Source organism: Nocardioides pacificus, assembly GCF_054775955.1.
This window is the reverse complement of sequence record NZ_BAAHCI010000015.1, coordinates 714,891-770,705: the sequence shown is the minus strand read 5'-3', so window position 1 is coordinate 770,705 and position 55,815 is coordinate 714,891. Positions and strand designations below refer to the sequence as shown.

General features: G+C 71.2%; 55 protein-coding genes and 1 tRNA gene (1 of these 56 cut by a window edge). 11 read left to right on the top strand and 45 right to left on the bottom strand.

Annotation, left to right across the window (positions count from 1 at the left end; translation table 11 throughout):
• Nucleotides 1-839 carry the 5' portion of an AMIN-like domain-containing (lipo)protein gene (locus tag ACYU7L_RS22145; RefSeq protein ID WP_460801152.1) on the bottom strand. Its footprint begins 109 nt before the window's first position, so only the first 839 of its 948 coding nucleotides appear in the window; it begins with the start codon at nt 837-839; the stop codon falls past the left edge of the window.
• A 157-nt stretch (nt 840-996) separates the two neighbouring features.
• On the opposite strand from ACYU7L_RS22145, the gene ACYU7L_RS22140 reads away from it, so the two are divergent.
• Nucleotides 997-2,007, top strand: a complete 1,011-nt coding sequence (locus tag ACYU7L_RS22140) for a zinc-dependent alcohol dehydrogenase family protein (protein WP_460801148.1) — start codon at nt 997-999, stop codon at nt 2,005-2,007.
• 12 nt (nt 2,008-2,019) lie between these two features.
• On the top strand, nt 2,020-3,036 hold the full coding sequence (locus tag ACYU7L_RS22135; RefSeq protein WP_460801146.1) for a patatin-like phospholipase family protein: 1,017 nt from the start codon (nt 2,020-2,022) through the stop codon (nt 3,034-3,036).
• Here the strand turns inward: ACYU7L_RS22135 and ACYU7L_RS22130 are convergent.
• From ACYU7L_RS22130 to ACYU7L_RS22020, 23 genes are all read right to left on the bottom strand, one after another.
• Nucleotides 2,990-4,120 carry an AI-2E family transporter gene (locus tag ACYU7L_RS22130; RefSeq protein WP_460801144.1) on the bottom strand — a complete coding sequence of 377 codons (1,131 nt, stop codon included), beginning with the start codon at nt 4,118-4,120 and terminating at the stop codon, nt 2,990-2,992. The genes ACYU7L_RS22135 and ACYU7L_RS22130 overlap by 47 nt on opposite strands.
• Before the next feature lie 27 nt (nt 4,121-4,147).
• A complete protein-coding gene (locus ACYU7L_RS22125; protein WP_460801141.1) occupies nt 4,148-4,516 on the bottom strand; it encodes a biotin/lipoyl-containing protein in 369 nt (122 codons plus the stop codon).
• Nucleotides 4,517-4,522: 6 nt separating this feature from the next.
• On the bottom strand, nt 4,523-4,837 hold the full coding sequence (locus ACYU7L_RS22120) for a hypothetical protein (protein ID WP_460801138.1): 315 nt from the start codon (nt 4,835-4,837) through the stop codon (nt 4,523-4,525).
• Nucleotides 4,834-6,414, bottom strand: a complete 1,581-nt coding sequence (locus ACYU7L_RS22115) for an acyl-CoA carboxylase subunit beta (RefSeq protein WP_460801136.1) — start codon at nt 6,412-6,414, stop codon at nt 4,834-4,836. The genes ACYU7L_RS22120 and ACYU7L_RS22115 overlap by 4 nt, the downstream gene beginning before the upstream one ends.
• Nucleotides 6,411-7,922, bottom strand: a complete 1,512-nt coding sequence (locus ACYU7L_RS22110) for a methylmalonyl-CoA carboxytransferase subunit 5S (protein WP_460801133.1) — start codon at nt 7,920-7,922, stop codon at nt 6,411-6,413. The genes ACYU7L_RS22115 and ACYU7L_RS22110 overlap by 4 nt, the downstream gene beginning before the upstream one ends.
• A 95-nt stretch (nt 7,923-8,017) precedes the next feature.
• Nucleotides 8,018-8,641, bottom strand: coding sequence for a serine O-acetyltransferase EpsC (gene epsC, locus ACYU7L_RS22105; RefSeq protein ID WP_460801131.1), 624 nt, complete (start codon nt 8,639-8,641; stop codon nt 8,018-8,020).
• A gap of 2 nt (nt 8,642-8,643) precedes the next feature.
• Nucleotides 8,644-9,573, bottom strand: a complete 930-nt coding sequence (gene cysK, locus ACYU7L_RS22100) for a cysteine synthase A (RefSeq protein WP_460801129.1) — start codon at nt 9,571-9,573, stop codon at nt 8,644-8,646.
• Between the two features lie 384 nt (nt 9,574-9,957).
• Nucleotides 9,958-11,067 carry an aldose epimerase family protein gene (locus ACYU7L_RS22095; RefSeq protein WP_460801128.1) on the bottom strand — a complete coding sequence of 370 codons (1,110 nt, stop codon included), beginning with the start codon at nt 11,065-11,067 and terminating at the stop codon, nt 9,958-9,960.
• A gap of 2 nt (nt 11,068-11,069) precedes the next feature.
• Nucleotides 11,070-12,059, bottom strand: a complete 990-nt coding sequence (locus ACYU7L_RS22090) for a LacI family DNA-binding transcriptional regulator (protein ID WP_460801126.1) — start codon at nt 12,057-12,059, stop codon at nt 11,070-11,072.
• 53 nt (nt 12,060-12,112) lie between these two features.
• Nucleotides 12,113-13,108 (bottom strand): aldo/keto reductase, encoded by a 996-nt coding sequence (locus ACYU7L_RS22085; RefSeq protein ID WP_460801124.1) that lies wholly within the window; start codon nt 13,106-13,108, stop codon nt 12,113-12,115.
• A 33-nt stretch (nt 13,109-13,141) separates the two neighbouring features.
• Nucleotides 13,142-14,653, bottom strand: coding sequence for an L-arabinose isomerase (gene araA, locus ACYU7L_RS22080; protein WP_460801122.1), 1,512 nt, complete (start codon nt 14,651-14,653; stop codon nt 13,142-13,144).
• Nucleotides 14,654-14,729: 76 nt separating this feature from the next.
• Complete coding sequence (locus ACYU7L_RS22075; protein WP_460801119.1) at nt 14,730-15,407, bottom strand: L-ribulose-5-phosphate 4-epimerase; 678 nt, start codon at nt 15,405-15,407, stop codon at nt 14,730-14,732.
• Nucleotides 15,407-17,095, bottom strand: coding sequence for a ribulokinase (gene araB, locus ACYU7L_RS22070; RefSeq protein WP_460801116.1), 1,689 nt, complete (start codon nt 17,093-17,095; stop codon nt 15,407-15,409). The genes ACYU7L_RS22075 and araB overlap by 1 nt, the downstream gene beginning before the upstream one ends.
• Nucleotides 17,095-18,111 (bottom strand): LacI family DNA-binding transcriptional regulator, encoded by a 1,017-nt coding sequence (locus ACYU7L_RS22065; RefSeq protein ID WP_460801113.1) that lies wholly within the window; start codon nt 18,109-18,111, stop codon nt 17,095-17,097. The genes araB and ACYU7L_RS22065 overlap by 1 nt, the downstream gene beginning before the upstream one ends.
• A gap of 47 nt (nt 18,112-18,158) precedes the next feature.
• Entirely contained in the window at nt 18,159-19,199 is a 1,041-nt protein-coding gene (gene yjfF, locus ACYU7L_RS22060; RefSeq protein WP_460801110.1) for a galactofuranose ABC transporter, permease protein YjfF, read from the bottom strand.
• Nucleotides 19,196-20,272, bottom strand: a complete 1,077-nt coding sequence (locus ACYU7L_RS22055; RefSeq protein ID WP_460801108.1) for an ABC transporter permease — start codon at nt 20,270-20,272, stop codon at nt 19,196-19,198. The genes yjfF and ACYU7L_RS22055 overlap by 4 nt, the downstream gene beginning before the upstream one ends.
• Nucleotides 20,265-21,950 carry a sugar ABC transporter ATP-binding protein gene (locus ACYU7L_RS22050; protein WP_460801105.1) on the bottom strand — a complete coding sequence of 562 codons (1,686 nt, stop codon included), beginning with the start codon at nt 21,948-21,950 and terminating at the stop codon, nt 20,265-20,267. The genes ACYU7L_RS22055 and ACYU7L_RS22050 overlap by 8 nt, the downstream gene beginning before the upstream one ends.
• 78 nt (nt 21,951-22,028) lie before the next feature.
• Entirely contained in the window at nt 22,029-23,006 is a 978-nt protein-coding gene (locus ACYU7L_RS22045; protein WP_460801102.1) for an ABC transporter substrate-binding protein, read from the bottom strand.
• Between the two features lie 321 nt (nt 23,007-23,327).
• The gene (locus tag ACYU7L_RS22040; RefSeq protein WP_460801100.1) at nt 23,328-23,912 is read right to left on the bottom strand and encodes a NifU family protein; all 585 of its coding nucleotides are present in this window, start codon (nt 23,910-23,912) and stop codon (nt 23,328-23,330) included.
• Entirely contained in the window at nt 23,909-25,792 is a 1,884-nt protein-coding gene (feoB, locus tag ACYU7L_RS22035) for a ferrous iron transporter B (protein ID WP_460801740.1), read from the bottom strand. The genes ACYU7L_RS22040 and feoB overlap by 4 nt, the downstream gene beginning before the upstream one ends.
• 83 nt (nt 25,793-25,875) lie before the next feature.
• Nucleotides 25,876-26,175, bottom strand: coding sequence for a FeoA family protein (locus ACYU7L_RS22030; protein ID WP_460801098.1), 300 nt, complete (start codon nt 26,173-26,175; stop codon nt 25,876-25,878).
• A gap of 69 nt (nt 26,176-26,244) precedes the next feature.
• Nucleotides 26,245-27,063 carry an SDR family NAD(P)-dependent oxidoreductase gene (locus ACYU7L_RS22025; protein WP_460801096.1) on the bottom strand — a complete coding sequence of 273 codons (819 nt, stop codon included), beginning with the start codon at nt 27,061-27,063 and terminating at the stop codon, nt 26,245-26,247.
• A 5-nt stretch (nt 27,064-27,068) separates the two neighbouring features.
• Nucleotides 27,069-28,010, bottom strand: a complete 942-nt coding sequence (locus ACYU7L_RS22020) for a pirin family protein (RefSeq protein WP_460801093.1) — start codon at nt 28,008-28,010, stop codon at nt 27,069-27,071.
• A gap of 93 nt (nt 28,011-28,103) precedes the next feature.
• Between ACYU7L_RS22020 and ACYU7L_RS22015 the strand changes: the two genes are divergently transcribed.
• Nucleotides 28,104-29,012, top strand: a complete 909-nt coding sequence (locus tag ACYU7L_RS22015) for a PfkB family carbohydrate kinase (protein WP_460801091.1) — start codon at nt 28,104-28,106, stop codon at nt 29,010-29,012.
• Here ACYU7L_RS22015 and ACYU7L_RS22010 read toward each other — a convergent pair.
• Nucleotides 28,989-29,642: a nucleoside/nucleotide kinase family protein gene (locus ACYU7L_RS22010; protein WP_460801089.1), complete on the bottom strand. Its 654-nt coding sequence runs from the start codon at nt 29,640-29,642 to the stop codon at nt 28,989-28,991. The genes ACYU7L_RS22015 and ACYU7L_RS22010 overlap by 24 nt on opposite strands.
• Nucleotides 29,643-29,700: 58 nt before the next feature.
• Here ACYU7L_RS22010 and ACYU7L_RS22005 point away from each other — a divergent pair, with 58 nt between their 5' ends.
• Nucleotides 29,701-30,069, top strand: coding sequence for an ankyrin repeat domain-containing protein (locus ACYU7L_RS22005; RefSeq protein ID WP_460801087.1), 369 nt, complete (start codon nt 29,701-29,703; stop codon nt 30,067-30,069).
• 129 nt (nt 30,070-30,198) lie between these two features.
• On the opposite strand, the gene ACYU7L_RS22000 is transcribed toward ACYU7L_RS22005, so the two are convergent.
• From ACYU7L_RS22000 to ACYU7L_RS21965, 8 genes are all read right to left on the bottom strand, one after another.
• On the bottom strand, nt 30,199-30,684 hold the full coding sequence (locus ACYU7L_RS22000; protein WP_460801085.1) for a hypothetical protein: 486 nt from the start codon (nt 30,682-30,684) through the stop codon (nt 30,199-30,201).
• 335 nt (nt 30,685-31,019) lie between these two features.
• Complete coding sequence (locus ACYU7L_RS21995; protein WP_460801083.1) at nt 31,020-31,475, bottom strand: CBS domain-containing protein; 456 nt, start codon at nt 31,473-31,475, stop codon at nt 31,020-31,022.
• Complete coding sequence (locus tag ACYU7L_RS21990) at nt 31,472-32,440, bottom strand: 4Fe-4S dicluster domain-containing protein (protein WP_460801081.1); 969 nt, start codon at nt 32,438-32,440, stop codon at nt 31,472-31,474. Before ACYU7L_RS21990 ends, ACYU7L_RS21995 begins: the two co-directional genes overlap by 4 nt.
• A 4-nt stretch (nt 32,441-32,444) precedes the next feature.
• The gene (locus ACYU7L_RS21985; protein WP_460801079.1) at nt 32,445-33,086 is read right to left on the bottom strand and encodes a TorD/DmsD family molecular chaperone; all 642 of its coding nucleotides are present in this window, start codon (nt 33,084-33,086) and stop codon (nt 32,445-32,447) included.
• A gap of 13 nt (nt 33,087-33,099) precedes the next feature.
• Nucleotides 33,100-34,020, bottom strand: a complete 921-nt coding sequence (locus tag ACYU7L_RS21980; RefSeq protein WP_460801077.1) for a dimethyl sulfoxide reductase anchor subunit family protein — start codon at nt 34,018-34,020, stop codon at nt 33,100-33,102.
• Nucleotide 34,021: 1 nt separating this feature from the next.
• Nucleotides 34,022-34,645: a DMSO/selenate family reductase complex B subunit gene (locus ACYU7L_RS21975; RefSeq protein WP_460801075.1), complete on the bottom strand. Its 624-nt coding sequence runs from the start codon at nt 34,643-34,645 to the stop codon at nt 34,022-34,024.
• Between the two features lie 2 nt (nt 34,646-34,647).
• The gene (locus ACYU7L_RS21970) at nt 34,648-37,092 is read right to left on the bottom strand and encodes a DMSO/selenate family reductase complex A subunit (RefSeq protein ID WP_460801072.1); all 2,445 of its coding nucleotides are present in this window, start codon (nt 37,090-37,092) and stop codon (nt 34,648-34,650) included.
• A gap of 245 nt (nt 37,093-37,337) precedes the next feature.
• A complete protein-coding gene (locus tag ACYU7L_RS21965; protein WP_460801070.1) occupies nt 37,338-37,586 on the bottom strand; it encodes a hypothetical protein in 249 nt (82 codons plus the stop codon).
• A 76-nt stretch (nt 37,587-37,662) separates the two neighbouring features.
• Between ACYU7L_RS21965 and ACYU7L_RS21960 the strand changes: the two genes are divergently transcribed.
• Nucleotides 37,663-38,553, top strand: coding sequence for a LysR family transcriptional regulator (locus ACYU7L_RS21960; protein ID WP_460801068.1), 891 nt, complete (start codon nt 37,663-37,665; stop codon nt 38,551-38,553).
• A gap of 88 nt (nt 38,554-38,641) precedes the next feature.
• A complete protein-coding gene (locus ACYU7L_RS21955) occupies nt 38,642-39,076 on the top strand; it encodes a hypothetical protein (RefSeq protein WP_460801066.1) in 435 nt (144 codons plus the stop codon).
• On the opposite strand, the gene ACYU7L_RS21950 is transcribed toward ACYU7L_RS21955, so the two are convergent.
• The 3 genes from ACYU7L_RS21950 to ACYU7L_RS21940 form a co-directional block, all read right to left on the bottom strand.
• Complete coding sequence (locus ACYU7L_RS21950; protein ID WP_460801064.1) at nt 39,024-40,730, bottom strand: phytoene desaturase family protein; 1,707 nt, start codon at nt 40,728-40,730, stop codon at nt 39,024-39,026. The two genes, ACYU7L_RS21955 and ACYU7L_RS21950, sit on opposite strands and share 53 nt — an antisense overlap.
• 85 nt (nt 40,731-40,815) lie before the next feature.
• A complete protein-coding gene (locus tag ACYU7L_RS21945; RefSeq protein ID WP_460801060.1) occupies nt 40,816-41,478 on the bottom strand; it encodes a TetR/AcrR family transcriptional regulator in 663 nt (220 codons plus the stop codon).
• Between the two features lie 9 nt (nt 41,479-41,487).
• Entirely contained in the window at nt 41,488-42,000 is a 513-nt protein-coding gene (locus tag ACYU7L_RS21940; RefSeq protein ID WP_460801057.1) for a hypothetical protein, read from the bottom strand.
• A 436-nt stretch (nt 42,001-42,436) separates the two neighbouring features.
• On the opposite strand from ACYU7L_RS21940, the gene ACYU7L_RS21935 reads away from it, so the two are divergent.
• Nucleotides 42,437-43,627 (top strand): RCC1 domain-containing protein, encoded by a 1,191-nt coding sequence (locus ACYU7L_RS21935; protein WP_460801054.1) that lies wholly within the window; start codon nt 42,437-42,439, stop codon nt 43,625-43,627.
• 81 nt (nt 43,628-43,708) lie between these two features.
• On the opposite strand, the gene ACYU7L_RS21930 is transcribed toward ACYU7L_RS21935, so the two are convergent.
• The 6 genes from ACYU7L_RS21930 to ACYU7L_RS21905 form a co-directional block, all read right to left on the bottom strand.
• A tRNA-Met gene (locus ACYU7L_RS21930) sits at nt 43,709-43,785 on the bottom strand.
• 62 nt (nt 43,786-43,847) lie between these two features.
• Nucleotides 43,848-46,898, bottom strand: coding sequence for a UPF0182 family membrane protein (locus ACYU7L_RS21925; protein ID WP_460801050.1), 3,051 nt, complete (start codon nt 46,896-46,898; stop codon nt 43,848-43,850).
• Nucleotides 46,895-47,485: a PPA1309 family protein gene (locus tag ACYU7L_RS21920; RefSeq protein ID WP_460801047.1), complete on the bottom strand. Its 591-nt coding sequence runs from the start codon at nt 47,483-47,485 to the stop codon at nt 46,895-46,897. The genes ACYU7L_RS21925 and ACYU7L_RS21920 overlap by 4 nt, the downstream gene beginning before the upstream one ends.
• Nucleotides 47,486-47,536: 51 nt before the next feature.
• The gene (locus ACYU7L_RS21915) at nt 47,537-48,595 is read right to left on the bottom strand and encodes a YlbL family protein (RefSeq protein WP_460801045.1); all 1,059 of its coding nucleotides are present in this window, start codon (nt 48,593-48,595) and stop codon (nt 47,537-47,539) included.
• Nucleotides 48,596-48,653: 58 nt separating this feature from the next.
• Complete coding sequence (locus ACYU7L_RS21910) at nt 48,654-48,893, bottom strand: hypothetical protein (RefSeq protein WP_460801043.1); 240 nt, start codon at nt 48,891-48,893, stop codon at nt 48,654-48,656.
• Nucleotides 48,894-48,941: 48 nt separating this feature from the next.
• The gene (locus ACYU7L_RS21905) at nt 48,942-49,397 is read right to left on the bottom strand and encodes a molybdenum cofactor biosynthesis protein MoaE (RefSeq protein WP_460801040.1); all 456 of its coding nucleotides are present in this window, start codon (nt 49,395-49,397) and stop codon (nt 48,942-48,944) included.
• A gap of 68 nt (nt 49,398-49,465) precedes the next feature.
• On the opposite strand from ACYU7L_RS21905, the gene ACYU7L_RS21900 reads away from it, so the two are divergent.
• Together ACYU7L_RS21900 and ACYU7L_RS21895 are read left to right on the top strand one after the other, a co-directional pair.
• Nucleotides 49,466-50,902 (top strand): zinc-dependent metalloprotease, encoded by a 1,437-nt coding sequence (locus tag ACYU7L_RS21900; protein WP_460801038.1) that lies wholly within the window; start codon nt 49,466-49,468, stop codon nt 50,900-50,902.
• Complete coding sequence (locus ACYU7L_RS21895; RefSeq protein ID WP_460801036.1) at nt 50,899-51,585, top strand: NUDIX hydrolase; 687 nt, start codon at nt 50,899-50,901, stop codon at nt 51,583-51,585. The genes ACYU7L_RS21900 and ACYU7L_RS21895 overlap by 4 nt, the downstream gene beginning before the upstream one ends.
• Here ACYU7L_RS21895 and ACYU7L_RS21890 read toward each other — a convergent pair.
• From ACYU7L_RS21890 to ACYU7L_RS21880, 3 genes are all read right to left on the bottom strand, one after another.
• Entirely contained in the window at nt 51,486-52,043 is a 558-nt protein-coding gene (locus ACYU7L_RS21890) for a M48 metallopeptidase family protein (RefSeq protein WP_460801032.1), read from the bottom strand. The genes ACYU7L_RS21895 and ACYU7L_RS21890 overlap by 100 nt on opposite strands.
• Before the next feature lie 9 nt (nt 52,044-52,052).
• Nucleotides 52,053-53,123 carry a PHP domain-containing protein gene (locus ACYU7L_RS21885; protein WP_460801030.1) on the bottom strand — a complete coding sequence of 357 codons (1,071 nt, stop codon included), beginning with the start codon at nt 53,121-53,123 and terminating at the stop codon, nt 52,053-52,055.
• 339 nt (nt 53,124-53,462) lie between these two features.
• The gene (locus tag ACYU7L_RS21880; protein WP_460801028.1) at nt 53,463-54,257 is read right to left on the bottom strand and encodes an enoyl-CoA hydratase/isomerase family protein; all 795 of its coding nucleotides are present in this window, start codon (nt 54,255-54,257) and stop codon (nt 53,463-53,465) included.
• 169 nt (nt 54,258-54,426) lie between these two features.
• Here ACYU7L_RS21880 and ACYU7L_RS21875 point away from each other — a divergent pair, with 169 nt between their 5' ends.
• Nucleotides 54,427-54,585 carry a DUF5679 domain-containing protein gene (locus ACYU7L_RS21875; RefSeq protein ID WP_091115022.1) on the top strand — a complete coding sequence of 53 codons (159 nt, stop codon included), beginning with the start codon at nt 54,427-54,429 and terminating at the stop codon, nt 54,583-54,585.
• A 179-nt stretch (nt 54,586-54,764) separates the two neighbouring features.
• Nucleotides 54,765-55,706 carry a TOMM precursor leader peptide-binding protein gene (locus ACYU7L_RS21870; RefSeq protein ID WP_460801026.1) on the top strand — a complete coding sequence of 314 codons (942 nt, stop codon included), beginning with the start codon at nt 54,765-54,767 and terminating at the stop codon, nt 55,704-55,706.
• The last annotated feature ends 109 nt before the right edge of the window (nt 55,707-55,815 follow it).

Below are 55,815 nucleotides of genomic sequence, written 5' to 3'. Positions count from 1 at the left end.
GTCGGCATGATCTGGTCGGCGATCGTGACCGTCGAGCCACCGCTGGAGCAACGGCCGGTCAGCCGGATCCGGGCGATGTCGTTCGCGATGCGAAGGCTGCTGAACCCGGTCGTCCGGGAGCGCACCAGCCGCAGCCCGTCGGCGCGCTCGGCGTCGGTGGGGCCGGCGTAGAGCCGGTCCATCACGCCCGTGGCCGGCTGCATCGCCAGCACCTCACGGCGCCGGGCCACGGCGTACGGCTCGTGACCGCTGACCACGCGATCGCGGTCCACGAACCAGACCTTGCGGGTCACCGTCGGGAAGCCGGCCTGGACCTTGAGGATGACGCGGCTGGGGTTGCGTCGGGTCGAGATCGTGTACGGCGTGCGCTTGGCGAGCCCGATCCCATAGCTGGTCACTGCCTCGAAGTCGCCGGCCCGGACGGTCGTCAGCACGTTCGGCAGCCTGTAGGCCGTGCGGGCGGGGGCGGTCGTGCCGTCGGCGTCGTGGGCGACTGCCTGGTCGAACCACACCAGGAGGCGGGCCCTGCCGGCGACCCTCAACACTCGCCCCGAGCCGTCGGCTGTGACCGTGTCGACATACCGGGCCCGTCGGATCGCGGGCAGACCACCGTCGAACCTGAAGACGACCCGGTCGGCCCCGGCGCGATGGAAGGCGCGGACACCCACCAGGGTCGGGGTGTCCGGCGCGGCGACGTCGGCCGCCGATCGAGGAGCCTCCGCCGGGTTCGTGGCGGCCCCAACGACCCCGGCGGCCCCGACGGCCGAGCCGGACAGTGGAGCCAGCAACGCCAGGGAGACGAGAGCCGGGAGAACGGAATGCGTGCGCGAGATCCTCATGAGAACACCTCCGGTTTCGAGGTCATCGCAGATGTCTTGGACGCTAGTCCCGAAGGACCGTCGTCGGCAGAGGCGATGGTCCCGCGCTCCTGCCGGAGGACAGGGACGGGACGTCCGGCTCTGGTCGGTGCGACCGGTTGGTCGCAGGCTCGACGGCATGAGCATGCGCGCGTGGCAGAGCCGCGGGGACGGGATCGACCGGCTGACACAGGTCGACCTGCCGGTGCCCGAGCCCGGCCCCGGGGAGGTGCTGGTCCGGGTACGGGCCTGCGGCGTGTGCCGCACGGACCTCCACGTGGTGGAGGGCGACCTGCCTGAGCACCGCTCGCCGGTCATCCCCGGGCACGAGGTGGTGGGCATCGTCTGCGCCGTCGGCCCAGACCCGGCAGCCGGAGACCCCACCGTCGGCGACCGCGTCGGGGTGGCCTGGCTGCGCTCCACCTGCGGCAGCTGTCGGTGGTGTCGCGCAGGGGCCGAGAACCTCTGCCCCGACTCGCGCTACACGGGCTGGGACGCCGACGGCGGGTATGCGGAGCTCGTCACCGCCCCGGCCGCCTATGTCCACCGGATCCCCGAGGGCCTCGACGACCTGCAGGCGGCACCGCTGCTGTGCGCCGGCATCATCGGCTACCGCGCACTGCGGCGGGCCGACGTGCCACCGGGCGGCCGGCTGGGCATCTACGGGTTCGGGGCCAGCGCCCACCTGACCGCCCAGATCGCGATCGCCCAGGGTGTCGAGGTGCACGTGATGACCCGCGACGCCGCGGCCCGCGAGCTCGCGCTGGACCTGGGAGCCGCCTCCGCAGGGGGTGCCGACGATCCCGCCCCGGTCCCCCTCGACTCCGCGATCCTCTTCGCCCCGGTCGGCGACCTGGTCCCCGTGGCGCTGGCGGCACTGGACCGCTCCGGCACCCTGGCCGTCGCCGGGATCCACCTCAGCGACATCCCTCGACTCGACTACCAGCGACACCTGTTCTGTGAGCGGACGCTGACGAGCGTCACCTCCAACACCCGGGCCGACGCCGCCGAGCTGCTGCGGCTCGCGGTGCGCCTGGGAGTGCGCGCGACCGTCTCGCCCTACCCTCTGGGGCAGGCAAGGACGGCACTCGCCGACCTGCTCGCGGACCGGGTCCGCGGAGCAGCGGTGCTCGACACCACCATCGGCTGACCAGGAGGACCTGTGGCCCCATCCGTGACCCAGCCCGGGCGTGTCGCCCTCGCGCTGGGGGCCGGCGGCGCTCGCGGCTACGCCCACATCGGCGTCATCGAGGTGCTCGAGGAGCGCGGTTACCAGATCGTCAGCATCGCCGGCAGCTCGATGGGGGCCCTGGTCGGCGGCCTGCACGCGGCCGGCCGCCTCGGTCCGTACGCCGAGTGGGTGCGGGGCCTGAGCCAGCGCGACGTGCTGCGCCTGCTCGACCCCTCCTTGAAGGCGCCGGGCGCGATCCGCGCGGAGAAGATCCTGACCCGCGTGACCGAGCTGCTGGACGGCGTGCAGATCGAGGACCTCCCGATCACGTTCACCGCGGTGGCCACGGACCTGCTCGCCCGGCGGGAGGTGTGGTTCCAGGACGGCCCGGTCGACGCCGCGATCCGGGCGTCCATCGCGCTGCCCAGCTTCATCACCCCCGTGATGCTCAACGGCCGGCTGCTGGCCGACGGCGGGCTGATGAACCCGGTGCCGATCGCCCCCACCGCGTCGGCGCGCGCCGACCTCACCGTGGCCGTGCTGCTGGCCGGCGAGCAGGACGGACCACCTGCACCGACCCCCACGCGGGAGAGCGCCGAGGCGAGGCCGGTCGAGGAGTGGCTGGACCGCTTCCGCCGGTCGGCCGCGCAGGTGCTCGACCGCGACCTCGTCCGGCTCGTGACCAGCCGCTTCAGCAGGGGCGGCGCCCCGGGGGTCGAGGCGGAGGGGGTCTCCCCCGAGGCCGTCGCGGAGGTGCTGGTGGAGGACGTGTTCGGGGAGCTCCCGGCGGGGCTGCGGATGCTCGACGTGATGCAGCTGTCGCTGGACGCGATGCAGAGCGTGGTCACCCGCTACCGCCTGGCCAGCTATCCCCCGGACATCCTCGTGACAGTGCCGAAGACCGCTGCGCGGACGCTCGACTTCCACCGCGCGCAGGAGCTGATCGCGCTCGGCCGTGACGTCACGATCCGGGCTCTGGACAGCGAGACTCCCCGGCTGCGTCTGTAGCCGGTGGCTCCTCGACGCTCTGCGTCGACGAGACGTCGCTCACCAGCTCGTAGCGGCGGCCGTAGGTCTGGGCGAGCGCCTGGACCGCGGCCACCACCGGGACGGAGACCAACGCGCCCAGCGCCCCGAAGAGGGTGGCGCCCACGACCGCGGCACCGAAGCCCACGGCCGGGTGGATCGCCATCGTGCGCGAGGTGATCCGCGGCGAGAACACGTAGTTCTCGATCTGCTGGTAGACGATGCCGAAGACCACGACCCACAGCCCGTCGAGCGGGTCGTCGGCCAGGGCGACCAGAGCGGGGATCGCGATGGCCACATAGGTCCCCACGGTGGGGATGAACTGGGACACGAAGCCGGTCCAGATCGCCAACGGCAGCCAGTAGGGCACGCCGAGCGCCCAGAGCATCACCCCGGCGAAGAGCGAGCTCACGACGGCCAGGATCAGCTTCGAGACCACATAGCTGCCGGTCTTCTCGACCGCGATCTCCCAGACCGTCGAGATCACTCTCTGCTGACGGGGCGGGAACCAGCTCGACACCGTCCTGCGCAGCTGGGGCGCCTGAGCGGACATGTAGAACGTGAACAGCGTGAGGGTGAGCGCCTGGAAGAGGAACCCGAAGAGGGACGCGACGATGCCCACCAGCCCGGGTGCCAGGTCCTGGGCGATCTCGCCGGTGCGCTCGGGGGTCAGCTGCAGGGCGTCGTTGACGTCGCGCGGCCGCAGACTGGTCCCGAACGTGCGGTTGGCCCAGTCGACGACGTCGGCGACCAGGCCCGGGAGACTCGTGACCAACTGGCTGAGCTGGCTGACCAGCAGCGCGCCGAAGACAGCGAGGAACGCGAGCACGGCCAGGGCCAGTCCGAGGAGGACGGCTCCCGTGGCCAGGCCGCGTCGCCAGCCTCGGTGCTCCAGGCGGGCGACCACCGGCTCCATGCTGATGCTGAGGAGCCAGGCGAGGAAGACCAGGCCCAGGAAGCCGCGCAGACTCTGGAAGAGCCACACGGCGACTTGGAAGCCGGCGAGGGCGACGAGCACGAAGACCACCCCGCGCCGGAAGCTCGCCGGCAGCTGCGGGGTGGTCATGTGCGTATCTCCGGCCTCTCGCCGATGTCAGGAAAGTTCGACGAGCACCTGTCCCCCCTGGACGGCCGTGCCCGGCGCCACCAGGACGGCGGCGACGGTCCCGGCCTGGGGCGCGGTGATCTCGGTCTCCATCTTCATCGCCTCGAGGATGACCACGACGGCCCCTGCCTCGATCTCCTGGCCCTCCTCGACCAGCACGCGGGCGACGGTGCCGGCCAGCGGGGCACGGATGCCGTCGCCGCCAGCCCCGGTCGAGGCCGCTGCGGGCGCGGCCGTCGGCGGCGGAGCGAAGCCCCCACCCGCCATGAAGATCGACCCGATCGAGGGCCGCTGCTCCTCCTCCACCTCGACCTCGACGCCGTACTCGACACCGTTGACGGTCACTTTGAGCTGCATGGTTCCCTACCTCGACCCGTGGATGTTGTGGCGACCCTGGACCACGGCGCGCCCCTGCTGGGCGTAGGCCGCTCCGGTCCGGTAGTGCACCTGCTTGACCTTGGCGCGGTGCCCCAGGAAGGCCGCGACCGCCGCGGAGATCGCGACCACCACGTCCTCGCTGACCTCCGGCGCCGGTGTGTTGGCACGCAGCGCCGCGAGCTCGGACTCGAGCTGCTCGACGCGGTCGGTGAGCGCGCGGACCGCGGCGAGCAGCTCGCCGGCCGTCGGCCCACTCGGCTGCCCAACCGTCTGCCCAGCCGTCTGCTCTGGGGTGCTCACGTCGGGCCCAGCCCGTGCTTCTTGGCGGGCCGGATCGTGCGCTTGCTGACCAGGATCTCCAGGGCGCGCGAAACGTGCTCGCGGGTCCGGGCCGGCTCGATGATGTCGTCGACCAGACCGCGCGACGCGGCGACGTACGGCGTGGCGAACGTGGAGCGGTACTCCTCCACCATCTCCGCGCGCCGTGCCTCCGGGTCCTCGGCCGCGTCGATCTCGCGCTTGAAGACGATCTCGGCCGCTCCCTCGGCGCCCATCACCGCGATCTCGGCGGTGGGCCAGGCGAGCACCTTGTCCGCGCCGAGGTCCTTGGAGCACATGGCGACGTAGGCGCCGCCATAGGCCTTGCGCAGGACGACCGTGATCTTGGGGACCGTCGCCGCCGAGTAGGCGTAGAGCAGCTTGGCCCCGTGCCGGATGATGCCGTTGTGCTCCTGGGCGACGCCGGGCAGGAACCCCGGCACGTCCACCAGCGTCAGCAGCGGGATGTTGAACGCGTTGCAGAAGCGCACGAAGGCCGAGCCCTTGTCGGAGGCGTTGATGTCGAGCACCCCGGAGAGGACCAGCGGCTGGTTGGCCACCACGCCCACGGTGCGTCCGGCGATGCGAGCGAAGCCGACGACGATGTTGGCCGCATAGCCGGCCTGCACCTCGAGGAAGTCGCCACGGTCGACGATGCGCGCGATGACCTCGCGGACGTCGTAGCCCTTCTTGTCCGAGACCGGGACGACCTCGGCGAGCGCCGGGTCGGGCTCGACCACATAGTCCGGGTCGACCACCGGCGGGTCCTCGGAGTTGTTCTGCGGCAGGAAGCTCAACAGCTTCTGCGCGATCAGGATCGCCTGCTCGTCGTCATCCGCCACGAAGTGGTTGACTCCCGAGATCGCCATGTGCGTGTCGGCGCCGCCGAGCGCGTCGGAGGTCACCTGCTCGCCGGTCACCTTGGCGATGACGTTGGGCCCGGTGATGAACATGTGGGCCTTGCGGGTCTGGATCACGAAGTCGGTCAGCGCCGGCGAGTAGGCCGCACCGCCGGCGCACGGGCCGGCGATGATCGAGATCTGCGGGACCACGCCGGACAGGAGGACGTTGTTGTAGAAGACCCGGCCGTAGCCGGCCAGCGATCCGATGCCCTCCTGGACGCGCGCGCCGCCGGAGTCGTTGATGAAGACGAACGGCGTCCCGGTGGCGAGGCTGGCCCGCATGGTCGCGGCGACCTTGTTGGAGTGGATCTCCCCCGCGCTGCCGCCGGCGACCGTGAAGTCCTGGCTGGCCACGTGGATCGGGCGGCCGAGCACGGCGCCCTCCCCGGTGACCACGCCGTCGGCGGGCAGGTCGGCTCCCTCGAGCCCGAAGTAGGTCGACTGGTGGGTGGCGAACATCCCGGACTCCTCGAAGGTGCCGGGGTCCAGGAGCGTGGCGACGCGCTCGCGGGCGGTCAGCTTGCCCTGCTCGTGCTGCCTCTCCAGCCGCTTCTCACCGCCGCCCTTCGCGATCCTGGCCCGGCGCTCGAGGAGCTCCTCGGTGCGCTCCTGCATGGTGGCCTGGTGGTGCTTCTTCTTGCTCACGGTTTCCCTCATGCCCTCTCGACGGTGACGTGGTGGGACTTGCCGTCCAGGCGCACGTCATAACGGATCGGCCCCTTCACCGGACCTGCCCCGGTCGACTTCGACAGCTCGTCGGCGGCCACCTCGGCGGGGTCCTTGCCGACGTTCTTGGGTCCCTGCGGGCGATCCCGGAAGAACCCAGGAGCCACGCCGGGGAACATCGCGTAGGTCAGCACGTCCTCGTCGGTGCCGTCGGCCCCCTCGAGGGCGTTCGCCTCACTGACGAGGCGGTCCCACTCGGGCTCGATCAGGTCGGCGGGCCGGACGTCGATCGGCTCCTTGCCGGTCTGCGCCTTCGCCGCCTCGACGATCTCCGGGTCGCGCTCGCCGAGGGTCGCGCCGTAGTAGCCCAGCATCAGGTCGGCGAACTCGGCCGTGAGCGCCTTGTAGGGGCCCATCAGGGTGTTGAACACCGCCTGGGTCCCGACGATCTGGCTCGACGGGGTGACCAGCGGGGGGTAGCCGGCTGCGGCACGCACCTTGGGCACCTCGAGGAGGACCTCGCGGAGCCGGTCGCCCGCGCCCTGCTGGCGCAGCTGGCTCTCCATGTTGGAGATCATCCCGCCGGGGATCTGGCTCTTGAAGATCTCGGTCTCGACGCCGGTGATCGCGGACATGAACTGGGTGTACTTCGGACGCACCTTGGCGAAGTGGTCCTTGATGCTCACCAGGCGGTCGTCGTCGAGGTTGGTGGTGTAGCCGGTGCCGCGCAGCATCTCGACGAGGGACTCGGTGGGGTTGTGGCCCGGCCCGAGCGAGAGCGAGGAGATCGCGGTGTCGACGACGTCGGCACCGGCCTCGATCGCCTTCATCAGGCTGACCAGCGTCACCCCGGTCGTGGAGTGGCAGTGGACGTGGATGCGGGTGTCCTGCCCCAGGTCGTCCTTGATGGCCTTGACGATGTCGTAGGCCGGCTGCGGCTTGAGCAGCGCCGCCATGTCCTTGATGCACAGCGAGTCGCAGCCGAGCTCCATCAGGTCGCGCGCCATCTGCACGTAGCCCTCGACGGTGTGCAGCGGGGACTCGGTGTAGCAGATCGTGCCCTGCGCGTGCTTGTCGACGCGGCGTACCGCAGCGATGGCCTGCTTGACGTTGCGCACGTCGTTGAGGGCGTCGAAGACCCGATAGACGTCCATCCCGTTCTCGGCCGACTTCTCCACGAAGCGGTTGACCACGTCGTCCTCGTAGTGGCGGTAGCCGAGCAGGTTCTGCCCGCGCAGCAGCATCTGCAGCCGGCTGTTGGGCATCAGCTCACGGAAGGTGCGCAGCCGCTCCCACGGATCCTCGTTGAGGAAGCGGATGCACGCGTCGTACGTCGCACCACCCCAGCACTCCACTGACCAGTAGCCGGCGGCGTCGATGTCGGCACACGCGTCGACCATGTCCTCCATCGCCATCCGGGTCGCCATCAGGCTCTGGTGCGCGTCGCGCAGCGCGAGCTCGGTGACGCCGATTTCACGGGGCATCGGGTTCTCGGTCATGATCCCACCCTGCACCATCTAGCTACGGCGTGCAGCCCCTGCCGGGCATCTGCTGTATGACGCATTCTCGTGCTCCTCCAGTGGTGTGCGGACGATCAGATGAAGAGGGCCGGGTCGACCATGTCCCCGCTACCGGCCCCCACCTCGGCCCCTCCCCGGAGACCCCGGGTGGTGGCGGGGATCCCGACGACGGTGGTGTCGGGCTCCACGTCGTGGACGACCACCGCGTTGGCCCCGACCCGGGCGTCGTCGCCGACGCTCACGGGTCCCAGGACCCGGGCGCCGGTGCCGAGGACGACGCGGTCACCCACGACGGGATGACGTCGCCCCCTGGCGGTGGAGCGGCCGCCCAGCGTCACGCCGTGATAGAGCATCACGTCGTCGCCGATGCGGGTGGTCTCGCCGATCACGACGCCCATGCCGTGGTCGATGAAGAACCGCCGCCCGATCACCGCCGCGGGGTGGATCTCGATGCCGGTGACCGCGCGCGAGGCGTAGGCGAGCAGCCGGGCGGGCAGGCGCAGGCCGGGACGCGACCAGAGCCGGTGCGCGAGCCGGTGCAGCCAGACCGCGTGCAGCCCGGGAGAGGTCAGCACCGTCTCCAGCGCCGAGCCGGCGGCCGGGTCGCGCAGCCGGGCCGTGGCGATGTCCTCGCGCAGCCGGACGAGCGCGCCGGGGGCCCCGGGGGCCTCAGTGGCCCAGGATGAGGTCGTCGCCATCTTCAGTCCATCAGGTCGCTGAAGAGGACCGTGGACAGGTAGCGCTCACCGAAGGACGGGACGATCACGACGATCGTCTTGCCCGCGTTCTCGGGCCGGGAGGCCACCTGGGTCGCGGCGGAGATCGCGGCACCCGAGGAGATGCCGACGAGCAGCCCCTCCTCCGTCGCCGTACGACGCGCCCAGGCCACGGCGGTCTCGGAGTCGACGTCGATGACCTCGTCGTAGACGCCGGTGTCGAGGTTGCCCGGGACGAAGTTGGCCCCGATGCCCTGGATCTTGTGGGGGCCGGGCTCGCCGCCGTTAAGGATCGGCGACTCGGCGGGCTCCACCGCGACCACCTGCAGGCCGGGCTTGCGCTCCTTGAGGACCTGGCCGACCCCGGTGATCGTGCCGCCGGTGCCGATGCCGGCCACGACGATGTCGACGGTGCCGTCGGTGTCGCGCCAGATCTCCTCGGCGGTCGTGCGGCGGTGCACCTCCGGGTTGGCGGGGTTGTCGAACTGGCGGACCAGGACCGCACCGGACTCCGCGCCGATCTCCTCGGCCCTGGCCACGGCGCCGCTCATCCCGTCGCTGCCGGGCGTGAGCACGAGCTGCGCGCCGAAGGCACGCAGCAGGGCTCGTCGCTCCTTGGACATCGTGTCGGGCATGGTCAGCACGACCTTGTAGCCGCGGGCCGCGCCGACCATCGCCAGCGCGATGCCGGTGTTGCCCGAGGTCGCCTCGACGATGGTGCCGCCGGGCTTCAGTGCCCCGGACTCCTCGGCAGCCTCCACCATGGAGACGCCGATCCGGTCCTTGACGCTGTGGGCGGGGTTGAAGTACTCGAGCTTGGCCAGCACGGTGGCGCCGGCGTCGCCCACCACCCGGTTCAGCCGGACCAGCGGGGTGTTGCCCACGAGCTGGGTGACGTCGTCATGGATGTGCATGTGTGCTCCTCGGTGCGAGTGTCGTCGGCGCCGCCGGTGGGCGGGCCGCGGTCAGGACGTCCAGGACGTCCGACACATCGCCGAGCGCACGTGGCAGTGGTCCACCACGCGCCGCCGCGTCAACAGCACCGAGCGAGCTCGACGCTGGTTCAACACGCACACGATCGTCGGCCGGAGCCTGTTGCACTGACCTCGCTCAAGCATGGCGCACGCTCCCAGCGCGGACCTGCGGCGTGCGTTGCTCCATGGATCCTCCGGGTCGGGTACTCAGCAACCGTCTCGCACCGCGCCGTCGGGGCACAGGGACCAAATCCCCGTGGCCGGGGGACCAACCGCCTGCACCGGTCGATCGATGCCCGATCGCACCGGCGGGGCCGCGCCGGCTCAGCTCCGATCCGGTCGGGTGAACCGCAGCTCGCTGGTCCAGCGATAGGTCTCGCCCGGGCGGAGCACCGCGCTCGGCCACTCGGGCCGGTTCGGGGAGTCCGGGAAGAGCTGCGGCTCCAACGCGATGCCGGCGCCCTGACGATAGAGCGCTCCGCCGGTCCCTCGGGCGGTCCCGTCGAGGAAGTTGCCGGTGTAGACCTGCAGGCCCGGCTGGTCGCTGTGCAGCGCCATCCGCAGGTCGCCGCGCCCCGCCTCGAGCACCGCCACCTCGCGCAGCTGTCCAGCCTCAGCCGGCCCCTCCGCCGCGCGCAGCACGAAGTTGTGGTCGATGCCCCTGGCCCCCAGCACCTGGGAGTGGGGTCGGCGCACCTGTCCGCCGACGAGGGTGGGGCCTCGGAAGTCGAAGGGCGTCCCGCCCACCAGCTCGTGCTCGCCGAGCGGGATCGCGGTGGCGTCCGTGGGGGTGTAGCGATCGGCGTGCACCGTCAGCAGGTGCTCATCGATGCTCGGCGCATTCTCGCCGTCGAGGTTGTAGTAGGCGTGGCTGCTGAGGTTGACCACGGTGGGTGCGTCCGTGGTCGCGACGCACTCGGTGCGGACCGTGTCGCCCTCCACGCGCACCGTGAGCCGCACGTCGAGGGCACCGGGGAAGCCCTGGTCGCCGTCGGGGCTGTGCAGGGTGAGCACCGCGTGGTCGGGACCGGTCTCGGCGAGCTGCCAGACCCGGCGATCGAAGCCGTCGGGTCCCCCGTGCAGGTTGTGCCCGTGGTCGAAGTCGTCGAGGCGGTGCTCGACCCCGTCGAGGACGAACCGCGCGTCGGCGATGCGGTTCGCATAGCGCCCCACGACGGCGCCGATGTAGTCCGTGGACGCGAGGTGGTCGGCGACCGCGGGATGGCCGAGCACGACGTTGCGCCGGGCACCCGAGGAGGTGGACACCTCCAGGCGGTGCAACGAGGCCCCCAGCTCGATCAGCTCGACGACGACGCCGGGGGCCTGCCCCAGCACGACGCTGTGCACCGGCCGTCCGTCGGGCATCGTGTCGAAGACCCGGGGGACGTAGGGGGGGACGTGGTGGGGGACGGTCTCGGAGACCTCGGTGGACATGTTCACTCCTTCTGGGGGGAGGGCCCGCTCGAGGCCCGTTCGACGAGCCGGGCGGGCACCAACGCGACGACCGGGTCGACCTCGCCGTCGAGGGCGCGCACCAGGAGGTCCACGGCCCGGCCGGCCAGCTCGGCGAAGTCCTGATGGACGGTGGTGAGCGGAGGACTGAAGTAGGCCGCCTCCGGCAGGTCGTCGAAGCCGACGACGCTCACGTCGTGCGGCACCGCCCGGCCCGCCTCGCGCAGCGCGAGCAGCAGGCCCAGCGCCATCTGGTCGTTGGCGACGAAGACAGCCGTCACGTCCGGGTCGGCGGCGATGGACGCGCCGGCGGCATAGCCGCTGGCGGCGGTCCAGTCGCCCGACCACTCGCGGCCCGGCTGGGCCCCGGCCTCGGCATGCGCGGCGAGCCAACCCTCCCGGCGCTCGCTCGCCTCGATCCAGGCGGCCGGCCCGGCCAGGTGGGCCACCGAGCGGTGCCCGAGGCCGAGCAGGTGCGAGGTCGCCAGCATCCCGCCCTCTCGCTGGGCGACTCCGGCGGTCAGCGGCTGACCGCCGATGACGCCCTCCACGAGGATCACCGGCACCCCCAGGTCCAGGTGCTGGCCGAGGGTGAGCGCCTCCCGGTGGGTGACCGCGACGACCAGTGCCTCGACCGACTGCTCGAGGAGTCGGCGCACGGCACTGCGCAGCGTCGTCGCCGTCACGTCCGCGAGGCTGACCAGCGCGATCTCGTAGCCGGCCGCGAGCGCCGCGTCCTGCAGGGCGTTGGCCACCATCGCCGGCCCCCGCTCGTCGACGTGGGCGACGACGACGCCGATCCGACCGGACCGGTTGGTGACCAGGGCACGGGCGGCGCTGTTGCGACGATAGCCCAGCTGGTCGATGGCCTCGAGCACCTTGCTGCGGGTCTCCGGCCGGACGAGCGGGGAGTCGTTGAGGACCCGGGAGACGGTCTGATGGGAGACCCCCACCATCCGGGCGACGTCCGCCATGCTCGGTGGCCGACGCGGCCTGACGGCGCCTCGCGCGGCGCCCCCGGAGGGACTCACCATCGCGGGTGCACGCCCGCGCGGAAGTGCTCGTCGTAGATGCGGTGCACTCCCCCGTCGAACTCGGCGCCGAGCGGCGGCACGTCTCCGGCCCGCGCGTTCGCGAGCGCCTGCTCACGGTTGCGGGCACCGGGGATCACGGTCGTCACTCCCCGCTGCTGCCACAGCCACGCGATCGCCGCCTGGGCCGGTGTCGTCCCCGCAGGCGCCAGCCGCTCCACCAGCTCGGTGAACTCCTGGGCCGCCTGCACCCCGGTCTCGAACGGCACCCCGGAGAAGGTCTCGCCGACGTCGAAGGCGCTGCCGTCACGGTTGTAGGTGCGGTGGTCGTCGGCCGCGAACGTCGTGTCGCGGCGGTAGCGCCCCGACAGCAGTCCCGAGGCCAGCGGCACCCGGGCGATGATGCCCACCCCGGCGGCCTCGGCGGCCGGCAGGACCTCGTCGAGCGGCTTGAGGCGGAAGGCGTTGAGGATGATCTGCACCGACGCCACGTGCGGGCGTGCGATCGCGCTGAGCGCCTGGGCGACGGTCTCCACGCTCACGCCGTACGCCGCGATCCGGCCCTCCTCGACGAGCGTGTCGAGCGCGTCGTACGTCGCGTCCGCGTCGATGACCTCCGACGGGGGGCAGTGCAGCTGGACCAGCTGGAGCCGGTCCACGCCGAGGTTCGTGCGGGAGCGGTCGATCCACTCCCGGAAGTGCTCCATGACGTAGCTCTCCGGCACCTGGTCGGCACGGCGTCCCATCTTCGTCGCGACCGTGAGGTCGGCGTCGCCGTGCGCCGCGAGGAACCGGCCGAGGATCTGCTCGCTGCGCCCGTCGCCGTAGACGTCCGCGGTGTCGAAGAACGTCACCCCCGCCTCGAGGGAGCTCTCCAGCACCTCCCGCGCCGCGGACTCGGTGACATCCCCCCAGTCCGCGCCGAGCTGCCAGGTGCCCAGCCCGACGACCGACACCTCTCGTCCGGTGCGTCCCAGTCCTCGCTGCTCCATGCCGTCCTCCTCCATGTGTGGTGCCCGCGCCGGCTACAGTCGCGCGGCGAGCCGGTGGTACGCCGCATTCCAGCGCAGCTCGCGCTGGAACGACCGGGGGGTCGTGTCGCGGTCGATGACCACCAGCTCAGTACCCGTCATCTCCGCGAAGTCTTCCAGCACCTCCACACCGATCGCCTTCGACAGCACCGTGTGGTGCGGCGCGCCCGCCATCAGCCACGACTCCGCCGACACCGCCAGGGAGGGCAGAGGACGCCAGACGGCGCACGCGACGGGCAGCCGCGGCAGGTCCTCGTCGGGCTCGACGACCTCGATCTCGTTGACCGTGAGGCGGAACCGGTCGCCGAGGTCGGACAGGCCTGCGACGACGGCCGGGCCGGGGTCGGCGGTGAAGCGCAGGCGCACCGGGTCCTCGCGGCCGCCGATCGCGAGCGGGTGGATCTCCAACGAGGCCGTCTGCGACGTGATCGTCGGGCAGACCTCGAGCATGTGGGCACCGAGGATCTTCTCCTCCCCGGGGACCAGGTGGTAGGTGTAGTCCTCCATGAACGACGTGCCGCCGGGGAGGCCCGCGGCCATCGCCTTGGTCGCCCGGAGCAGCACCGAGGTCTTCCAGTCGCCCTCGCCGCCGAAGCCGTAGCCGTCCGCCATCAGCCGCTGGACCGCGAGGCCCGGCAGCTGCCGCAGTCCGCCCAGGTCCTCGAAGTTGGTCGTGAACGCCCCGAAGTCTCCCGCCTCGAGGAAGGTCCGCAGGCCGAGCTCGATGCGGGCGCCGTAGCGCAGGGACGCGTGCCGCGCTCCGGAGGGCAGCAGCTCGGGGGCGACCCGGTAGCTGTCGGCGTACTCCGTCACCAGCTTGTCGATGTCGGCGTCGGCCACCTGGTCGACGACCGCCACCAGGTCGTTGACGCCGTAGGTGTTGACCGACACGCCGTAGCGCAGCTGGGCCTCGACCTTGTCGCCCTCGGTCACGGCCACGTCGCGCATGTTGTCGCCGAAGCGCGCGAGGCGCAGGTGGCGCAGCTCGTCGCGGCCGACTGCGGCCCGCGCCCACTGGGACACCCGGCGGGCCACCACCGGCGAGGCGACGTGCCCGGCGACGGTCTTGCGGGCGACACCGATCCGGCTCTGGATGTAGCCGAACTCGCGGTCGCCGTGGGCGGCCTGGTTGAGGTTCATGAAGTCCATGTCGATGGTCGACCAGGGCAGCTCCATGCCGGCCTGGGTGTGCAGGTGCAGCAGCGGCTTGGCCAGCGCGTCCAGGCCCGCGATCCACATCTTGGCGGGCGAGAAGGTGTGCATCCAGGCGATCACGCCGACGCACTCCGGCGCGGAGTTGGCCTCGAGCATCTGGCGGTGGATCGACGCCGCGTCCAGCAGCACCGGCTTCCACACGACCTCGCACGCCACGTCGAGCACGTCCTGGAGGCGGGCGGTGATCTCACGCGACTGGCTCGCGACCTGGTCGAGCGTCTCGGGTCCGTAGAGCCCCTGGCTGCCCGTGAGGAACCATATCTGGGCGGTGGGCGAGGCGACGGTGGTCATGGTGATCCTCCAGGTGCAGGCCGGTGGGCCGGTGGTGTGAGTGCGGTGCGGCGGGTCACGCCGAGGACGGTGGTCTCTAGTGCTGGCCGTAGACGTTCTGGTAGCGATCGAAGAGGTGGTCGATGCGGGACTGCTCGATCGGCACCGGCTGACCGAGCTGGCGCGCGATGTGGACCGTGCGCGCGACGTCCTCGCACATCACCGCCGCCTTGACCGCGGCCTTCGCGGTCACCCCGATGGTGAAGACCCCGTGGTTCTGCATCAGCACCGCGGGCGAGCGGCTGCCGGCCAGCGTCTCGACGATGCCGCGCCCGATCGAGTCGTCCCCGATGATCGCGAACGGCCCGACCGGGATCTCCCCGCCGAACTCGTCGGCCACCATGGTGAGCACGCACGGGATCGGCTCGGCCCGCGCCGCCCAGGCCGTGGCGTACGTCGAGTGGGTGTGCACCACTCCCCCGACCTCGGGCAGGTGCCGGTAGACATAGGCCTGCGCGTCGGTGTCCGAGGACGGCGCGTGGTCGCCCTCCACCACCCGCCCGTGCAGGTCGCAGACGACCATGTTCTCCGGCGTCAGCTCGTCGTAGGCGACACCGCTGGGCTTGATCACCAGCAGGTCCTGGCCCGGCACCCGGGCCGAGACGTTGCCCGCGGTCCACACCACGAGCTCGTAGCGGGTCAGCTGGGCGTGCAGGGCACACACCTCGCGGCGCAGCTCGGCGATGGTCTGCTGGACGTCGGCGACGACGGTCATCACACGGTCCCTTCCTGCTCGGAGGAGAGCCGCCGCTCGACGGCGGCTCGACGGATGGAGCGCAGCCGGCGCATCAGCTTGTCGCCGCGACCGAAGTGGTCGTGCAGGGCGCGATACTCGGCGTACAGCGCGTCGTACGCCGCTGCCCGGGACTCGTCGGGCACGAACGCGGCGCGCTGCACCTTGCCCATGCTCTTCGCGGCCAGCGCGACGTCGGCGTAGGCGCCCGCCGCCACGGCCGCGTGGATGGCCGAGCCGAGGGCCGGGCCTTGGGCCGAGCCGATCACGGACAGCGGGAGCCGGGTCACGTCGGCGTAGATCTGCATCAGCAGATGGTTCTTGGCCAGCCCCCCGGCGACGACGAACTCCTCGACCGGCACCCCGGACTCCTGGAAGGTCTCCACGATCACCCGGGTGCCGAACGCGGTCGCCTCGAGCAGCGCGCGGTAGACGTCCTCGGGACGGGTCGCCAGCGTCTGTCCCACGACCAGCCCGGAGAGCTCGTGGTCGACCAGCACCGAGCGGTTGCCGCTGTGCCAGTCGAGCGCGACCAGGCCGTGCTCGCCGATCTCCTGCTCGGCCGCGAGTCGAGTGAGCAGCTCGTGCAGGGACTCACCGCGGGCCTCGGCCTCGGCGGCGTACGACGCGGGCACCGACGTCTGGGTGAACCAGCCGAAGATGTCGCCCACGCCGCTCTGGCCGGCCTCGTAGCCCCAGCTCCCGGACACGATGCCGCCGTCGACGACGCCGCACATGCCCGGCACCTCGCGCAGCACGTCGGAGCTCATCACGTGACACGTGGAGGTGCCCATGATCGCGACCATCTGCCCGGGAGCGACGGCCTGGGCGGCCGGCGCGGTGACGTGGGCGTCCACGTTGCCGACCGCGACCGCGATGCCCTCGGGCAACCCGGTCCAGGCGGCCGCCTCCGCGGTGAGGCCGCCGGCGCGCGCCCCCAGCTCGCCGATGGGCTGGTCGAGCTTGTCCTCCACGAAGGTCTCGAAGCCGGGGGCAAGGGCAGCCAGGTAGTCCGGCGACGGGTACTCCCCGTCCTGGCGGATCCCCTTGTAGCCGGCGGTGCAGGCGTTGCGCACGTAGGTCCCGCAGAGCTGCCACACGATCCAGTCCGCGGCCTCGACCCAGCGGTCCATCCGGTCGTAGGTCTCGCGGTCCTCCTCGAAGACCTGCAGCCCCTTGGCGAACTCCCACTCCGACGAGATCAGGCCGCCGTAGCGCGGCAGCCAGACCTCGCCTCGGTCCCGGGCGAGCTGGTTGATCCGGTCGGCCTGGGGCTGGGCGGCGTGGTGCTTCCAGAGCTTGACGTAGGCGTGCGGACGCTGCGCCAGCTCGGGGACCTCGCACAGCGGCGTGCCGTCGGCCAGCGTCGGCACCATCGTGCAGGCGGTGAAGTCGGTGGCGATGCCGATCACGTCGCGCGCGTCGATCCCGGCCGCCGCCACGGCCTGCGGCACCGCCGTACGCAGCACCTCGCGGTAGTCGTCGGGCACCTGCAGCGCCCAGTCGGGCGGGAGCCTGCGCTCCGATCCCGGCAGTCGCTGCTCGATGACGGCGTGTCGGTAGTCGTGGGTCGCGGTGCCGACCTCGGCTCCGTCGGAGACCCGGACCACCAGCGCACGTCCCGAGAGGGTGCCGAAGTCGACACCGACGACGTACTGAGCCTGTTCCATCAGGGCTTCCTCTCACGCAGGGGGGCCGTGCTGGCACGGACGACCAGCTCGGGGTCGATCAGTTGGTGCAGCCGCTGCTCGCCCGCCGGCTCTCCGCTGATGCCGTCGGTGATGGCGGAGCCGAGCACCTCGATGGCGCGGCGACCCACCGCGGCGAAGTCCTGGCGCACGGTGGTGAGCGGCGGGACGAGGTAGGGCGACTCCGGCAGGTCGTCGAACCCGACGACGCTGACGTCGCCCGGGACGTCGACCCCTGCCTCGTGGAGCGCCAGCAACAGACCGATGGCCATGTGGTCGTTGGCCACGAAGACCCCCGTCACCTCCGACCGCTCGGCGAGCCGGACCCCGGCCCGGTAGCCGCTCTCGGCCGTCCAGTCCCCGGAGTAGGGCCGCGTGGGCCGCAGCCCGGCGCGAAACATCTCGTCGCGGTAGCCGCGCAGCCGGGCCTTGCCCTCGGTCCAGTCCTGGGGACCCGCGAGGTGCACGATCTCGCGGTGCCCGAGCTCGATCAGATGGCGGGTCGCGAGCTCGGCGCCCTTCACCTGGTCGACGCCGACGGTGCGCCGGGCCTGGGCGAGGTCGCCCTCCACCACGACCAGCGGGAAGTCGCCGATCTCCTGGGCGCGGGCGACCTCCAGGGCCTCGTCCTGCGCGGCGATCAGGATGATCCCCTCGACGGGCTGGGCCCGCAGGTGGGCCACCGCACTGGCGAAGTCGTCGCGGGTGACGCTCTGCAGGTTGACCGAGCTGACGAAGAACCCTGCCTCCCGGGCCGCCGCCTGCACCGAGCGGTGCACGCTGGCCGGGCCCCAGAAGCCGCTCTTGGTCCCGATCACCCCGATCGTCCCGGACCGTCGGGTGACCAGCGCCCGGGCCAGGGTGTTCGGGCGGTAGCCGAGCTGCCGGATCGCCTGCTCGACGCGCTCGCGGGTGGCCGGTCGCAGGTTGCTCTGGCCGTTGACCACGCGGGAGACCGTCTGGTGCGACACGCCGGCCAGGCGAGCCACGTCGGCCATGACCGGGACCCTGGTGGGCTCGCGCCCCCGGCCTCGGCCGTCGGCGATCACGGTTCCCGCCGTGTCAGCACCCGCTGCATGATCACGAAGGTCAGGAGGAGCGCGCCGATGGTGATCTTGGTCCACCAGGAGCTCAGCGTGCCGTCGAAGGAGATGAAGGTCTGGATCGTGCCGAGGACGAGCACCCCGAGCACCGATCCGATCACGAACCCGCGACCGCCGGTGAGCAGCGTCCCGCCGATCACGACCGCGGCGATCGCGTCCAGCTCCATGCCCATCGCGTGCAGGCTGTAGCCGGAGAGCATGTAGAAGGAGAAGAGCAGACCCGCCAGCGCGGAGCAGAAGCCGCTGATGGCATAGACGCCGACCTTGACCCGGGCGACGCCCAGACCCATCAGCATCGCGGAGTTCTCGTTGCCGCCGACGGAGTAGACGGTGCGCCCGAAGCGGGTCAGGTGCAGGACCCAGGCTCCGATGGCCACGACGACCAACGAGATGATGACCGGCGCGGTGATGTAGTAGTCGCCGATCGACAGCGAGTAGGTCGCGATCTCCCGGAAGGTGTCGTCGCGGATCGCGATCGACTCGACGCTGATGAGGTAGCACAGGCCCCTGGCGAGGAACATCCCCGCCAGCGTCGCGATGAACGGCTGGATGTCGAAGTAGTGGATGATCAGCCCCATCAGCAGGCCGAGCACGGTGCCGGTGAGCAGCACGGCCGCGATCGCGAGCATCGGCGGCCAGCCGGCCTCCAGCGTCGAGGCCGCGATCATCGTGGACAGCGCCACCACCGAGCCGACGCTCAGGTCGATGCCGCCGGTGAGGATGACGAAGGTCATCCCGACGGCGAGCACGATCAGGAACGCGTTGTCGATGAAGAGGTTGATGACGACCTGCGGCGACGAGAACCCTTCGTAGCGGGCCGCCCCGCTGCTGAAGAGCCCGATGAGCAGGGCCAGGGTCGCCAGCACCGGGTAGTAGCGCGGGTTCGGGGTGTAGCGCTTGACGCGATCCCAGGTGGAGCGTGGGCCCGGGGTGGGGCCGGTGGACCGCGGGGTGGTGCTGGCGGGGGCCGTGGTGGTGCTCATGCCTGGCCTGCCTTTGCGAGAGTGGGGGTGCTGGGCTGCTCGGGATCTGGCTGCTGAGGGTCGGGTCGCTGGGGACGGCCGGGGCGGCTGAAGCTCAGCGACGCGCGAGCCTTGGGCGACTGCAGCAGGCACACGGCGATGACCACGACGGCCTTGAACACGTAGTTGGTCTCGACCGGGATGCCGATCGTGGTGATGGTGGTCGCCAGGGTCTGGATGAAGACCGCCCCGATGAAGGTGCCGGCCAGGGAGAAGCGTCCGCCCGCGAGCGACGTACCTCCGATGACGACCGCCAAGATCGCGTCGAGCTCGATCCACAGGCCCGCGTTGTTGGCGTCGGCCGCACTCGTGTTGGCCGCGATCATCAGGCCGGCCAGACCGGCGCAGAACCCCGCGAACACATAGACGGTCCAGATGATCGTGCGGGAGCGCACCCCCGCCAGTCGGCTCGCGCCGGGATTGATCCCGACCGCCTCGATCAGCAGGCCGAGCGCCGTGTAGCGGGTGAGCACCGCGACGATCGCGAAGATCGCCAGTGCCACCAGGATCGCGACGGGGAGGGTGGCGACGAAGCCGGTGCCCAGCTTCTTGAAGGTCGGGTTGTTCACCGTGGTGATCTGGCCGTCGGTGATCAGCATCGCCAGACCGCGACCGGCGGTCATCAGCACCAGCGTCGCGATGATCGGCTGGATGCCCAGCACACTGACCAGGAAGCCGTTCCACAGGCCGAGGAGGATCGCCACCCCCAGCGCCATCGAGATGGCGACGAGCGCGGTGGCGGCGGCGCTCTCCTGGTCGGAGCCGGCGATGTAGACGCACGACACCGCGCCGGCGATGGCCGCGGTCGCACCGACAGAGAGGTCGATGCCCCGGGTGGCGATGACCAGGGTCATGCCGAGAGCCACCAGGAGCACGGGAGCCGCGTTGCGCGAGATGTCGATGATGCTGCCGTAGAGGTGGCCGTCCTGCAGTCGGATCTCCAGGAACGACGGGGTCGCCACGATGTTGATGAACAGGAGGAGCGCCAACGCGAAGAGCGGCCAGAACAGTCGGTGGCCGATGATCCTAGACATGGGACGACTCCTCGGTGGGGTCGGCGGTGGGCTCTGGGGCGGGGTCTGTGGCGGGGTCTGTGGCGGACGGGGCCCTGGCCTCCGCCGCAATGATCTGCAGCAGGTCGCTGACGGTCGTGCCGTCGTTGGGCTGGTCGGCGATCTTGCGGTGCTCGCGCATCACGACCAGGCGGTCGCTCAACCGGATCACCTCCTCGAGCTCGGCGGAGATGAAGACCACCGACATGCCCTTGCCGGCGAGCTCGGCGACCAGCTGCTGGATCTGGGTCTTGGCGCCGATGTCGATGCCGCGAGTGGGCTCGTCGAGGATCAGCAGGTCGGGCTGGGTGACCAGCCAGCGGGCGAGCAGCACCTTCTGCTGGTTGCCGCCGCTGAGGTTGCCCATCCGGGCGTTCGGGTCGGTGGGTCTGATGTCCAGGGCCTTGATGTACTCCTGCACCAGCTTGTCGCGGGTGCGCCGCGGCACGGGCCGCACCCAGCCACGGGAGGCCTGCAGCGCGAGGATGATGTTGTCGGCGACCGAGAGGTCGGCGATCACGCCCTCCGCGCCGCGGTTCTCGCTCGAGAACGCGATCTTGCGGTCGATGGCGTGCCGTGGGCTGCGCAGCCGCCGCTTGGTGGAGCGGATCTCGATCGAGCCGGTGTCGGCGGTGTCGGCACCGAAGAGCAGGCGAGCGAGCTCGGTGCGCCCGGAGCCGAGCAGGCCGGCGACGCCGACCACCTCGCCCTCGAAGACGGTGAGGTCCATGGCGTGCAGCGAGCCCTTGCGGCTCAGTCCGAGAGCCTTGAGCACCGGCTTGCGGGGGGTGTCGCTCGCGCCGTGGCCCGCCTCCTTGTCGAGCTGCTCGAGGACCTCGAGGTCGCGGCCGATCATCAGCTGCACCAGCTCGAGCTGGGTGATCTCGGCGGTCAGACGCTCCCCCACCAGACGGCCGTTGCGCAGGATCGTCATCCGGTCGCTGATCTCGAAGACCTGGTCGAGGAAGTGGGAGACGAAGACGATGGCCACGCCGTGCTCGCGCAGGGTGCGCATCACCTCGAACAGCTTCTCGACCTCGTCGGCGTCCAGGCTGGAGGTGGGCTCGTCGAGGATCAGCACGCGGGCGTCGATGTCGACGGCGCGGGCGATCGCGACGAGCTGCTGCACCGCGATGGGGTGGTCCCCCAGCTGCGAGCGGGGGTCGATGTCGAGGCCCAGCCGGTCCAGCGTGTGCTGCGCACGACGGCACATGGCGCGACTGTCGATCGTGCCGAAGCGGCGCGGCTCTCGCCCCAGCAGCATGTTCTCGGCGACGGTCAGGTTCGCACAGAGGTTGACCTCCTGGTAGACCGTGCTGATGCCGGCCTCCTGCGCCTCGGCCGGGCTGCGGAACCGGGCCTCGGCCCCGGCGACGAGCACGACGCCCTCGTCGATGCCGTAGACACCGGTGAGGGCCTTGATCAGCGTCGACTTGCCGGCGCCGTTCTCCCCCATGAAGGCGTGCACCTCGCCCGGGAGGAGACGCACGCTGACGTCGTCGAGCGCGCGCACGCCTCCGAACGCGACCGAGATGTTGCGCATCTCGATCAGAGGGCTTCCCGGCGCGGCCTCTCCATTCGGAGCTTTCTGGTTGGACTCCGGCAGGGCGGTCACCGCCCGCGGCTTCGCGGCCATCTGGGTCATCTGCTTCCTCGTCATGGGTCTCTCCGCTGAGGGCCGACGGTGGCGGGGGGTGTTGGGTAGCCCCCCGCCACCGAAGGGGTCAGGTCAGCACGATCAGTACTGACGCTCCGGCAGAGCCTCGGTGGCCTGCTCCTGGGTGAAGGTGGTCTCCTCGGTGACCACGCGCTCCGGCACGTCCTCGCCGTCGAGGATCTTCTTCGCCAGATCCATCAGCTGCGGCCCGAGCAGCGGGTTGCACTCGACGATGAAGCTGATCTTGCCCTCGGAGAGGGCGGTCATCCCGTCCTTGACGGCGTCGACGGTGATGATCTTGATGTCCTCACCGGGGACCAGACCGGCCGCCTCGATGGCCTCGATGGCGCCCAGGCCCATGTCGTCGTTGTGGGCGTAGACGACGTCGATGCCCTTCTCCGACTTGAGGAACGCCTCCATGACCTTCTTGCCGCCGTCACGGGTGAAGTCGCCCGTCTGCGAGGCGACGATGCTGATCGAGTCGCCCTCGGCGATCTTCGTCTCGAAGCCCTCCTTGCGGTCGATGGCGGGAGCGGCGCCCGTGGTGCCCTGGAGCTCGACCACGTCGATGTCGCCGTCGCCGTCGCCGTCGGCCTCGCCGGCGTTCTCGACCAGCCACTCGCCGGCCTTCTCGCCCTCGAGGACGAAGTCGGAGCCCAGGAACGTCTCATAGAGAGAGGTGTCCTCGGAGTCGACCGCACGGTCGGTGAGGATCACCGGGATCTTCGCCCGCTGCGCCTCGAGGAGGACGGTGTCCCAGCCGGTCTCGACGACCGGGCTGAAGGCGATCACGTCGACCTTCTGCTGGATGTAGGAGCGGATCGCCTTGATCTGGTTCTCCTGCTTCTGCTGAGCATCGGAGAACTTCAGCTCGATGCCCTCGGCCTCCGCCGACTCCTGGATCGACTTCGTGTTGGCGGTGCGCCAGCCACTCTCGGCGCCCACCTGCGCGAAGCCCATCGTGATCTTGCCGTCATCGCTTGCGGAGTCGTCGTCGCCTCCGCACGCGGTGAGCGTGCCCATTGCGATCGCGAGAGTCGCGACCAAGATCTTCTTCACCACTGTCTCCTTCGGTTCCGGGCTCGGGACCCGTTGTGACCGGTGTCACCGGTATCTCGAGTGTGAGCGTTAACATTGGGGTCGTCAAGGGCCCTTGAGACCCCGATCCGCCGCGCAGTTGCACCACGCGCAGCGAATGTGAGCGTTCACTCAGGCAAGGCCACGGAGACTGCGGATCCCAGGCCCTTTCGGCCCCGACTGGTCTAGCCCGCCAGTCGGCACAAGCGCACGCCGTGCGACGCCCGAGTCGGCGAAAGCGCACGCCGTACACCTGTGCACTCGCGCCGACTCGACGGATCTGACGTGCGCGTCAGCGCCGACTCAGCGGAACGGGCGGGCGCGCGGCGACGGGGCGGGATGTACGGCGACCAGGTCCGGCAGGCGCTTGCGCAGCGCGGTCTCCAGCCGGTCGCGCAGCGTCCACGCCATGGCCGGGCACCCGGCGCAGGCACCACCCAGCTCCAGCACCAGCACGCCACCCTCCACGCCGGCCTCCACGTCGGCCCCCACATCGGCGACGTCGACGAGCCCTCCGTGCGAGCGCACGTAGTCGCCTGCCGGGCCGGCGAGCACGTCGGCGGCCACCCGCCTCATGATCTCGTCGGGAGCCGGCTCGACCTCCCAGTCGGTGGGAGCCTCGAGGGCCTCGTGCAGCGCACTGCGGACTGCGGCTCCCCACGCTCCCCAGCTCAGGTCGGCGCGCAGCCAGAGCCACAGGCCGGCGTGCTCGACCAGTCCGGCCGTGATCGTGGCATCCGCCAGCAGCGACCCGAGCCGTCCGGGCGCGCGCACCAGACGTCCCGTCGGCAGCACACCACCGGGCATCACCCAGCGCAGCGCCCGGGGCTCCCCCGCCACCGACTCGGGATGGACGGGCACGAGGACCGGACGCGGTGCCCCGATCACCAGAGCACCCGGACGACCGAGCCCGCGACGTACGCCGCCACCCAGGCCAGCACGAACATGTAGCCGAACGCGATGGCCGGCCATCGCCACGAGCCCGTCTCGCGGCGCATGATCCCGACCGTGGAGATGCACTGGAGCGCATAGAGGAAGAAGGCCAGCAGCGCCGCGATCGTCGGGGCGTCGAACAGCACCCGCCCGGCGTCCGGCCCGTCCTCGACCCTCATCGCGGCGAGCGCCTGCGCCGGGTCCTCGGGGTCCTCGGCCGCCGCGATCTGGCCCAGGGTCGCCACGAAGACCTCGCGCGCGGCAAGCGACGAGACGATGCCGATGTCGATGCGCCAGTCGAAGCCCAGCGGCGCGAAGACCGGCTCCACGGCCCGGCCGAGCGTGGCGGCGGCCGAGTGCTCGAGGACGTACGACGAGGTGGCCGCGTCGTCGCGGGTGTCGACGCCGGCCCGCTCCATCTCGGCCGTGCTCTGCAGCGGCAGGTTGAGCAGGCCCCACAGCACGATCGTGGCGACCAGGATGATCGTGGTGACCTTGCGCAGGAAGGCCGCCGCGGCCGTCCAGACGTCGAGCGCGACACTCCGCAAGCGCGGGACCTGGTAGGGCGGGATCTCCATGTAGAACGGCAGCAGCGGACCGCTCCGACCGGTCACCTGCTTGAACACCCAGGCGACGGTCATCGCGGACACGGCACCGAGCAGGTAGAGCGCGAACATCGTCACGCCCTGGGCCCCGAACGGGCCGATCCGGTCGTCGGCGTCGAAGAGCATGCCGACCAGCAGGACATAGACGGGCAGGCGCGCGGAGCAGGTCACCAGTGGCGCGGCCATCATCGTCGCCAGCCGGTCCCTGGCCGACGGCAGCGACCGGGTGGCCATGATCCCCGGGATCGCGCAGGCCACCGATGACAGCAGGGCCACGAAGGCCCGCCCCTCGAGCCCGGCCCGGCCCATCACCCGGTCCATCAGGAACGCCGCGCGGGCCATGTAGCCCGTGCCCTCCAGCAGCGCGATCAGCACGAAGAGCAGCATGATCTGAGGCAGGAAGACCAGCACCCCACCGACTCCCCCGATGACCGCCTCGGAGAGGAAGCCGGCGAGCCAGGGCACCTCCACCCGGTCCGCGACGACGCCGCCGAGCCAGCCGAAGAGGCTCTCGACGTAGCCCTGCAGGGGTGCGGCGACGGTGAAGATCGTCTGGAAGAACGCGAACATCGTGGCCAGGAAGACGAGCGTCCCCGCGATCGGGTGGAGCAGCACGGCGTCGGCGCGCCGAGTCCGCACGTCGACCTCGGGCACGCCGTACTCGCAGGCGCCGAGCACGGACTCGACCCAGCCGACGACCTCGGCGGGCTCGGTCGGGGGTGGCACGACGGGCGCGGGCCAGGTCGACGACTCGGCCAGGGCTCCCCGCAACGCCTGCACGCCGTCGCGTCGACCCGCCACGACGGGGACCACGCGCAGCCCCAGGGCGCGGCTCAGCGCGGCGACGTCGAGACGGCCCTGGCGCCGGGCGAGGTCGTCGGTGAAGGTCAGCACGACGCAGATCGGCAGGCCCGCGTGCTGCACCTGGGCGAGCAGGCCGAGCGAGCGCCGCAGCGTGGTGGCGGCGAGCACGACGAGCAGGCCGGCGGGCGTCTCTGCGCCCGGCTCCTCGTGGTCGGGGTCCAGGACGCGGACCACGATCTCCTCGTCGGGACTGATCGGGTCGAGGCTGTAGGTCCCGGGCAGGTCCTCGAGGACGACCTCGTCCGCCCCGGCCCGCGTGAGGGCCTCGAAGCGAGACACCGTCACGCCGGGGTAGTTGCCGGTCTTGGCGTGCATCCCCGTCAGGGCGTTGAACAGCGTGGTCTTGCCCGAGTTCGGGCTCCCCACCAGGGCGAAGCGGGGCAGGTCCGCCTCACGCGCACCGAGCGTCCCCTCGACGACGCAGTGTCCGGCGAGACGTCGCTGGCCGATCACGACACCGACACGACGTGGATGCGGCGTGACTCGGTGCGTCGCAGCGCGATCTCATAGTCGGCCACCCGATAGATGACGGGGTCGCGCAGCGGCGCCCGCCGCACCATGACGACCTCGGTTCCCGGGACGATGCCCAGGTCGAAGAGCCGCCGCGCGATGGTGGCGTCGATCGTGACGTCATAGCCGACGACCCGTGCGCGCCCGCCCGGCTCGAGATCAGCCAGGGAGGAGGGGTGGTGCGGGTCCGGGGCGTGGGCGAGCCGGCGCTGGCGCATCCGGTCGGAGAGGGTGGACACGCTGGCGATGCTAAGGCTTACCTACTACGCCTCGTAGTGGCTAAAGTCCCGCCCGGGAGCGGGCCGCGCTCAGGGGGTGACCGAGGTCTCCGGGGCGGCGACCCGCTTGCTGATCTGCCGCTGCACGAACCGGATCGCCGGACGCGGCGCGATCTTGATCGCGATGCTCATCAGCCGGGCGTCCGGGCCGACGTAGATGTGCAGCTTGTCCTTCTCGATCCCCGCGATCATGATCCGGGCCGCCTTGTCCGCCGGGGTCATCGGGACGCTGGCGCCCTCCTGCGCAGCCACGGCCTCCACGCCCGAGTTCGTGGTGATCGCCGTGTTGACCGCACCGGGGAAGATCACCGAGACCTTGACCTGGGTGTCGAGGAGCTCGGCGTAGAGCCCCTCGGTCAGGAGCCGGACCGCGGCCTTGCTCGCGCCGTACATCGTCTGGCCGGGGAACGGGAAGAACCCGCCCATGCTCGAGACGTTGGCCAGGTGGGCCTCCGGACGGGCCTGCAGCAGCGGCAGGAACGCGCGGACCATGTGGATGGTGCCCATCAGGTTGACGTCGAGCACCCGCTCGATCGCCGCGTCGTCCAGGTCCGCGACCGGGACGAACGGCTGGATGATGCCGGCGTTGTTGATCAGGCCGTCCACGACCCCGTGAGCCGCCACCACCTCCGCGGGCAACGCGGCGACGGCCGCGCGGTCGGCGATGTTCACGACGTGGCTCGAGAGTCGGTCACCGGCTGCGGCCAGGGACGCCGTCTCCTGCAGTGCCGTCGCGTTGAGGTCGACCGCCGCGACCCGAGCACCGCGCCCCAGCAGCGCGAGCGCGAGCTCGCGGCCCATCCCGCTCCCCGCGCCCGTGACGACCCAGACCTTGTTGGAGACCCTCATCGCGACTACCCCTCGCTCTTCATCCACCACGGTGCCGCCGCGGGGATCCGCGGCAGCGACGACGTCACCCGGCCGAACCGGTCGTCCTCGGCGGCCCAGGACGCGTAGGCCAACTCGATCTCCTCACGCGAGCGCGCCACGAAGTTCCACCACATCACGATCGGCTCGGGGAACGGCTCTCCACCGAGCAGTACGATGCGCGTCGGCTCGCGCACGTCCAGGGAGAGCTCGGCGCGGTCCTCACCCAGGTAGCCGAGCTTGCCCGGCACCAGCGGCTGGCCGTTGACGGCGACGGCGCCGTCCATCACCACGAGGGCGTACTCCCAGTCCGGACGCAGCGGCACGCTCGTCGGGCCGTGCAGCGTCAGGTCGGCGCCCACCAGCGGCGTGTCGTGACGCGCCGGGCTGCGCAGGTCGGCGAAGTCGCCGAGCAGCACGGTCGCCACTCCCCCGTCGATCTCGGCGCGGGGCAGGTCCTCATGGTGCTCGAAGCCACCCTCACCGGCGCGGGTGCCGTCGGGGAGCGCGACCCAGAGCTGGATGCCCTCGAGGGTCCCCCGGTAGTGCCCGGTCGCCTCCTCGGAGTGGGTGATGCCGTCACCGGACGTCATCAGGTTGAGCTGGCCGGGCTTGATCACCTGCTCGGAGCCGAGGCTGTCCTTGTGCAGGACCTCGCCGTCGGTGAGCCAGGTGACGGTCTGCAGCCCGATGTGCGGGTGCGGCCCCACGTCCAGGCCGCTGTTCTCCGTCACGTCCGCCGGCCCCATGTGGTCGGCGAAGCACCACGCCCCGACGGTACGGCGCCCGCGACGCGGCAGTGCTCGACGTACCCGCGTCTTGCCGACCTGGCTCTCGTGGCTCTCGCTGATCTCCATGCACGCGTGCTCGGGGTGGCTCGCCTCCGCGTGGTCGGAGGGGGCGTCGGTCTCGGTCACGGGTCCGCTCATGGCGCTCCTCACCTCGGCGAGCCCGGGCCGTCAGCGCGCGGGCCTCCTCCCCAGGGTCCCAGATCGGGGCAACGCATCGGGGAGGATTGACCCGTGACCTCTCAGCCCGTGGGCCTCTTCATCGGCCTCAACACCCTCGACGTGATCCAGCTGGTCGAGCGGCTGCCCGCGCCCGACGAGAAGGTCGTCGCCCTGGACGTCGGCGTCGCGGCGGGTGGACCGGCGACGAACGCGGCGGTGGCCTTCGCCGCGCTGGGCGGCCGGGCGACCCTGCTCACCCGGCTCGGCCACGACCCGGCGGGGGCTCTCGTGGCGGCCGACCTGGCCGCGCACGGCGTCGAGGTCGTCGACGCCGAGCCTGAGAGTGACGCCACCACCCCCACCCTCACCACCGTCGCGAGCATCCTCGTCACCCGGGCCAGCGCCGAGCGTGCGGTGATCTCGGCGGTCGACCGGGGGCGCTCCTCGGATCGGCCCGGAGCCGGGCGTCATCTCGACCTCCTGGCGCGGGTCCGGCCCGACGTCGTGCTCGTCGACTCCTACGAGACCGACCTGTCGATCCCGCTCACCGAGGCCGCGCGGGCGCAGTCGGTCCCGGTGGTCCTGGACTGCGGGGCCAAGAAGCCCTACACCGACCACCAGCTCCCCCACGTCTCGGTGGCGGTGGTCTCGGAGCGCTACCTGCCCGGCGGGCCGGCGGAGATCGTCGACCAGGTGCGGTCCCACGGGGTCCCCTACGGCGCGGTGACCGCCGGCTCCGGCGCGGTCACGCACTGGGCCCCGAGCTCGGACGTGGCGGCGCTGGCGGTCCCGGAGGTTCGGGCCGTCGACACCCTCGGGGCGGGGGACTTCTTCCACGGGGCGCTCGCCTACTACCTCGGGTGCGACGGGCTGAGCGATCAGGGCTTCGCGGACGCACTGCAGCGGGCCGCGAAGGTCGCGGCGCTGTCGGTGCAGTCGTTCGGCAGCCGCGCCTGGCTAGCCCAGCTGGGCGATCTCTGAGTCGATCCTGCTCGCGTCGGTCAGGAAATCGGCGCGCGTGCGTCCTCTCTCGATGAGTGCGGCGTTGGGTCTGTCGACCTGCTCGACCCAGACCCGGGCCTCCTCGGGCGAGCGCCCGCCGGCCACGTGGCGGGCGACCAGGCGCTCGCCGCGCAGGGACTCCGGGGCGTCGAGGTGCCACGCCACGTCGAGGAGCGCGCGCACCTGCGCCCAGCCCGGGGCGTCGTGCAGGAGGTAGTTGCCCTCGACCACCACCACGCGGGTCCCGGGCTCGACGCAGCGCCGCGCCGCCACCGGCTCGTGCAGCTCCCGGTCGTAGTCGGGGACAAAGATCGCCTCTGCGCCCGGCTCTCGGATGCGCCTCAGCAGGGACACCAGCCCGGCGACATCGAACGTCTCGGGCGACCCCTTGCGCTCGCGCAGGCCGAGCCGGTCGAGCTGGACGTTGGAGAGGTGGAAGCCGTCCATCGCGATCGTCTCGGTCGGGACCCCATCTGCCTGCAGCACCGCGCGGAACCGCGCCGCGACGTACGTCTTGCCGACGCCGGGCGGGCCGACGATCCCGAGTACGACGCGCGGCGCCGCGGCGGCCCTGCGCCGTACCTCCGCCAGCACCTCGGCAGCGCTCACCTTCCCACCTCTCGTCGCGCACCTCCCGGAGACGGCGCTCACCCGGCATTGTGTCCCCATGACTGCTGGAGACTGGAAGGACATGTTCCTCGCCGCCTGCGCGGGAGACGTCGACCTCGTGCGCCACCACCTGGAGAACGCGGTGGATCCCGACTGGGCGCACCCGGAGTTCCAGTCGACGGCGTTGGTTGCCAGCATCCTCGCCGGCCACCGCGACGTCGCCCATCTCCTGCTCGACCACGGCGCCGACCCCCTGCTCGTGTCGACGCTCGAGGGCCAGACGCCCGTCGAGGCCGCGCGGGAGGCGCGACTGGCCGACGTCGAGGAGCGTCTGGTGTCCCTGGGCGCCGTCGCCCCCGCGCCCGCCCCGCCGCATCCGCTCCGCGGCCGGACCTGGCTCCCCCGTCTCCGTGCCGCGCGGCGGTGACCTGTGGGGCATGAGGGGCCACTGGGACGAGACGTTTCACGAGTTAACTCGTGAAACCGTCACTTCCCACACGAAGGATCACGTCGGAAGTGACAGTTTCGTGCGGGAAGTACGGCGTGCGCGTGCGCCTCAGACGAGGCCGGCCCGGGCGAAGGCCTCCTTGACCCCACGGAAGGAGCCACCCACCTGCAGCTTGTAGGTGTCGGAGGCCGTCCTGATCGTGACCGTCTCCGCGGCAGCCTCGGTCGACCCGAGCTTGAACCTGACCTTGCGGACCTCAGTGCGGTCCACCGCGAAGTTGCCGGGCGACTCACCGAGGACCTCCTCAGGCGACATCGCCCGATAGGCCTCGGCAGCGGTCCACGGCACCCCTGCCTGCGCTCCCAGCTGCCCCAGGGCACCCTTGCCGATCTCGCGCGCGTGGTCCTTCGCGAGGTGGGCCAGCTCCCGGACCTTCTCCTTGGTGAGCTCGGCGAAGACGATCCGGCGGTCGGTGATCACCAAGGTGTAGCGCTGCTGCCTCACGCCCATGAAGCCAGCGACGCGAGTGAGACCACCGACGACCTCGACGACGCGCTCGCCACCGTCGGCGACCTGCGGAGAGACCTGTGACATGGCCTCTGCCCTCCTGTCACGTGTGCTTCCAGGCTAATCCTGGCGGGGCCGGCTGTCCCGGGATTCCGGGCGGAACCACACCGCCGAACGACGACTGCGCGCTGCTGCTGGCCACACACGACAGAGAGCTGGCCGCCGCCATCACCGACCACGCCCCACACCTACCCCCAAGCCCAGCCCAGTCGGCGCATCTTCACCCCCCAGTCGGCGCATCTTGACGCCCGAGTCGGCGCATCTTCACGTCGTACGCCGCTCATGCGGTGAAATTGCGCCGGGTCGGCGGTGAAACTGCGCCGGGTCGGCGGTGAAACTGCGCCGACTGGGCTGGGGGCGGGTCAGGTGGTGTGCCTGGCGGCGGCCTCCGCGGCCCGAGCGGCGACGTCGGCGTCGGAGCAGAAGCCGGTCAGCCGGCGCTTGAGGCACAGCAGCCCCAGCAGGTGGCCGTCGTCGTCGACGACTGCCAAGCGGCGACGCCCGCGCGCGACCAGCCACTGCCGGGCCTGCTCGGCCGGGACGTCGGGCGCGATGGTTCGGTCCACCAGCGTGGAGAGCGGCAGGGCGGGGTCGTCGTCGCTCACGGACGCGTCATAGTCGTCGCGTACCAACGCCCCCACGAGGCGGTCGTCCGCCGCGAGGAGCAGCATGTGCACGTGGTCGTCGGCGAAGGCGGCCCGGACGTCACAGACCCGTGCGTTCGCCGGCAGCGTCTGCGGGTGGTGGACGAGCACGTCGCTCACTGTCGGCTCGTGGTGCTCCGAGACGGCGGGCTCCTGTCGGGTCAGCAGGGTCATGTCAGTGCCTTCCGGCTGGTGTCGGTGCGCACGGGTGCGCTCGTGGTGCCGAAGGGACGCTCCCGACGATAGGCGCATACGGGGCACAGATCACCGTCGCCGGTGGGGACGAACGCGCCCCGGCACCGCCCGCACCGCCGGGTCGCGCATCTCGCCAGCTGGGGGACGGCCCCGTTGAGCAGCGCGTCCCAGCCGTGGAGTCCGGTCCGGGTCATCGCGTCCTCGGGGCACAGCTCCACGCAACGATCGCAGCCGGTGCAGGCGAAGACGTCCTGGCGCAGCACCCGGGTCGAGGCGCCATCCTCGCCCAGCAGCCGCGACAGGCTCAGCGCCCCCGTGGGACACCCGCGCACGCAGACGCCGCACGCCGTACAGCCCTCGACGGTCAGCACCGCGCTGGTCGGAGGCTCCGAGGCGAGCCCCAGCTCCGCGGCGGCCCACGCGGGGAGCTCCAGCTCGGCGAGCGCCTCCCGGAGGCGGTCCCGCTCTGAGGCAGGGCGCGCGGCCGCGGCGACACGGCTTCGTACGCCGGCCGTGGTCAGCAGGGCCCGCCGGGGCATCGGCAGCTCGGCCACCCCCAAAGGCGGGGATCGAAGCGCGAGACGGCGGCGGCGAGGCGATGAGGGCGCCGGGACTGGGTCAGAGTCCTCGCTCAACGTCGCCGTCCGCCCGGCCGCCCGCAGCACGCCCGCCGCGTCGTGCAGGCTCTCGGCGTCCGAGCCCGTGCACCCGCACGTGGCCGGATGAAGCGTCACCGCTGCCGCGCCGGCGAGCACGAGCTCCAGGTAGCCGGAGACCGGGAGCCCACGGGCGCAGGTCTCCGTACGCACCACCACCGCGTGACGGCCGACCGGCAGGGACCGCTCCCATCCGGGACATACCAGGTGCAGGTCGACCGGCTCCGGATGCAGCCACAGCCACCGCAGCAGCGGGGCCAGCAGGTCGGAGGCGGTCTGGGTGGTCATCGGCTCACGTCGCCAGCGGGATCCTGGCCTGGGTGACCAGGCCGGACCCGAGGTCGGCCACCGCGCGATAGAAGGTCGTCCGGGCCCCGTCACGGACCCGCGCGAGGAACTCCTCCGCCCACACCCCGAGGTGCCGCTCGACGAAGTCGTCGTGTCGGCGCAGCGCGGTCGCCAGCGCGTCGTCGTCCCGGTCGGCTAGGGCGTCGAGCGCCTGCAGGCAGAGATAGCCGAGGAGCTGGAGCTCCAGACCCATGTGGTCGTCGGGCTCGCGGTTCAGGGCCGGCGCCACCAGACCGGACTCCTCATAGGCGCGCCGTACCTCCATCGTCGCCGTGTCGAACAGCAGATGGTCGCGACTGCGATAGGCCGACTCGTACGGCGGTGCCGCCAGGTGGCCGGGGCCCACGAACAGCTGCTGGAAGTCCTCCACCAGTGGTCTCGGCCCCTCGGCCGCTCCGGCTCGCAGCTGCCGCGCCCCCGCGAGCGACGTCTCGTCGCGCAGCGGCCAGTCGTCCATCAGGTCCGACTCGCCGACCCGGCTGAGGAGGGCGGCGTCAGCTGGCTCGAGCAACAGCCGGGCGACGAAGGTGTAGGCGCCGGCGAGGTCGTCGAGCCGCGTCGCGGTCCCGCTGGTCCTCGAGGTCATGCTCATCGTCATCTCACATCCCGATCCGGACCATGCCGTCGTAGAACAGCACTCGTCCGATCGTCTCGGAGGTGAGCACCAGCGCGAACGCCACCGTCACCGTCGTGAGCATCAGGCGCTCCCGCCCGACCTGCGCCACCCGGTGCAGCAGCAGCCCCAGCAGACCCGCGCCGAGGAAGACCAGCGCCAGCCGGATCGCGAACACCGCTCCCCCGCCGGCCATGATCGCGTCCGCGGAGGTGGCCGAGGCCCCACCCGCGGTCGCTAGCTCCATGGCGTGGGTGGGCAGCACCACGAACTCGACGCCGACCAGCACGATGGCGGCCGCCGCGACGCCCCTCAGGGTCGCCGGCACGAGACCCGCCACGCCCTCGTCGGTCTCGATGCCACGCCGGCGACGCCAGGCGAGCACGCCCACGAAGGCGGCACCGATGTTGAGGGTGCCCAGCAGGAACGTGGTGGTGAAGAAGGAGACGGGCGTGGCCCAGGTGTCCCACGCCGGCACGGTCGGCAGCATGTAGACCATCGACATCGCGAACACCAGGCCGAGACCGACCAGCGCCGTCAGCCCGGCCAGCAGCTGGCGCAGCCGCGGGGTCAGCCACCCGAACCACTGGGTGGCCGCGAAGGCCGCGCCGAGCGCGGCGAACGCGGAGCCCAACAGGATCTCCCGCGACAGCCAGCTCGAGTCGATGTTGCGTACGGCGTTGAGGGCGTTGATCGGGTTGCCCAGGTGCAGCATGCTCGCGGCGAGACCGAGCACCATCACCGGTCCGATGACGTAGAGCGCAGGGTCAGACAGCTTGTCGACCTGCTCGTCCGGGATTCCGCGGAGGCGGGCGACCAGGTGGATCACGCCGAGGACGACGAACGATCCGACAGCCAGCTGAGCGAGGATCGTGAACAGCACCAGGGGCAGCTCATCGGTGTGCATGTCAGATCTCCTCGGGGTTGGCGATCTCGCCGCTGCCCTCGCCGGAGCGCTGGGCGTTGCGGTGGGGGCGGATGACCAGGTTCGGCTTCGTGATGTCGGAGTCCGGCAGCGGCTCGACGTCGGCCACGGCGCCGTACTCGGCGCGCAGCTCGTCGATGTCACCGAACTTCAGCACCCGCGAGGGGCAGGAGGCCACGCAGGCGGGCTCCTTGCCGTCGGCGAGGTAGTCGGCGCAGAAGTCGCACTTGGTCATCACTCCCGCGTCGGCGTCGAACTGCGGCGCCGAGTAGGGGCAGGCCCATTCGCAGTAGCGACAGCCCACGCACTTGTCCGAGTCGATGGTCACCACGCCGTCGTCGCCCTTGTGCATGGCGCTGGTGGGACACACCTTGACGCAGATGGGGTCCTCGCAGTGGTTGCACGAGATCGACGTGTAGTAGGTGAAGACGTTCGACTCGAAGGTCTTCGCCTGCTCGTCGCCGCTCCAGGACCCGCCGGAGTACTCCACCACCCGTCGCCAGCTGATGCCCAGCGGCAGGTCGTTCTTGTCCTTGCAGGCCACCTGGCACGCCTTGCACCCGGTGCAGAACTGCTGGTCAACGTAGAAGCCAAGCTGCTTTGCCATGATCACGCCTTCTCGATCTGAACCAGGGTGGTGTGTTGGGCATTGCCCTTGGCCAACGGTGACGGGCGGAGGCTGGTCAAGGTGTTGGTGCATCCGCCGGTGTCGACACCGTCGGCCCGTGGGGTGAACCAGGCTCCCTGCGGCACCGAGGCCACGCCGGGCGCGATCCGCTGAGTCACGTGCGCGACGATCTCGATGCGTCCTCGGTCGTTGAACACCTGCACCTTGTCGTTCTGCTCGATCCCCCGCTCCTGAGCGTCGCGACTGTTGATCCACACCATCTGCGGGTGGGCCTCCTTCATCCAGTCGACGTTGCCGTACGTCGAGTGGGTGCGCTGCTTGTAGTGGTGCCCGATCAGCTGCAGCGGGTGCGAGGTGCTGGCGGCCGCCTCCTCGGAGCCCTCCCACGTCGGGTAGTACTCCGGCACCGCCGTGATGTGGTCGCCCTCGGGCAGCTCCCAGGTGTCCGACAGCTCCTGGAGCCGCTCGGAGTAGATCTCGATGAGTCCCGACGGCGTCTCCAGCGGGTTCTTCCTCGGATCGGCTCGGAAGTCGGCCAGTGGGACGATCGAGCCGTCGGGGTTGGCCTGCTTCCAGATCCCCAGCGTGCGCAGCTCGTCGAAGTCGGGCAGGCCCGGGATCGCGGCCTGGCTCTCCTTGACGATCTGGCGCAGCCACTCCTCCTGGGTCTTGCCCTCGGTGAACTCGCTCTCCACGCCGAGCCGGCGGGCCAGCTCGGTGCACATGTCGTAGACCGGGCGGCACTCCCACATCGGCTCGATCGCCTGGTCGGCGAAGATCGTGTAGCCGAGGTTGCCCGCGCTGCCCTGGCTGGCCAGGTCGACCTGCTCCACGGTGGAGGTGTCGGGCAGCAGGATGTCGGCGTACCTCGCGGAGACCGTCATCTGGTTCTCGATCACCACGATCGTCTCGCACAGGGAGTCGTCGGCCAGGATCTCCGAGGTCCGGTTGATGTCACCGTGCTGGTTGACCAGCGCGTTGCCGGCGTACTGCCAGATGAACTTGATCGGGACGTCGAGCTTGTCCTTGCCGACCACGCCGTCGGCCAGAGCGGTCATCTCGGGGCCGCGGACGATCGCGTCGGTCCACCCGAAGACCGAGATCGCGGTCTCCACGGGGTTGGTGAGCGTGGGGAAGACCGACATCGGGAGGTTGTAGGCGCCTTCGCGTCCGCCGGTGCCGCCGCCGGGAATGCCGATGTTGCCGGTCAGACAGGCGAGGGTGAAGATCGCCCGCGAGGTGTTCTCCCCGTTGGCGTGGCGCTGCGGGCCCCAGCCCTGGGTGATGCTGCACGGCTTGGCCAGCGCGATCTCGCGGGCGAGGCGGGCGATGGTGTCCGCCGGCACCCCGGTGATGGTCGCCGCCCACTCGGGCGTCTTGGCCAGGCCGTCCGGTCCCTCGCCCATCACGTAGGAGCGGTAGGAGCTCCCGGGCTTCGCCGACTTCGGCAGCGTCTTCTCGTCGAACCCGACACAGTAGGTGTCGAGGAACGCCTGGTCCTGGAGGTCGTCGCTGAGGATCACGTGCGCCATCCCGGCGACCAGCGCGGTGTCGGTGCCGGGTCGCATCGGGACCCACTCGTCCGCGATCGTGACGGCGGTGTCGGTGTAGCGGGGGTCGATGACGATGACCTTGACGCCGCTGAGCTGCTTGGCGCGCTGGGTGACGAAGACTTCGCCGCCGCCGCTCATCCGGGTCTCGTGGGGGTTGTTGCCCCACATCACGACGAGCTTGGAGTTCACGGCGTCGTCGAAGCTGTTCGACGGCGTCCAGCCCCCGTAGAAGTAGGGGTAGGCGCCGGCGATCTGGGCGGTGCTGTAGTCGCCGTAGTGGTTGAGGTAGCCGCCGACGCAGTTCATCAGCCGCGCGACCGCCGTGCTGCCGGGCGGCCAGCTGGTCGCGATCGTGGCGCCGAGGGTGCCGGTGCCGTAGTTGATGTAGACCGACTCGTTGCCGTGCTCGTCGATCGTGCTCTTCAGCCGCGAGGCGATCTCGTCGAGCGCCTCCTCCCAGGAGATCCGCTCGAACTTGCCCTCGCCGCGCTTCCCGACCCGGCGCATCGGGTACTTCAGCCGATCGGGGTTGTAGATGCGGTGCCGGATTGACCGCCCGCGCACGCAGGCTCGGATCTGCTGGCTGCCCAGCTCGTCGTCACCCGTGTCGTCGGCCAGCACCCGCACGATCCGGCCGTCCTCGACGACCAGCCGGAGCGGACAGCGGCTGCCGCAGTTGACCATGCACGCGCTCCACACGACCTTCTGCTCGCCGCCGGCCTCGTCGTCGGCAGCCACGAGCGGCAGCAGGCCGTAGCCCGCCCCGCCGGTGACCGCTGCCGCACCACCGGCGGCCGCGCTCCACTTCACGAAGCTGCGTCGTCGCACGGAGGTCTCCAGTGCGGAGGCGACGATGGGTGGAACTGACGACATGGCCACTCCTGGCGGTTCGGCGATGGCTCCGTGTTCGGGAGTCGCTCTCACCGTAGGAAGGCAAAGACATTAATTGCAGGGGCCGAAGGTCCGTGCCCCGGGTGACGCTGCTCTCCCAGCCGAGCCTAAAGAATCGGCGCCCGGCGCCGTCTGCTAAGGACCCATCTCGGGAAATGGCAGCAGCCCCCACAGGAGGTGGGGGCCGGGGGTGGGATCGGTGGAACGCGAGGCGGTGAAGCGGGGCCTCAGCGCTGGCTGGCGAGCACGTTCTCCACGACGATCTCGCGGATCACGTCGACGCTGGCTTCGTCCTGGCCCTGGAGCGAGGCGAGCAGGTCGTTGACCTCCGCGTTGGTGGTGTACGACGCGAGCTGGCGCTCCAGCTCACGGCGAGCGGCGGCGGTCTGACGACGCTGGCGGAGGCCGTCGAGGGCGTTCGTCCAGGACTGGGCGAGCGAGGTGCGGACAGTGGGGTTCAGGTGAGTGGTGGTCATGAGACCAGTGTCCTCGGGGCAAAGCCATGCGTCCAATGTAGGTTCGCCCCCAAACCCATGCGTTATGGTTATGCATATGGAGACCGAGTCCCTGCGTTGGTTCCAACAGGTCGTCGACGGCGTCACCGTCACCGAGGTGGCGCAGATCTTCGGGGTCAGCCAGCCGGCGGTGTCCCGGGCACTCTCCCGCCTCGAGAGCGACGTCGGCGCACCCCTGCTCCACCGGACCGGGCGGGTGCTGCGACCGACGCACGCCGGGATCACGTTCAAACGGCACGCCGACGCCGTCCTCCACCGTCTCGACGACGGGCTCGCAGCCGTCGCCGAGCTGATGGACCCCGAGACCGGAACGGTCTCGATCGCCTTCCAGCTGTCCCTGGGCACCTGGCTCATCCCCACCCTGGTCAGCGAGTTCCGTCAGGCGCACCCCGGCGTGCAGTTCCGGCTGCGCGCCTCGGACGATGCCGTGGGGTCGTCACTGGTCGCCGAGGGACTGGTCGACCTCGAGTTCACCGCACGTCGCCCCAAGAATCCCGAGGTCCACTGGGACCACCTGGTCTCCCAGCCACTGGCGCTGGCCGTGCCGACCAGCCACCCCCTGGCGCGTCGGTCCGAGGTGGGGCTCGCCGAGGTCGCCGACGAGGAGTTCGTGATGCTGCGCTCCTCCTGGGAGCTCCGCTCGCTCACGGAGAGGCTCTGCGCGGCCGCCGGGTTCACTCCGCGAGTGTCCTTCGAGGGCGACGACCTGGCGGTGGTCCGGGGGTTCGTGGAGGCCGGCCTCGGCGTCGCCGTCGTACCCGTGCCCCTGCGGCGCACCGCCCCGGCGGGCGGGGCCGAGACTCTCGTGCGGATCACCGACGCCGGTGCGCACCGCGAGGTCGGCGCGGCATGGTCACGGAGCCGACGCCTGCTGCCGGCCGCCGACCTGTTCCGTCAGCACGTGCGAGCACGCCGCAGCGGGCTATAGGTCGAGACCAGGACGGCAGCGAGCCCCGGTCGCGACAGGCACAATGCCCTGCACGGCGACGCCCTGCACGGCGACGAAGGAGAACCCGATGCGAGACCTCGACGAGTTCGTCCGAGCGCTCTACCGCGCGGCACCTGTCCTCCCCGACGCGCTCCGCGTGGACGACGAGGACCCCGAGCCGGACCACGAGCTCGCCATCGTGTGGTTGGGATACCTGGGGCACACCCTGGCACGGGTGCTCCCGTCCCTGGAGGAGGCCGAGCGCGCCCGCGCCTTCGAGCTGGTCGAGCACTACCTGGCGAGAGCCGACGATGAGCTGAGCACCGGCATCGCGACGGGACTGCTGGAGGCACTGGCGAACGCTGTCTCGGGCGCACGTCTCTCGGGCTCCACCCTGGCCTCGGTGCTCGGGTCGGAGAGCCGCGCCTACATCGACGCGTGGGACCAGTTCACCCTCGGCCGCTCCTCGCTCAGCGACTCGCCGCAGCAGCTCCGGGACGACGGCGCACCGGACGACGGATGACGGACCCGGGCTTGGACGCGAGCAGCGGGTCGAAGTCGTCGGTGATCTCCGTCAGCAGGGCCTCGTCCACGAAGACCGCGCCGTCGCGCACCTCCTGGAAGAGGTCCCGCCCGAGCACGGCACCGGCAGTGCCCATGCCACCGTGGATCGTGGCGTTGATGCCGAACATGTGCTCGGTGCTGCCGCCGGCCAGGAAGAGGCCCGGGATATGCGTGGTGACGCGGGGCCGGAACGGGCCGAGGTTCCTCAGCAGCGGGGCGATGCCGTAGCAGGAGCCGTCGGTGGTGAGCGTGAACCGCTCCTGGGTAATCGGCGTGGACGCCTCGCAGAAGACCATCCGCTCCCGCAGGTCGGGGATCATCAGCTCGGCGGTGTCGAGCACCCGCTGGGTGAGCTCCTCCTTGAGCTGGAGGTAGCGCTCGTCGCGGCCATAGCTGCCGCCGTCCGCGGGGCTGGTCGAGACGTTCCAGAACTCGTGGTCCTTCGGTGCCCAGCTCACCAGCTCGAGCGTCGAGTAGCCGGGAGGCGCGGAGTGCGTCCCCTCGGGGTCCTTGGCCGTGGGGCAGCTGATCCCCACCGGCATCAGCTCGGGGCAGCGCCCGGCGGCGACCTCGCGGTAGTAGCCGTCGACGTCGTTGGTCGGCCACACCCAGGCCAGCGGCGGGGTGTCTCGCTCACGCAGGTCGACGTCGAGCGCGACGTACACCGCGAACATCGGCAGCGTCATCTCGAGGTTCTTCAGCCGGCGCCGCAGCCGCCGGGTCAGGTGCTGCTCGCCGACCAGCTCGGCCCAAGTCTTCTTGAAGTCCGCGGCGGAGACGACGACGTCGGAGCGGATCTCCTCTCCCCCGCGCAACCGGACGCCGACCGCGCGGCCGTCCTCGATCAGGATCTCCTCGACCCGCGCCTTGGTGCGGACCTTCCCCCCGTGGGTCTGGATCACGTCGGTCAGGTGCGCGCCGATCACCTGGCCGCCACCACGCGGGTAGTAGGCACCGGCCTGGAGGTAGTGGTGCAGGAAGCCCGCGTGCATGGCGGTCGGCGTGCGGTGCGGGGGCCAGGTGTAGTCGCCGTTCTCCGCCAGGATCACCGCCTGCGCGTCGGCGCTGAGACCACACGCGGCCATCAGCGTCGTGATCGGCCGCACGCCCCAGCGCAGCAGCATGAAGGGCCGCAGGCGCGGGCTCTCGCCGGCGGAGATGATCCGCATGATCCTGACGCAGCGGCGCAGACCGGCCTCCTCGTCGGGGAAGGCGGCGACCAGGCGCTCGAGGTAGGTGTCCCAGCCGGTCGGCGTCTGGAACGTCGTGCCCGGGATCATGATCTGGCAGTGACCCTCCGGGCGCTGGCGCAGCCACTTGATCCGCTCGGTCAGTGCGAGGCCCGAGAGCGCGTTCTGCATCCGCCCGCCGGGGCCGCACTCACCCACGTAGTGGGTGCCGACATCGAACTCGAACTTGTTGCCCGCACGGCGGAAGACCTGGGTGCTGCCGCCGACCACCTGGTTGGCCTCGAGCACCAGCACCCGCTTGCCGTTGGCGGCGAGATAGGCGCCGCAGGTGAGCCCGCCCGGGCCGGCGCCCACGACCACGACGTCCCAGGTCTCGGGGGCCGACTCGGGGCTCGGGGTCACGGGCGTTGCGGTCTGCGTCATGAGGGTCGCTTTCGGGCGAGGGGCTATCTGGAGTCAGGCTCTAGTTAACTCGCTCATGCGCCCCGGCGCCAACGAAGGGCGCGAATCAGTCGGTGGCCGGCTCCACGATGAGCCCCTCGAGCAGCACCAGCCCGGCCTCGATCACCGCCAGCTCGACGCGCTCGGGCGACAGCACCAGGGCGTCCCGGCGCAGGGCCAGCGCGGCCACGCCGTTCCAGGCGCCGAAGAGGAAGTACGACATCAGCTCGGGGTCGACCTGCCGGATCGCGCCCGTCTCCACGGCGTCGCGGATGCTCTGCTCGAACTCCCGTCGGAGCTGGCTGAAGCCTGCGACGACCTCGTCCTCGACCGGCGTGCGCGGGCCGCGCTCGCCGGTGACGGTCAGGTACTTCACCACGGCGGGGTGGTCGAGGAGGAGTCGCAGGTAGGCCGCGCCGACGCCGGCGAAGCGCTCGAGCGGCGAGGTCTGCGCGGCGTACGCCGTGCGCAGGGCCGCCGTGGCCACGGCCAGCACCCGCTCGGTCACCGCCGCCAGCAGTGCGTCCTTGGTGCCGAAGTGGACGTAGACCGAGGCGGGCGAGATTCCAGCCTCGGCGGCCACGTCCTCGATGCGGATCTCCTCGGGCGCGCGCTCCGACATCAGCAGCTCCGCGGCGTCGAGCAGCAGCGAACGGGTGCGCTCACGACGGCGCGACCCCCGCGCAGCGGCGTCGGTGCCCGTCGTCACGGAACTCTGGGCGTCGCTCACGCGACCACCCTAGGCGTCCTCACCACGTGGCCGATCACGCCGCGCGTGCCGCCCACCAGGGCCGGCCCGTCGCCCAGCCGGTCGCCCGGCAGGCGCCGGTTCCGGGACCAGGCGCTGCGCAGGGTGCTCGTCGCGACGCAGCAGCTCGGCGTTCGCCGCGATGGCCTCCCGGCTGGCACCCCAGTTGCCGGCGTCGGTCTCCCAGATGCGCTCGAACCCGTGCCGCACCTCCACGTGCCAGTGCCGCCCGAACAGGATCCGCCCGAAGACCGCGAAGGGCAGCAGGACGACGAGCAGGGCCAACTCGATGATGCTGAAGGCCAGCCCGATCGCGACCAGGAGCAGGGTCGGGACCACCAGCACCAGCCCGACGAGCCAGATCACGCAGCCGATCGGGTCGTCTGCATCGGCGTCGAGGAGCTCAAGACCGTCGGCGCTGTCGGAGAAGTCACCGCGGCGTCGCCACGGCAGCCAGCGCCGCGAGACGCGCCACACCCTCCCCCGGGAGTCCCTGACCTTCATCGTCATGAGAGTAGGGGAACTCCGCTCGCAAGAGCGGGTGGGCGCCGACTCGCCCTCTAGCGTGCCGAGGCACACCACTCATGCCCTGTTGGGAGCCCCGATGCCGTCACCCGCACTTCACATCGCACGAGCTGTCGTCGCGCTCACGTTCCTCGCTCTACTGGCCGGAGCGCTCGCACAGGCCGCTGTGGCAAGACCCTCGACGTCAGCCGCCGAGATGGCACCCGCCTTGCTGAAGCCTGCCCGGCAGTCCGGGGCGCTGACCCTGCCCAGGACATCGCCGCCACGTGCCGCGATCTCGGCTTCGGCGAGGTTCACACCGAAGGCCAGGGGTCGCAAGGTCCTGCTGCAACGCCGGAACGGAAAGCGATGGGTCAAGGTGGTCGCTGCACGGCAGACCCGGCGAGGCACAGCGTCCTTCCGATTCACCGCCCCGGTGTCCGGAACCCACAGATACCGCGCGCTCGCCACGAGACGCGGTGCGCTCAAGCCGTTGGCCACCCGGGCGAAGAGACTCACGATCCGGACCTCCTGGGTCCAGCTCGATGCGTCGGCCGACCACACGTGCGGGGTCAAGAGCGACGGTGCGGCTTGGTGCTGGGGTCGCAACGCCGACCGGGAGCTCGGCGTCGGAGACACCAACGACCGCAGCAGGGCGGCCAGGGTGCAGGTGGGCTCGGACTGGCGCCGGATCGACGTCGGTGATGGACGGATCACCGGGGAGAACTACACCTGCGGTCTCCGCGGAACGGGTTCGCTGTGGTGCTTCGGGTCCCACGCCACCGGTCAGCTCGGGCGCACCCAAGGTGCCGGCGACCTCTTCGCCGGCTTCGCCCCCGGCCGTGTAGGCAACGCCACCGACTGGACCGACGTCTCCGCCGGGGGCGGTGCGACCTGCGGCATCCGTCACCCGGGCACCTTGTGGTGCTGGGGCAGCTATGAGTTCGGGCAGATCGGCACCGGTCAGAGCTCCCCCGTCGCGCCTTCGCTCGACTTCGCCTCCTCTCCGCAGAGGGTGGGTGCGGGCAGCACCTGGAAGCAGGTCTCCGTCGGCAAGTCGCACACCTGCGCCGTACGCACCAGCGGCACCCTGTGGTGCTGGGGACGCAACTTCTACGGGGAGCTGGGGCTCGGCGACAGGAGCCCGCGGGCCTCCCCCGTCCAGGTCGGTTCCGGCACCAGCTGGGCACAGGTTGCCGCCGGGATGTCGCACACCTGCGCAGTACGCACCGAGGGCACCGCCTGGTGCTGGGGCAGCGACGACTACCGCCAGCTCGGCGACGGCGACGCCGCCCAAGAACGATTGACCCCGAACCAGGTCGGCACCGCCGGCACCTGGACCGCGATCAGCGTCTCCCAGAGTCACACCTGCGCCCGGCAGGCGGACGGCAGCCTGTGGTGCTGGGGATGGCGGGGCTTCGGCCAGCTCGGCGACGGCGTCCAGGCCTTCGACTTCGTGGGGACGCCTCGGCAGTTGTCCGGCGGTTGGAGAGCGGTCACGAGCGGCGGCGATCACAGCTGCGCCATCCATGACGACGATCGTGCGCTCTGCTGGGGCAAGAACCTCTTCGGCCAACTTGGCGACGGCACCGACGAGGATCGCTCCCGACCCACGCGCGTGAGGTAGCACGAACCCTGCGGGTCACGGGCGCACAGTGCAGCATAAAAGGAAGAGGCCCTCACAGGAACTGTGAGGGCCTCTTCCACGTGGTAGCGGGGGCAGGATTTGAACCTGCGACCTCTGGGTTATGAGCCCAGCGAGCTACCGAACTGCTCCACCCCGCGTCGCTGAACAGAACATTACGTCAGACGCGGAGAGGTGCCAAATCGAGCCCCCGTGACCCCGGTCACCCGGCGTCGTCGGCGCCCCCTGCGTCGTCCCCCGAACCCTGACCAGCACCCTGACCAGCACCCTCGCCGGGCGCCTCCTCGGTCTCGGCGAGCGCCTTCTCGATCGCCTCCTCGACCTTCGCCTGGGCCTCGCGCGACTTCTCAGCCCACAGCGAGGGGTCGCCGTCGGCGAGCGCCGCGTCAGCCTCGTCGTACAGCGCGTCGGCCTCGGTGAGCAGCTGACGCACCTGCTGGGCGACCGTGCCGGTGAGCGGCGCGTCTCCGTTGTCACCGCCGCCGGTGTCGGGCGTGGTCGTCGGCTCCTCGCCGTCCGGGGTGTCGCCCGGGTCGCCCGTCAGCCCGAGCACGTCGAAGATCGCCTCGCCGAGGGTCTTGCCGATGCCCACGTTGTTGTCACCGAACGAGACGGCGACGAACCGGAGGACGGGAAAGTTGCCGTCACCGGTGGTGCGCAGCGTGTAGAGCGGCTGGACGTAGAGCAGCCCCTCGCCCACCGGGAGCGTCAGCAGGTTGCCGTTGACGACCTTGGTGCTCCCCTGGCGGAAGGGGAACAGCGCGTCGGTGACGACCTCGTCGGACTGGATCTGGTTGGCGATCTGCCCGGGCCCGAAGACCTGGCTGGAGTCACCCAGTCGCTTCACCCGGATCGTGCCGTAGCCATCCTCGGCAGCGTCGGCGTCCACGGACACGAACGCAGCGAGGTTCTCCCGGTTGGCCGGCGTGTAGACCGACGTCAGCGAGAACCGGTCCTGCTCGGTGCCGGCCGGCACCGAGAGCCGGTACGGCGGCTGCAGGCTGGCCGTGTTGTTCGGGTCGGCCGGGACCTCCCAGCGGTCGTTGGCCTCGTAGAAGTCGCTCGCGTCCTCCACGTGATAGGCCCCGAGCTGGTAGCGCTGCACCTTGAACAGGTCCTCGGGATAGCGCATGTGCTCGAGGATCGCCTCGGGGATCTCCGCCTTGGGCTCGACCGTGTCAGGGAAGGCCTTGGTCCACGCCTCCAGGATCGGGTCCTCCTCGTCCCACTCATAGAGCGTGACGGTGCCGTCGTAGGCATCGACCGTCGCCTTGACCGCGTTGCGCATGTAGTTGATCTGGTCGGTCGGCAGTGTCTGGAACGCCGACTCGCTCGCGAGCGAGTCGTCGGTCATCTCCTCGAACGACTCCTTCTCCGACATCGGGTACTGGTCGGTGGTGGTGTAGCCGTCCAGCAGCCACACCACACGACCGTCGACGACCGCGGGGAACGGGTCGCTGTCGACGGTCAGCCAGGGCGCGACCTTCTCCACCATCAGCGCCGGGTCACGGTCGTAGAGGATCTTGGAGTTCTCGTGCACGCGACCCGACAGGACCAGGTTGGGCTCCCCGAACTTCACGGCATAGAGCAGCTTGTTCAAGAAGTTGCCGATCCCGACACCGGACTCCCCGTCGTACGTCGTGGCGCGGTCGATGTCGTCCCCGGAGTTGCCGGGCAGGTCGAGCTCGATGTCGCCGGCGTCCTCCGAGGACTTCCCGACGATGGAGTACTGCGGCGACTTCTCGCCGAAGTAGATCCGGCCCTCGTAGCCGTCCTCGGTCAGGTTGGTCAGCTCGCCGGTGGGCGGGAGGTTCTCCTCGGCCCAGGCCGGCTCATCGCCCTGCACGGTGGCCTCGTTGTCGGCCGGACGCTGGTTGCCGAAGGCGGCGATCACGCCGTACCCGTGGGTGTAGACGGTGTGCAGGTTGGCCCAGTTCTGGCTGCTGGCGGTGATGCCGGACTGGTCCAGCTCACGCACGCCCAGCACGACGTCGCGCTCCTGGCCGCCGATCTGGTAGCGGTCCACGTCGAGCACGTCGGCCACCGAGTAGTAGCCACGCACCTGCTGGCGCTGCTCGAACGTCTGCTGCACGACCTGCGGGTCCACCAGCCGGATGCCAGGGCTGTTGATCGCGGAGCGCGCCAGCGCGCCCTTCTCGGTCGCCGTCTGCGCGGTCACGTCGGTCTCGCCGGAGAACGCCTCGATCTCCGCGTCGTCAATGTCGTACGCCGTGCGCGTCGCCTCGATGTTGCGGGCGAGGTACTTCTCCTCCTTGTCGGCCTCCGAGGGGTCGACCTGGAACTTCTGGACGATGGCCGGCCAGATCATCCCCAGCAGCACCGCGGAGAGCACCAGCATCGCCAGGCCCATGGAGGGCAGCAGCCAGGTGCGGCGCCAGACGTTGAGGAAGAAGAGCACGGCGCAGATGAGCGCGATCCCGGCGAGGATGTTCTTCGCCGGCAGCACAGCGTGCACGTCGGTGTAGGTCGGCCCGGTGAAGAGCCCCCCGCTGTCGCTGGTCAGGTCGAAGCGATCCAGCCAGTAGTCCAGCGCCTTGACCAGCACGAAGAGACCCAGCAGCGCGGACAGCTGCGCCTGCGCGGCCGGGGTGAGCCGGTCACCGCGCCCCTGCAGCCGGATCCCGCCGTACACGTAGTGCACGACCGCCGCGGCCATCAGGGAGACGACCAGGACGGCCATCGAGAAGTCGACGAGGAAGTGCAGCCACGGCAGGTCGAAGACATAGAAGCCGATGTCGCGACCGAACTGAGCGTCGGTCGAGCCGAACTCCCCACCGTTGCGCCACAGCTGGTACTCCCGCCACTGCCCCGCAGCGGAGGTGCCGGCGAAGACGCCCATCAGCGACGAGATGCCGATCAGCAGCCACAGCCGGACCGGGTGCACGGCCTCGCGGTAGCGCTCCAGGCTCGACTGCTCGGGGGAAGGCGGCCGGAAGAGCGGGCGGAAGCGGTAGGCGAGGTAGAGGTTGACCGCCACCGCCGCCACCATCACGGCGCCGAAGATCAGGAAGAGCCCGACCCGGGTCCACAGCAGGGTGGTGAAGACGCTGCCGTAGTCCAGCGAGCGGAACCACAGCCGCTCGGTCCAGAACGACGAGATGCCGGTGAGGGCCAGGAAGGCCAACACCAGCACGACCGCCGTGATCAGCAGTGCCCGGGAGCGTCCCGGTGCGGGCTGGGGGCCGGGTGCGGGGCGCCCGGCCTTCGCGCCGTCGCCGAACATGTCGCTCATCGATCCTCTTCCTCGAGTGTGGTGCTCAGCATCTGCAGCAGCGCCGGGACCAGGTCGGCCCCACCCACCACGGACTGGTCGTCATCGTGCGAGCGCAGCCGCAGCGCGCAGTACGTCGCGCCGGCTCGCGTCACGCCGGCGACCATCCGCACCTCCTGGCGCAGCGGGTGCTGGCGGGCGAACTCCTGCGCGGCGAGCGCGTCGTCGGGCACCTCGTCGTCGATCTCCGGTGGCAGCACGAGCCGCTCCACGACGGCCGCACAGCCGGCGACCTGCGCGGGCCAGGTGATCGTCTCCAGCACCTGCTCGAGGAGCTGACCGGGCGTGAGCTGGTCCTGCTCGATCGCGGTCAGCGAGCCCTCCGCGCTCGACTCGTCGAGCCCCATGGCCTCGGCCAGCGCCGGCTCGGCCTGCACCAGCGTGGCCGTGTCGACCAGGGCGTAGAGCCGTCCGGGCTGGTCCCAGCCCTCGGCGGCGATGTGACTCTCGATCTCGAGGACGGCCGACGCCAGCGCCGGGTCCACGTCGAAGCCGCTCGCATCGGGACCGATGATCTCGGGGTCGTCGACGGGGGGTGGCTGAATCACGTGCGCCTCATTCGAATCTGGGGACGGGCTGGTCTCGGGGTCGTGCGTCACTCAGCTCTCCTCGGTACAGGTGGGCAGGTCCGCGTCCGCGTCCTCGGCCCAGGCCTCGATGGCCTCGCGTGCGTCGTGCATGGTCTCGGCGCGGACCAGTCGGATGCCGTCGGCCGGCGCTCCGAGCGCGTCCGCGCAGTTGGCGGGTGGCACCAGGAAGAGCTCGGCCCCCGCCTCGCGGGCCCCGACGATCTTCTGCTGGATGCCGCCGATCGGCCCCACGGCCCCCTCGGCGTCGACCGTGCCGGTGCCGGCCACGATCCTGCCGCCGGTCAGCGAGCCGGGCGTGAGGCTGTCATAGATGGCCAGGGAGAACATCAGCCCGGCGCTCGGGCCGCCGATCTGGTCGGGGATGTTGACCTCGACATCGAAGGGGAAGCGGTAGCCGACCCCCATCTCGATGCCGATCAGCGGCTTGCCCTCGACCTCGCGCGGCGTGACCTCGACCGTCCGGTCCTCGCCACCTCGCCGGATCTTCAGCTCGACCGGCTCGCCGTCGGCGCCGTTCACCGCCGCGACGACCTCGTCGCCGTTCTTGATCGGCTCGCCCTCGACCTCGAGCAGGATGTCGCGCACCTCGAGCACGCCGTCGGCGGGCATGCCCTCGCTCACCCCGCTCACCCGCAGCGCCGGCTCGAGGTCATAGCCCAGCTCCGTGAGCGCGACCGCCGTCGCCGTGTCCTGCGAGGTCACCATCTGCACCGCCGACTCCCGGCGCGACGACTCCGGCGTCTCGTCCGGGGCATAGACGGAGTCGTAGGGATAGACGGCCTCGTCCTCGTCGAACCACGCCAGCATCGCGTCGACCAGGCTGACCCGGTCACCGACCCGCGTGACCGACACGGTCGTCATCCGCAGCTCGCCGTCGGAGCCGTCGTCGCTCTGGTAGGTCTCGTGCCCGGTGACCTCGATGATCTCCTCGCCGTCGGTCTCCGCCAGCACGTCGACCGTCGGTCCGGGCTGGTAGGTGACGTAGGGCAACGGCAGCACGAACGCACACACCCACAGGCCGATCACCAACGGCGCCGCGACGATCGCGGCGAGCGTGCGCTGATTCATGACGCAAGCCTCTCATCATGCGGCAAAGCCCCGGCCCGGAGGCGTCGCAGCGGCCGGCTCACCTCTCGCGCGAGGTCACCCTCGAGGGGCGTACGGCGATCCCGGTGCTGCGGTCGCGCGCCGGGAGCGGCCCGGTGCTCACCCGCCCGGGAAGCGGCTTGCGCAGCGCGGTCTCGAGTCGGGCCACCGCCACGTCTCGGTCCACCTCGCCACGGCCCTCGCGGCCGAACCAGGACACCCAGACCATCGCCAGCACCGTCACCAGGACGGGGGGCAGCAGCCAGAAGAGGATCTCCACTCCCCCAGCCTAGGCAGCCGCGGGCCCCATCCGCGGCAGAAACGCCCGTCAGGGGGTGCCGACCCACTCCTCGTCCCCGTCGCCGAAGCGCTGGTGCTTCCAGATCGGGACCTCCGCCTTGAGGGTGTCGATGAGCGCCCGCGAGGCCCGGAACGCCTCGTCACGGTGGGCCGAGGTGGTCGCCACCACCACGGCGATGTCCCCGATGGCGAGCGTCCCGACCCGGTGCACGGCGGCGACGCCGTGCACGTCGTACTCGGCGGCCACCTCCTCGCACACCGCGCGCAGTCGCGCCAGAGCCGTGGGGTGGGCGCTGTAGTCCAGCCCGTCCACGCCGCGTCCGCCGTCGTGGTCGCGCACCCGACCGACGAAGAGGGTCAGGCCGCCGGCCGCGTCGTCGTCGAGGGAGGCGAGGACCTCCGCGACGTCCAGGGGGACCTCTCGCAGGTCGACCAGGCGAACCGCTGCGGAGGTAAGGGGACCGGAGGGGGGTGTGGTGCTCACCCGCACCAGCCTAGACCGCGCACTGCGGGGGCCGCGGACGTCTTGTCGCGGCGCGTACCGTTGACCCCATGAGCGACAACCCCGGCGACGGCCCCGACAAGCTCCCCGGCGACGAGTCCGGCGACGACTCCGGTGCCGGCCAGAACCCGTTCAAGGGCACGCCCTTCGAGCAGCTCTTCGGTGCGTTCGGCGCAGGCATGTTCGGCTCCGGGGCGGGCTCCGGCACGCCCGGGGGGCCGGGCTTCGGGTTCGGCTTCAACCCCAACGCCGCGGGTGGCTCGATGCCCAACATCCCGGGCATGCCCGACCTCAACCAGCTGATGGCCCAGGTCCAGTCGCTGATGCAGCCGCACGACGGCCCGATCAACTGGGACCACGCCCTCGACATGGCGCGCAAGGCGGTCGCGGCCACCCCCGACCCCGCGCCCACGTCGAAGCAGAGCGACGCCGTCGCCGACTCCGTGCGGCTGGCCGACCACTGGCTCGACGCCGCCACGGGCTTCCCGTCCGGCGTCACCTCGACGGCCGCGTGGAGCCGCGCCGAGTGGATCGTGGGCACCACCGACGTGTGGAAGGGCCTGGTCGAGCCGATCGCCCTCGCAGCCGTCCAGGGACTCGGGAAGGCGCTGCCCGAGGAGGCCCAGGCCCTGGCCGGTCCGCTGATCGGCATGCTCGGCAAGGCGACCGGAGCGATGGTCGCCACCCAGCTCGGCTCCGGGCTCGGCGCCCTGGCCGGCGAGGTCCTCACCGCCTCCGACATCGGTCTGCCGCTCGGGCCGGCCGGCCGCGCCGCACTGGTCCCGGCCAACATCGCGGAGTTCGCCGACGGTCTCGACGTGGGCTATGACGACGTGCTGCTCTACCTCGCCCTGCGCGAGGCCGCCCACCAGCGTCTCTTCGCCCACGTCCCGTGGCTGCGCGAGCACCTGATCGGGGCGGTCACCGACTTCGCCCGCGGCAGCGAGATCGACGTCGAGGGCATGCAGTCGCGCCTCGAGGAGCAGATGCGCGGCTTCGACCCGAGCAACCCCCAGGCGATGATGGAGGCGATGGAGGGCGGTCTCTTCGAGATCCCCCGCTCCCCCGCCCAGGACGCCGCCCTGCAGCGTCTCGAGGTCACCCTTGCCCTGGTCGAGGGCTGGGTCGACGAGGTCGTCGGCCAGGCCACCGCCGAGCGGATGCCGGCGGCCACCAAAATGCAGGAGGCCGTACGACGCCGCCGCGCGGCCGGTGGACCCGCCGAGCAGACATTCGCCTCGCTCGTCGGCCTCGAGCTGCGACCCCGTCGACTGCGCGACGCCTCCACGCTGTGGGGCTCGCTGCGCACCCGCCAGGGCGCCGAGGCCCGCGACGGCGTCTGGATGCACCCCGACCTGCTGCCCACCGCGGCCGACCTCGACGACCCGCTCGGCTTCCGCGAGGACGCCTCCGCCCCCGAGGCGCTCACCGAGGACGACTTCGACGCCGAGCTGAAGAAGCTGCTCGACGGCGACAAGCCCGAGTGAGCGCCGCCTCTCCGCCCGCGGGCCCTCCCGGCGCCGGAGGGCTGCACGCGGACGCCCTCGCCACCCTCGAGGCCTGGACCCCGCCGAGCGAGGAGCAGGCCCGCCAGCGCGAGCGGTACGTCGCGCACCTGCGGGCCCGGCCCGACGGCCTGACGCGCGCGTCGTACCCCGACCACATCACGGCCAGCACGCTGGTGGTGTCTGCCGACGGCACGCACGTGCTGCTGACCCTGCACGCGAAGGCACGTCGGTGGTTCCAGCTCGGCGGGCACTGCGAGGACGGTGACGCGACGCTGGCCGGGGCCGCCCTGCGGGAGGCGACCGAGGAGTCCGGCATCGACGATCTGGCGCTGGATCCGGTGCCGGTGCAGCTCAGCGAGCACGCCGTACCGTTCTGCGACGCCCGGGGCGGGGTGCACCACCTCGACGTCCGGTTCGTCGCGGTGGCGCGCCCCGAGGCCGAGCACGTGATCAGCGACGAGTCGCTGGCCCTGCGCTGGTGGCCGGCCGACGCGCTCCCCGACCCCGAGCCGGACCTGGTCGAGCTGGTCTCCCTGGCCGCCGCCCGCCGCGCGGAGGCGGGTCAGCCGCGCGTGGAGGCGCCGTCGTCGAACTCCTCGGCCGTGTCCTCCTCGCCGGGCACCGACCCCAGGTGGCTGGCCGCGGAGAAGCCGAGCAGGTAGCCCTGGGCGCGCTCGGCCTTGGGATAGCGGTCCACCCAGGCCCAGAACGCCTCGTCGTGCTGCGCCTCGATGAGGTGCGCCAGCTCGTGGACGAGGACGTAGTCGACGACCCACGACGGCATCCCGCGCAGCCGCGTGGAGAGTCGGATGGACCGGTCACCGGGCGTGCACGAGCCCCAGCGTGAGCGCTGGTTGGCCACCCAGCGCACCGAGTCGGGCTGAGCCATGCCACCCAGGTAGAGGTTGCTCAGGTGGCGCGCCCGCTGCAGCAGCGCGTCGTCGGAGGGCCGCTTGCGTGCCTCGGAGCGCTCGAGGCGGGCGACCATCTTGTCGACCCACTGGGCCTCCTGGGCCTGGCTCAGGCTCTCGGGCACCAGGACGATGATCCGGTCGCCCTCGCGATAGGCCGAGACCGTGCGGCGGCGTCGCTTGGAGCGACGGACCTCGATCTCGGGCATGGCAGCACGCTAGCCGTTCGCCCAGTCCAGGAGGCGCTCCTTGGGCCAAGAGTTGACGATCCGTTCGGCCGGAATGCCCAGCTCCTCGGCCCGCTCGCACCCATAGACCTGGAAGTCGAGCTGTCCGGGAGCGTGGGCGTCGCTGTCGATCGAGAACAGGCAGCCGAGGTCGCGGGCCAGCTCGATCAGCCGACCGGGCGGGTCCCGACGCTCGGGTCGAGCGTTGATCTCGACAGCCACGCCGTGCTCGGCGCAGGCCTCGAAGACGGTCCGCGCGTCGAACTGCGACTCCTTGCGAGTCCCCCGCCCGCCCGTCACCAGCCGGCCGGTGCAGTGCCCGAGCACGTTGGTGTGGGGGTTGCGGACGGCGTTGACCATCCGCCGCGTCATCGCGTCGGCGTCCATCGCGAGCTTGGAGTGCACGCTGGCGACCCGCACGTCCAGCCGGTCGAGCAGCTCCGGTGTCTGGTCGAGGTCGCCGTTGTCGAGGATGTCGACCTCGATCCCCTTGAGGAGTGTGAAGCCGCCGTCCCCCAGGTGGTCGTTGACGGCGTCGACCACGTCGAGCTGGCGGCGCAGCCGCTCCGCGCTCAGGCCGTGCGCGATCGTGAGCCGCGGCGAATGGTCGGTGAGGACGAGGTAGTCGTGACCGAGCTCCATGGCGGTGAACGCCATCTCCTCGATCGGCGAGCCGCCGTCGGACCAGTCCGAGTGGGAGTGGAGGTCGCCGCGCAGCGCGGCCCGGAGCTCCGCACCACCGGCGGTCAGCGGGCCGGCGTGCTCGGCCTCCAGGCTCTCCAGCCGGTCCGGTACGACGCCGCGCACGGCCGCGGTGATCACCTTCGCGGTGCTCGCGCCGATCCCGGTCAGCTCGGTGAGGGTGCCGGCCTCCACTCGGACGGCCACCTCCTCGGCATCGAGAGGGAGCAGCGCGGACGCAGCGGAGCGGAACGCCTTGACCTTGTAGGTGTCCTCGCGACCCCGCTCGAGGAGGAACGCGATCCGGCGAAGCGCGGCCACCGGGCCCGCGTCGTACGCCTTCCCCCTGCCATCCGTGGTCTCGTCCACCCGTCGCGACACGCCGATGTCCTCCCGATCAATCCTCGTCCACAGGGCCTGCACTGCATTGTGACTGGTCAGCGGTGTACGCGACCTTGAAGTCGGCCCGGCCGTCCCGTGTCATCCCCAGATCTGGGGACCTTCCTCCACCGGAATCCGCCAGAGTGCACATCTTTTCCACAGGGTTATCCACAGGAGTGGACAAACCTGCGTTGACCCCGCGGGCCGTCCTCTCCTAGCGTGTGCGCGACGAGGCCCTCGTGCCGGCGTCCGACACTCGCAAGGGGAAGGCAAGTGTCGGACTCACCGGCCGGGGGCCTCTTCTCGTCCCGGGCCCCGCCCGGCGTCCCATGGGGCGGTTCAATGCCCGCGGAACACCGGGCGGCGCTTCTCCTGCACGGCCCGGATGCCCTCCTGCAGATCCTCGGTGGCCATCGTGACCGGCTGGGCGAGCGCCTCCCACTGCAGGGCGCTCTCGAGGTCGCCGTGTCCACCGCCGGCGAGGGCGAGCTTGGTGAGCCGGCTGGCGAGCGGCGCGGTGGCGGCGATCTCGGCCGCGGTCGCCAGCACCTCCTCACGGAAGCTCGCCGGGTCGAGCACGCGCGAGACGAGGCCCAGGCTCAGCGCCTCCTCGTCCTGCACCAGGCGGCCGGTGAGCAGCAGGTCGCGGGCAGCGGCGGCTCCGACGACGTCGGGGAGCAGGTGGGTGCCGGCCATCCCCGGGTGCAGCCCGAGCTTCACGAACGGCGCGCCCAGCCTGGCGCCGGCAGCGGCGTACCGGATGTCGCAGGCGAGCGCCACGCACAGCCCCGCACCGATGGCGGCGCCGTTGATCGCCGCGATGGTCGGGACCTCGAGGCGGCGGATCGAGAGCCAGGCGCGATAGAAGCCGATCATCCGGGTGCGCAGCTCATCGACGCTCGCGTCGGGCTCGCTGGCCAGCCAGCTGGTGTCGCCGCCGGAGCAGAACCCGGCTCCCTCGCCGGTGACGACGACCGCGCGCACGGAGGCGTCCGCGGCCAGCTCGTCGATGGCGCGGACCCAGGAGGCGGTCATCTCGTCGGACATCGCGTTGCGTCGCTCGGGGTTGTCGAGGACGAGCAGGGCGACGCCCTCGGAGGGGCGCTCGAGGCGCAGATGGGGGTAGTCGGACATGGGCCGCAGCGTAGCCACCCGCTCCGGCCCCGCGGCCTGCCTCCCACGCCTGCGGGCCGCTGTGGCGTACGCTTCCCCACGGTTCGGCTGTCGCAAGGCCCCGGACCCCGGCGGGCTTCCCCTAATCCCCGTCGCGACGACCCGAGTTAACGAAGGCAAGGAGGCCGTCATGGCGGAGACCTGGAGCGGCGAGTTCTACTGCGTGAAGTGCAAGGAGAAGCGCGAGGCTGAGGGCGAGGTCAAGGTCAACGACAAGGGGACCCGGATGGCCAAGGCCGTCTGCCCCGTGTGCTCGACGAACCTGAACCGCATTCTCGGCAAGGCGTAAGTAGCACCGCCCACGAATTGCACGGCGGCGTCACCCGACCAGGGTGGCGCCGCCGTACGCATTTCCGCCGACCCGTCACTGCCTCGACCTTTCCCCGGCGTGTCGGTCGAGGCAGTGACGGGTCGGCGGGCTGTGGATGAGCGGGCGCGCGTCGCGTCCGGTCGTGGCAGGGTGCCGGCATGCCCGCCGCCCCCTCCGCAGCACCCTCCTCAGACCCCCCGTCGGCCCTGCCGGCCTGGCCACCCCGGCCGATGCTGGCCCCCGGCGTGCTGCTGACCCGGCGTGATCGGCACCACCTGCAGGTCGGGCTCGACCCTGAGCGGCGCGTCGTGGTGGCCGACGTGCCGGAGGTGCGTGGCTGCCTGGAGGCGCTGCGCGAGGGACGGCATCCGGACCCGCACAGCCACGTGGCGATCGCCTGCTGCCGTGCGCTGCTCGACGCCGGCCTGGTCGTCGACGGGGACGCCCTGTTGTCCACGCTCCCCTCCGACCCGCTGCGACGACGGGCCGTGGCCGCACTGTTCACCGAGTCCGGCGCCGACGCGCCTCGGGTGCTGCACCGCCGAGCCACCACCTGGGTGCGGCTGCAGGCACCGCAGCCGTGGCGCGACGAGATCTCCCGGCTGCTCGAGCTCGCCGGGCTGTCAGTGGCACCGCCCCGAGGACGCGCCACCGCAGCCCCGATGGCCGAGCTGCTGATGACGCTCGGGGAGCCGCAGCGGGAGCGGCTCGACGCCTGGCACCACGACGGGCGCGCCCATCTGCTCGTCGCGCTGGTCGAGGGACAGGTCCGGGTGGGCCCGTTCGTGCTCCCCGGCCGGACCGCGTGCCTGCGCTGCCTCGACGCCCACCAGCGTGACCGCGACAGCGCCCACGCCCTGGTCCTCGAGCAGTACGTCGCGGCGCGCGAGGCGGCCGTGCCCGAGCCGGCCGACCCGTCCCTGGTGTCGCTGGCCGTGGCCTGGGCGGCCCGGGACCTGCTCACCTGGGTCGACGGCGGACGACCCAGCACCTGGTCGGCGAGCGTGCTGGTGACGCCCGCTCTGCACCTGGAGCCCCAGCGGTGGCTGCGGCATCCGCGCTGCGGGTGCAGCTGGGCCGAGGAGCTGGCGGTCGGCTGACGCGCTGAGCTACCAGTGCTCGCTGTCGAGCTTGCCCTCGATCGCTCGCAGGTGCTCGCGGGAGCAGCGGTCGCAGAACGTGCGGCGACGCCCGTGCTCCACGGCCGTC

Excerpts from the sequence above, each read along its gene's own strand:
- ACYU7L_RS22140 (WP_460801148.1), top strand. The coding sequence starts at position 997 with ATGAGCATGCGCGCGTGGCAGAGCCGCGGGGACGGGATCGACCGGCTG.
- ACYU7L_RS22130 (WP_460801144.1), bottom strand. The coding sequence starts at position 4,120 with ATGACCACCCCGCAGCTGCCGGCGAGCTTCCGGCGCGGGGTGGTCTTC.
- ACYU7L_RS22125 (WP_460801141.1), bottom strand. The coding sequence starts at position 4,516 with ATGCAGCTCAAAGTGACCGTCAACGGTGTCGAGTACGGCGTCGAGGTC.
- ACYU7L_RS22115 (WP_460801136.1), bottom strand. The coding sequence starts at position 6,414 with ATGAGGGAAACCGTGAGCAAGAAGAAGCACCACCAGGCCACCATGCAG.
- ACYU7L_RS22110 (WP_460801133.1), bottom strand. The coding sequence starts at position 7,922 with ATGACCGAGAACCCGATGCCCCGTGAAATCGGCGTCACCGAGCTCGCG.
- epsC (WP_460801131.1), bottom strand. The coding sequence starts at position 8,641 with ATGGCGACGACCTCATCCTGGGCCACTGAGGCCCCCGGGGCCCCCGGC.
- cysK (WP_460801129.1), bottom strand. The coding sequence starts at position 9,573 with ATGCACATCCATGACGACGTCACCCAGCTCGTGGGCAACACCCCGCTG.
- ACYU7L_RS22095 (WP_460801128.1), bottom strand. The coding sequence starts at position 11,067 with ATGTCCACCGAGGTCTCCGAGACCGTCCCCCACCACGTCCCCCCCTAC.
- ACYU7L_RS22090 (WP_460801126.1), bottom strand. The coding sequence starts at position 12,059 with ATGGCGGACGTCGCCCGGATGGTGGGGGTCTCCCATCAGACCGTCTCC.
- ACYU7L_RS22085 (WP_460801124.1), bottom strand. The coding sequence starts at position 13,108 with ATGGAGCAGCGAGGACTGGGACGCACCGGACGAGAGGTGTCGGTCGTC.
- araA (WP_460801122.1), bottom strand. The coding sequence starts at position 14,653 with ATGACCACCGTCGCCTCGCCCACCGCCCAGATATGGTTCCTCACGGGC.
- ACYU7L_RS22075 (WP_460801119.1), bottom strand. The coding sequence starts at position 15,407 with ATGACCGTCGTCGCCGACGTCCAGCAGACCATCGCCGAGCTGCGCCGC.
- araB (WP_460801116.1), bottom strand. The coding sequence starts at position 17,095 with ATGGAACAGGCTCAGTACGTCGTCGGTGTCGACTTCGGCACCCTCTCG.
- ACYU7L_RS22065 (WP_460801113.1), bottom strand. The coding sequence starts at position 18,111 with ATGGCCGACGTGGCTCGCCTGGCCGGCGTGTCGCACCAGACGGTCTCC.
- yjfF (WP_460801110.1), bottom strand. The coding sequence starts at position 19,199 with ATGAGCACCACCACGGCCCCCGCCAGCACCACCCCGCGGTCCACCGGC.
- ACYU7L_RS22055 (WP_460801108.1), bottom strand. The coding sequence starts at position 20,272 with ATGTCTAGGATCATCGGCCACCGACTGTTCTGGCCGCTCTTCGCGTTG.
- ACYU7L_RS22050 (WP_460801105.1), bottom strand. The coding sequence starts at position 21,950 with ATGACGAGGAAGCAGATGACCCAGATGGCCGCGAAGCCGCGGGCGGTG.
- ACYU7L_RS22025 (WP_460801096.1), bottom strand. The coding sequence starts at position 27,063 with ATGAGGGTCTCCAACAAGGTCTGGGTCGTCACGGGCGCGGGGAGCGGG.
- ACYU7L_RS22020 (WP_460801093.1), bottom strand. The coding sequence starts at position 28,010 with ATGAGCGGACCCGTGACCGAGACCGACGCCCCCTCCGACCACGCGGAG.
- ACYU7L_RS22005 (WP_460801087.1), top strand. The coding sequence starts at position 29,701 with ATGACTGCTGGAGACTGGAAGGACATGTTCCTCGCCGCCTGCGCGGGA.
- ACYU7L_RS22000 (WP_460801085.1), bottom strand. The coding sequence starts at position 30,684 with ATGTCACAGGTCTCTCCGCAGGTCGCCGACGGTGGCGAGCGCGTCGTC.
- ACYU7L_RS21995 (WP_460801083.1), bottom strand. The coding sequence starts at position 31,475 with ATGACCCTGCTGACCCGACAGGAGCCCGCCGTCTCGGAGCACCACGAG.
- ACYU7L_RS21990 (WP_460801081.1), bottom strand. The coding sequence starts at position 32,440 with ATGACCACCCAGACCGCCTCCGACCTGCTGGCCCCGCTGCTGCGGTGG.
- ACYU7L_RS21985 (WP_460801079.1), bottom strand. The coding sequence starts at position 33,086 with ATGACCTCGAGGACCAGCGGGACCGCGACGCGGCTCGACGACCTCGCC.
- ACYU7L_RS21980 (WP_460801077.1), bottom strand. The coding sequence starts at position 34,020 with ATGCACACCGATGAGCTGCCCCTGGTGCTGTTCACGATCCTCGCTCAG.
- ACYU7L_RS21975 (WP_460801075.1), bottom strand. The coding sequence starts at position 34,645 with ATGGCAAAGCAGCTTGGCTTCTACGTTGACCAGCAGTTCTGCACCGGG.
- ACYU7L_RS21970 (WP_460801072.1), bottom strand. The coding sequence starts at position 37,092 with ATGTCGTCAGTTCCACCCATCGTCGCCTCCGCACTGGAGACCTCCGTG.
- ACYU7L_RS21965 (WP_460801070.1), bottom strand. The coding sequence starts at position 37,586 with ATGACCACCACTCACCTGAACCCCACTGTCCGCACCTCGCTCGCCCAG.
- ACYU7L_RS21960 (WP_460801068.1), top strand. The coding sequence starts at position 37,663 with ATGGAGACCGAGTCCCTGCGTTGGTTCCAACAGGTCGTCGACGGCGTC.
- ACYU7L_RS21955 (WP_460801066.1), top strand. The coding sequence starts at position 38,642 with ATGCGAGACCTCGACGAGTTCGTCCGAGCGCTCTACCGCGCGGCACCT.
- ACYU7L_RS21950 (WP_460801064.1), bottom strand. The coding sequence starts at position 40,730 with ATGACGCAGACCGCAACGCCCGTGACCCCGAGCCCCGAGTCGGCCCCC.
- ACYU7L_RS21940 (WP_460801057.1), bottom strand. The coding sequence starts at position 42,000 with ATGAAGGTCAGGGACTCCCGGGGGAGGGTGTGGCGCGTCTCGCGGCGC.
- ACYU7L_RS21925 (WP_460801050.1), bottom strand. The coding sequence starts at position 46,898 with ATGAGCGACATGTTCGGCGACGGCGCGAAGGCCGGGCGCCCCGCACCC.
- ACYU7L_RS21915 (WP_460801045.1), bottom strand. The coding sequence starts at position 48,595 with ATGAATCAGCGCACGCTCGCCGCGATCGTCGCGGCGCCGTTGGTGATC.
- ACYU7L_RS21900 (WP_460801038.1), top strand. The coding sequence starts at position 49,466 with ATGAGCGACAACCCCGGCGACGGCCCCGACAAGCTCCCCGGCGACGAG.
- ACYU7L_RS21890 (WP_460801032.1), bottom strand. The coding sequence starts at position 52,043 with ATGCCCGAGATCGAGGTCCGTCGCTCCAAGCGACGCCGCCGCACGGTC.
- ACYU7L_RS21880 (WP_460801028.1), bottom strand. The coding sequence starts at position 54,257 with ATGTCCGACTACCCCCATCTGCGCCTCGAGCGCCCCTCCGAGGGCGTC.
- ACYU7L_RS21875 (WP_091115022.1), top strand. The coding sequence starts at position 54,427 with ATGGCGGAGACCTGGAGCGGCGAGTTCTACTGCGTGAAGTGCAAGGAG.
- ACYU7L_RS21870 (WP_460801026.1), top strand. The coding sequence starts at position 54,765 with ATGCCCGCCGCCCCCTCCGCAGCACCCTCCTCAGACCCCCCGTCGGCC.